The sequence below is a fragment of the Roseococcus sp. GW821-FHT12F05 genome (assembly GCF_058806835.1).
On the sequence record NZ_JBXAQB010000016.1, the window covers coordinates 55,417 to 110,786 of the forward strand.

General features: G+C 70.9%; 52 protein-coding genes and 1 pseudogene (2 of these 53 only partly in view). 23 read left to right on the plus strand and 30 right to left on the minus strand.

The genetic code is table 11. From position 1 onward, the window contains the following. Positions 1–850 carry the 5' portion of a MocR-like pyridoxine biosynthesis transcription factor PdxR gene (gene pdxR / locus AC1ROY_RS27900; RefSeq protein ID WP_493152200.1) on the minus strand. It extends 644 nt beyond the left edge of the window, so 850 of the gene's 1,494 nt are visible here — the first part of the coding sequence; it begins with the start codon at positions 848–850; its stop codon lies beyond the left edge, outside the window. Between the two features lie 118 nt (positions 851–968). Here pdxR and AC1ROY_RS27905 point away from each other — a divergent pair, with 118 nt between their 5' ends. Together AC1ROY_RS27905 and AC1ROY_RS27910 are read left to right on the plus strand one after the other, a co-directional pair. After that, positions 969–1,688, plus strand: coding sequence for a pyridoxamine 5'-phosphate oxidase family protein (locus tag AC1ROY_RS27905; RefSeq protein WP_493152201.1), 720 nt, complete (start codon positions 969–971; stop codon positions 1,686–1,688). Then, positions 1,675–3,078 carry an amidase family protein gene (locus tag AC1ROY_RS27910; RefSeq protein ID WP_493152202.1) on the plus strand — a complete coding sequence of 468 codons (1,404 nt, stop codon included), beginning with the start codon at positions 1,675–1,677 and terminating at the stop codon, positions 3,076–3,078. The genes AC1ROY_RS27905 and AC1ROY_RS27910 overlap by 14 nt, the downstream gene beginning before the upstream one ends. On the opposite strand, the gene AC1ROY_RS27915 is transcribed toward AC1ROY_RS27910, so the two are convergent. The 8 genes and pseudogenes from AC1ROY_RS27915 to AC1ROY_RS27950 form a co-directional block, all read right to left on the minus strand. Next, complete coding sequence (locus AC1ROY_RS27915) at positions 3,079–3,840, minus strand: ABC transporter permease (RefSeq protein WP_493152203.1); 762 nt, start codon at positions 3,838–3,840, stop codon at positions 3,079–3,081. A gap of 178 nt (positions 3,841–4,018) precedes the next feature. Next, positions 4,019–4,762, minus strand: a complete 744-nt coding sequence (locus AC1ROY_RS27920) for an ABC transporter ATP-binding protein (RefSeq protein WP_493152204.1) — start codon at positions 4,760–4,762, stop codon at positions 4,019–4,021. A 26-nt stretch (positions 4,763–4,788) separates the two neighbouring features. Further along, on the minus strand, positions 4,789–5,796 hold the full coding sequence (locus tag AC1ROY_RS27925; RefSeq protein WP_493152205.1) for an ABC transporter substrate-binding protein: 1,008 nt from the start codon (positions 5,794–5,796) through the stop codon (positions 4,789–4,791). Between the two features lie 63 nt (positions 5,797–5,859). Next, a complete protein-coding gene (locus tag AC1ROY_RS27930; RefSeq protein ID WP_493152206.1) occupies positions 5,860–6,282 on the minus strand; it encodes a cupin domain-containing protein in 423 nt (140 codons plus the stop codon). Beyond that, positions 6,279–7,163: pseudogene (mmsB, locus tag AC1ROY_RS27935) on the minus strand (3-hydroxyisobutyrate dehydrogenase); the annotation flags it as partial. The gene AC1ROY_RS27930 and the pseudogene mmsB, both read right to left, overlap by 4 nt. Positions 7,164–7,199: 36 nt before the next feature. Next, on the minus strand, positions 7,200–8,735 hold the full coding sequence (locus AC1ROY_RS27940) for an alkaline phosphatase D family protein (RefSeq protein ID WP_493152207.1): 1,536 nt from the start codon (positions 8,733–8,735) through the stop codon (positions 7,200–7,202). Then, positions 8,728–9,402, minus strand: a complete 675-nt coding sequence (locus tag AC1ROY_RS27945) for a DUF599 domain-containing protein (RefSeq protein WP_493152208.1) — start codon at positions 9,400–9,402, stop codon at positions 8,728–8,730. Before AC1ROY_RS27945 ends, AC1ROY_RS27940 begins: the two co-directional genes overlap by 8 nt. Before the next feature lie 30 nt (positions 9,403–9,432). After that, positions 9,433–10,644, minus strand: a complete 1,212-nt coding sequence (locus tag AC1ROY_RS27950) for an NADP-dependent isocitrate dehydrogenase (RefSeq protein WP_493152209.1) — start codon at positions 10,642–10,644, stop codon at positions 9,433–9,435. Positions 10,645–10,833: 189 nt separating this feature from the next. On the opposite strand from AC1ROY_RS27950, the gene AC1ROY_RS27955 reads away from it, so the two are divergent. Together AC1ROY_RS27955 and AC1ROY_RS27960 are read left to right on the plus strand one after the other, a co-directional pair. Beyond that, positions 10,834–12,186, plus strand: coding sequence for a hypothetical protein (locus AC1ROY_RS27955; protein WP_493152210.1), 1,353 nt, complete (start codon positions 10,834–10,836; stop codon positions 12,184–12,186). A gap of 54 nt (positions 12,187–12,240) precedes the next feature. After that, positions 12,241–12,975 carry an SDR family NAD(P)-dependent oxidoreductase gene (locus tag AC1ROY_RS27960; RefSeq protein WP_493152211.1) on the plus strand — a complete coding sequence of 245 codons (735 nt, stop codon included), beginning with the start codon at positions 12,241–12,243 and terminating at the stop codon, positions 12,973–12,975. 7 nt (positions 12,976–12,982) lie between these two features. Here AC1ROY_RS27960 and AC1ROY_RS27965 read toward each other — a convergent pair whose 3' ends face one another. From AC1ROY_RS27965 to AC1ROY_RS27985, 5 genes are all read right to left on the minus strand, one after another. Continuing rightward, entirely contained in the window at positions 12,983–13,942 is a 960-nt protein-coding gene (locus tag AC1ROY_RS27965; RefSeq protein WP_493152212.1) for an MBL fold metallo-hydrolase, read from the minus strand. Positions 13,943–13,956: 14 nt separating this feature from the next. Next, positions 13,957–14,937 carry an MBL fold metallo-hydrolase gene (locus AC1ROY_RS27970; RefSeq protein ID WP_493152213.1) on the minus strand — a complete coding sequence of 327 codons (981 nt, stop codon included), beginning with the start codon at positions 14,935–14,937 and terminating at the stop codon, positions 13,957–13,959. Positions 14,938–14,972: 35 nt separating this feature from the next. Next, positions 14,973–16,214, minus strand: a complete 1,242-nt coding sequence (locus AC1ROY_RS27975) for a class I SAM-dependent RNA methyltransferase (protein WP_493152214.1) — start codon at positions 16,212–16,214, stop codon at positions 14,973–14,975. A gap of 138 nt (positions 16,215–16,352) precedes the next feature. Continuing rightward, positions 16,353–17,546, minus strand: a complete 1,194-nt coding sequence (locus AC1ROY_RS27980) for an acyl-CoA dehydrogenase (protein WP_493152215.1) — start codon at positions 17,544–17,546, stop codon at positions 16,353–16,355. A gap of 121 nt (positions 17,547–17,667) precedes the next feature. Next, the gene (locus AC1ROY_RS27985) at positions 17,668–18,525 is read right to left on the minus strand and encodes a c-type cytochrome (protein ID WP_493152216.1); all 858 of its coding nucleotides are present in this window, start codon (positions 18,523–18,525) and stop codon (positions 17,668–17,670) included. A gap of 124 nt (positions 18,526–18,649) precedes the next feature. Here AC1ROY_RS27985 and AC1ROY_RS27990 point away from each other — a divergent pair, with 124 nt between their 5' ends. Further along, the gene (locus AC1ROY_RS27990) at positions 18,650–19,627 is read left to right on the plus strand and encodes a serine hydrolase (protein WP_493152217.1); all 978 of its coding nucleotides are present in this window, start codon (positions 18,650–18,652) and stop codon (positions 19,625–19,627) included. A gap of 94 nt (positions 19,628–19,721) precedes the next feature. Here AC1ROY_RS27990 and AC1ROY_RS27995 read toward each other — a convergent pair whose 3' ends face one another. Next, positions 19,722–21,641 carry a DEAD/DEAH box helicase gene (locus tag AC1ROY_RS27995; protein ID WP_493152218.1) on the minus strand — a complete coding sequence of 640 codons (1,920 nt, stop codon included), beginning with the start codon at positions 21,639–21,641 and terminating at the stop codon, positions 19,722–19,724. A 164-nt stretch (positions 21,642–21,805) separates the two neighbouring features. Here AC1ROY_RS27995 and AC1ROY_RS28000 point away from each other — a divergent pair, with 164 nt between their 5' ends. Next, positions 21,806–22,504 (plus strand): alpha/beta fold hydrolase, encoded by a 699-nt coding sequence (locus tag AC1ROY_RS28000; protein WP_493152219.1) that lies wholly within the window; start codon positions 21,806–21,808, stop codon positions 22,502–22,504. Positions 22,505–22,561: 57 nt separating this feature from the next. Here AC1ROY_RS28000 and AC1ROY_RS28005 read toward each other — a convergent pair whose 3' ends face one another. Beyond that, complete coding sequence (locus AC1ROY_RS28005; protein ID WP_493152220.1) at positions 22,562–22,957, minus strand: hypothetical protein; 396 nt, start codon at positions 22,955–22,957, stop codon at positions 22,562–22,564. A gap of 46 nt (positions 22,958–23,003) precedes the next feature. Here AC1ROY_RS28005 and AC1ROY_RS28010 point away from each other — a divergent pair, with 46 nt between their 5' ends. Together AC1ROY_RS28010 and AC1ROY_RS28015 are read left to right on the plus strand one after the other, a co-directional pair. Next, positions 23,004–23,381, plus strand: coding sequence for a PH domain-containing protein (locus tag AC1ROY_RS28010; RefSeq protein ID WP_493152221.1), 378 nt, complete (start codon positions 23,004–23,006; stop codon positions 23,379–23,381). Positions 23,382–23,492: 111 nt separating this feature from the next. Continuing rightward, positions 23,493–24,020, plus strand: coding sequence for a DUF4189 domain-containing protein (locus tag AC1ROY_RS28015; RefSeq protein ID WP_493152222.1), 528 nt, complete (start codon positions 23,493–23,495; stop codon positions 24,018–24,020). Between the two features lie 24 nt (positions 24,021–24,044). On the opposite strand, the gene AC1ROY_RS28020 is transcribed toward AC1ROY_RS28015, so the two are convergent. The 3 genes from AC1ROY_RS28020 to AC1ROY_RS28030 all read right to left on the minus strand — a co-directional run bounded on the left by AC1ROY_RS28020 (position 24,045) and on the right by AC1ROY_RS28030 (position 27,151). Continuing rightward, positions 24,045–24,608 (minus strand): hypothetical protein, encoded by a 564-nt coding sequence (locus AC1ROY_RS28020; protein WP_493152223.1) that lies wholly within the window; start codon positions 24,606–24,608, stop codon positions 24,045–24,047. 180 nt (positions 24,609–24,788) lie between these two features. Beyond that, the gene (locus tag AC1ROY_RS28025) at positions 24,789–26,492 is read right to left on the minus strand and encodes a GMC family oxidoreductase (protein ID WP_493152224.1); all 1,704 of its coding nucleotides are present in this window, start codon (positions 26,490–26,492) and stop codon (positions 24,789–24,791) included. Further along, a complete protein-coding gene (locus tag AC1ROY_RS28030) occupies positions 26,492–27,151 on the minus strand; it encodes a glutathione S-transferase family protein (protein ID WP_493152225.1) in 660 nt (219 codons plus the stop codon). Before AC1ROY_RS28030 ends, AC1ROY_RS28025 begins: the two co-directional genes overlap by 1 nt. A gap of 340 nt (positions 27,152–27,491) precedes the next feature. Here AC1ROY_RS28030 and AC1ROY_RS28035 point away from each other — a divergent pair, with 340 nt between their 5' ends. Together AC1ROY_RS28035 and AC1ROY_RS28040 are read left to right on the plus strand one after the other, a co-directional pair. Further along, the gene (locus AC1ROY_RS28035; protein WP_493152226.1) at positions 27,492–28,967 is read left to right on the plus strand and encodes a M81 family metallopeptidase; all 1,476 of its coding nucleotides are present in this window, start codon (positions 27,492–27,494) and stop codon (positions 28,965–28,967) included. After that, entirely contained in the window at positions 28,964–30,547 is a 1,584-nt protein-coding gene (locus AC1ROY_RS28040; protein WP_493152227.1) for an ABC transporter substrate-binding protein, read from the plus strand. Before AC1ROY_RS28035 ends, AC1ROY_RS28040 begins: the two co-directional genes overlap by 4 nt. 7 nt (positions 30,548–30,554) lie before the next feature. Here AC1ROY_RS28040 and AC1ROY_RS28045 read toward each other — a convergent pair whose 3' ends face one another. From AC1ROY_RS28045 to AC1ROY_RS28060, 4 genes are all read right to left on the minus strand, one after another. Further along, positions 30,555–31,793: a GGDEF domain-containing protein gene (locus tag AC1ROY_RS28045; RefSeq protein WP_493152228.1), complete on the minus strand. Its 1,239-nt coding sequence runs from the start codon at positions 31,791–31,793 to the stop codon at positions 30,555–30,557. Positions 31,794–31,946: 153 nt separating this feature from the next. Further along, positions 31,947–32,708, minus strand: a complete 762-nt coding sequence (locus tag AC1ROY_RS28050) for a class II aldolase/adducin family protein (protein ID WP_493152229.1) — start codon at positions 32,706–32,708, stop codon at positions 31,947–31,949. A gap of 81 nt (positions 32,709–32,789) precedes the next feature. Next, positions 32,790–33,161 carry a hypothetical protein gene (locus tag AC1ROY_RS28055; RefSeq protein ID WP_493152230.1) on the minus strand — a complete coding sequence of 124 codons (372 nt, stop codon included), beginning with the start codon at positions 33,159–33,161 and terminating at the stop codon, positions 32,790–32,792. Between the two features lie 136 nt (positions 33,162–33,297). Next, positions 33,298–34,017: a CBS domain-containing protein gene (locus tag AC1ROY_RS28060; RefSeq protein WP_493152231.1), complete on the minus strand. Its 720-nt coding sequence runs from the start codon at positions 34,015–34,017 to the stop codon at positions 33,298–33,300. Positions 34,018–34,196: 179 nt separating this feature from the next. Here AC1ROY_RS28060 and AC1ROY_RS28065 point away from each other — a divergent pair, with 179 nt between their 5' ends. Both AC1ROY_RS28065 and AC1ROY_RS28070 read left to right on the plus strand, forming a co-directional pair. After that, positions 34,197–34,394 (plus strand): hypothetical protein, encoded by a 198-nt coding sequence (locus AC1ROY_RS28065; RefSeq protein WP_493152232.1) that lies wholly within the window; start codon positions 34,197–34,199, stop codon positions 34,392–34,394. A 15-nt stretch (positions 34,395–34,409) separates the two neighbouring features. Beyond that, positions 34,410–35,405 (plus strand): zinc-dependent alcohol dehydrogenase family protein, encoded by a 996-nt coding sequence (locus AC1ROY_RS28070; protein WP_493152233.1) that lies wholly within the window; start codon positions 34,410–34,412, stop codon positions 35,403–35,405. Here AC1ROY_RS28070 and AC1ROY_RS28075 read toward each other — a convergent pair. Further along, a complete protein-coding gene (locus tag AC1ROY_RS28075) occupies positions 35,345–38,011 on the minus strand; it encodes a cation-translocating P-type ATPase (protein WP_493152234.1) in 2,667 nt (888 codons plus the stop codon). The two genes, AC1ROY_RS28070 and AC1ROY_RS28075, sit on opposite strands and share 61 nt — an antisense overlap. A gap of 10 nt (positions 38,012–38,021) precedes the next feature. Beyond that, positions 38,022–38,393, minus strand: a complete 372-nt coding sequence (locus tag AC1ROY_RS28080) for a c-type cytochrome (RefSeq protein WP_493152235.1) — start codon at positions 38,391–38,393, stop codon at positions 38,022–38,024. A 160-nt stretch (positions 38,394–38,553) separates the two neighbouring features. On the opposite strand from AC1ROY_RS28080, the gene AC1ROY_RS28085 reads away from it, so the two are divergent. The 3 genes from AC1ROY_RS28085 (at position 38,554) to AC1ROY_RS28095 (ending at position 41,665) form a co-directional block, all read left to right on the plus strand. Further along, a complete protein-coding gene (locus AC1ROY_RS28085) occupies positions 38,554–38,949 on the plus strand; it encodes a hypothetical protein (protein WP_493152236.1) in 396 nt (131 codons plus the stop codon). 35 nt (positions 38,950–38,984) lie between these two features. Then, positions 38,985–40,751, plus strand: coding sequence for a PHA/PHB synthase family protein (locus AC1ROY_RS28090; protein WP_493152237.1), 1,767 nt, complete (start codon positions 38,985–38,987; stop codon positions 40,749–40,751). Between the two features lie 77 nt (positions 40,752–40,828). Then, positions 40,829–41,665, plus strand: coding sequence for a universal stress protein (locus tag AC1ROY_RS28095; RefSeq protein WP_493152238.1), 837 nt, complete (start codon positions 40,829–40,831; stop codon positions 41,663–41,665). Between the two features lie 180 nt (positions 41,666–41,845). Here the strand turns inward: AC1ROY_RS28095 and AC1ROY_RS28100 are convergent, their stop codons facing one another. The 4 genes from AC1ROY_RS28100 to AC1ROY_RS28115 form a co-directional block, all read right to left on the minus strand. Beyond that, a complete protein-coding gene (locus tag AC1ROY_RS28100; protein ID WP_493152239.1) occupies positions 41,846–42,967 on the minus strand; it encodes an ABC transporter permease in 1,122 nt (373 codons plus the stop codon). Between the two features lie 2 nt (positions 42,968–42,969). Next, positions 42,970–45,687 carry a ribosome-associated ATPase/putative transporter RbbA gene (rbbA, locus tag AC1ROY_RS28105; protein WP_493152240.1) on the minus strand — a complete coding sequence of 906 codons (2,718 nt, stop codon included), beginning with the start codon at positions 45,685–45,687 and terminating at the stop codon, positions 42,970–42,972. 2 nt (positions 45,688–45,689) lie between these two features. Further along, positions 45,690–46,721: an HlyD family secretion protein gene (locus AC1ROY_RS28110; protein WP_493152241.1), complete on the minus strand. Its 1,032-nt coding sequence runs from the start codon at positions 46,719–46,721 to the stop codon at positions 45,690–45,692. Positions 46,722–46,845: 124 nt separating this feature from the next. Beyond that, a complete protein-coding gene (locus tag AC1ROY_RS28115) occupies positions 46,846–47,376 on the minus strand; it encodes an Hsp20/alpha crystallin family protein (RefSeq protein ID WP_493152242.1) in 531 nt (176 codons plus the stop codon). A gap of 226 nt (positions 47,377–47,602) precedes the next feature. Between AC1ROY_RS28115 and AC1ROY_RS28120 the strand changes: the two genes are divergently transcribed. From AC1ROY_RS28120 to AC1ROY_RS28135, 4 genes are all read left to right on the plus strand, one after another. Next, positions 47,603–48,061: a host attachment protein gene (locus tag AC1ROY_RS28120; protein ID WP_493152243.1), complete on the plus strand. Its 459-nt coding sequence runs from the start codon at positions 47,603–47,605 to the stop codon at positions 48,059–48,061. Between the two features lie 85 nt (positions 48,062–48,146). After that, a complete protein-coding gene (locus AC1ROY_RS28125) occupies positions 48,147–48,800 on the plus strand; it encodes a BON domain-containing protein (protein WP_493152244.1) in 654 nt (217 codons plus the stop codon). 131 nt (positions 48,801–48,931) lie between these two features. After that, complete coding sequence (locus tag AC1ROY_RS28130) at positions 48,932–51,019, plus strand: PAS domain S-box protein (RefSeq protein WP_493152245.1); 2,088 nt, start codon at positions 48,932–48,934, stop codon at positions 51,017–51,019. Then, positions 51,016–51,657: a response regulator transcription factor gene (locus AC1ROY_RS28135; RefSeq protein WP_493152246.1), complete on the plus strand. Its 642-nt coding sequence runs from the start codon at positions 51,016–51,018 to the stop codon at positions 51,655–51,657. Before AC1ROY_RS28130 ends, AC1ROY_RS28135 begins: the two co-directional genes overlap by 4 nt. Positions 51,658–51,756: 99 nt before the next feature. Here the strand turns inward: AC1ROY_RS28135 and AC1ROY_RS28140 are convergent, their stop codons facing one another. Beyond that, on the minus strand, positions 51,757–52,209 hold the full coding sequence (locus AC1ROY_RS28140) for a response regulator transcription factor FixJ (protein ID WP_493152247.1): 453 nt from the start codon (positions 52,207–52,209) through the stop codon (positions 51,757–51,759). A gap of 292 nt (positions 52,210–52,501) precedes the next feature. On the opposite strand from AC1ROY_RS28140, the gene AC1ROY_RS28145 reads away from it, so the two are divergent. The 4 genes from AC1ROY_RS28145 to AC1ROY_RS28160 all read left to right on the plus strand — a co-directional run. After that, positions 52,502–53,191, plus strand: coding sequence for a helix-turn-helix domain-containing protein (locus AC1ROY_RS28145; RefSeq protein WP_493152248.1), 690 nt, complete (start codon positions 52,502–52,504; stop codon positions 53,189–53,191). A gap of 89 nt (positions 53,192–53,280) precedes the next feature. Further along, positions 53,281–54,360 carry a zinc-dependent alcohol dehydrogenase gene (locus tag AC1ROY_RS28150; protein ID WP_493152249.1) on the plus strand — a complete coding sequence of 360 codons (1,080 nt, stop codon included), beginning with the start codon at positions 53,281–53,283 and terminating at the stop codon, positions 54,358–54,360. A gap of 45 nt (positions 54,361–54,405) precedes the next feature. Next, positions 54,406–55,119 carry a CBS domain-containing protein gene (locus AC1ROY_RS28155; RefSeq protein ID WP_493152250.1) on the plus strand — a complete coding sequence of 238 codons (714 nt, stop codon included), beginning with the start codon at positions 54,406–54,408 and terminating at the stop codon, positions 55,117–55,119. A gap of 9 nt (positions 55,120–55,128) precedes the next feature. Continuing rightward, positions 55,129–55,370, plus strand: partial view of an urease accessory protein UreH domain-containing protein gene (locus AC1ROY_RS28160; RefSeq protein WP_493152251.1) — the 5' portion only. Its footprint extends 487 nt past the window's final position; only the first 242 of its 729 coding nucleotides appear in the window; the start codon lies at positions 55,129–55,131; its stop codon lies beyond the right edge, outside the window.

Genomic DNA, 55,370 nt, shown 5'->3' on the forward strand with positions numbered 1-55,370 from the left:
CGCGCCGCGCCCAGGCCAGCAGCTCCATCCGCCGCGCCATGGAGAGCACCACGCCCATCGGATATTGCGAGGAGGGCGTCACATAGGCGAGCCGCGCGGAGGGCGAGGCGGCGACGCCCTCGCTCACGATCAGCCCCTGCGCATCCACCGGCACCGGCACGATCTTGGCTCCTGCCGCGGCCATGGCGGCGCGCAGCGCGGGATAGCAGGGGTCCTCGATCCAGACGGGATCGCCCGGCGCCACCACCACCTTGCGCACGAGGTCGATGGCCTGCTGCGCGCCGGAGGTGACGATCACCTGGTCGGGCGTGCAGCGCACCGCCCGCGCGGCGCCGAGGTAGTTCGCGATGGCCTCGCGCAGCGCCAGCGAGCCGCGCGGGTCGCCGTAGCCCAGCATGTCGGGATCGGGCGACTGCAGCCGCCGTAGGGTGAGCTGCCGCCAGATGCGGGCCGTGGCCTCGTCCCAGGAGGTGCGGCCGGTGTTGAAGGGCTGTGCGCCCGGCTGGACCATGTTGGGGAGGTTGAGCGGGGCCGATTCGGGCTTCGTCGGGCGCGGCCTTGCGGTCGCCGGTCGCTCCAGCCCCTGCGGCAGGTCGCTGGAGACGTAGCTGCCGGCGCCGACGCGCCCTTCGATGAAGCCCTCGGCCAGCAGCTGCTCATAGGCTGCGACCACCGTGTTGCGCGCGATGCCGAGCCGCTGCGCCAGGACGCGCGTGGCGGGCAGGCGGCTGCCGGGCGGCAGCGTGCCGCCGAGGATCGCCCGGCGCAGCTCCAGATAGACCTGACGCAGCAGAGGCGTGCCGTTGGTGCGCTCGATGGCGAGCAGCAGCAGGTCGGAGAGGTCGGCCATGATCCCAGCCTAGCACCGATGCAGAATTGGACCAGCGCTAAACGCTCAAATTGGCCCTCGCGACGGACCAATACGTCTGTCACGCTACGGCATCAATTCCATCACCAGGATGTCCGCCATGTCCGAGGTCGTCGACAGCTACCCCATCACCGAGCGCAACAAGGTCCGCCGTCTGCACGAGCGCGGTCGACACGACTTCAAGTCGGTCTACGAGATCCTGGATGCGGCGATGCTCTGCCACATCTCCTATGTGATCGACGGCCAGCCCTACTGCACGCCCACGGCCTTCTGGCGCGAGGGCAACCACCTCTACTGGCACGGCTCCTCCGCGAGCCGGATGCTGCGCACGCAGAAGCCGGGCGTTCCGGTCTGCGTGACGGTCACGCATCTCGACAGCCTCGTGCTGGCGCGCTGCGGCTTCAACCACTCGGTCGACTACCGCTCGGCCATGTGCTTCGGCACGGCTCATATCATCGACGACCTCGACGAGAAGGCGAAGCTGCTCGACCTCATGATCGACCGCTTCTATCCCGGCCGGAACGCCGAACTGCGCCCTAGCACCACGCAGGAGCTGAAGGCGACGATGGTCGTCGGCATGAACATCGATCAGGCCTCCGGCAAGATCCGCAGCAAGGGCATCGGCGACGAGGAGGAGGACTACGCGCTGCCGATCTACGCCACGCGCTTCCCGGTGACGCAGGTGATCGGCGCCGCCGAGGACTGCCCGCGCATGCCGGCGGGCGTGCCCTACCCGGAGGGCCTTGCGGGTTTCACGCCCGGCCGTAGGCTCGATGAGATCATGACGGAGAGCTACAAGAAAACGTATGGCGACACCTGATCTGGCTACCGCCTCGGCGGTCGAAATGGCGGCGATGGTGCGCGCGAAGCGCGCCTCGCCCGTAGAGATCACCCAGGCGGTCCTGGATCGGATCGCGGCCAAGAACCCCTCGCTGAACGCCTTCGTGGCGCTCGACGCCGAGGGTGCCATGGCGCAGGCGCGTGCGGCGGAAGAGGCCGTGATGAAGGGCGAGGAGCTCGGGCCGTTGCACGGCGTGCCCGTCACCATCAAGGACGTGCAGGCCGTGAAGGGCCTGCCGACGCGCCGTGGATCGCGGCTCTCCGATCCCACGCCTGCGACGGCCGATTCCGTGCTGGTCGCGCGGCTGCGCAAGGCGGGCGGGATCATCCTCGGCAAGACCACGAGCACCGAGCATGGCTGGACGGCCGTCAGCGACAGCCCGCTCACCGGCAGCACGCACAATCCCTGGATGCATGGGCGCACGGCCGGCGGCTCCTCCTCCGGCGCTGCCTCGCTCTGCGGCTCGGGCTGCGGGCCGCTGCACATCGGCACCGACGGCGCCGGCTCCATCCGCATTCCCGCGCATTTCTGCGGCGTGGTGGGCTTCAAGCCGACCTATGGCCGCGTGCCCTACACGCCCGTGCCGAACAATGGCGGGCTCTCGCATGCCGGTCCCATCACGCGGAGCGTCACCGACACGGCGCTGATGTTCTCCGTGATCGCCGGCCCGCATCCGCTGGACCACACCTCGCTGCCGGACGTCTTCCCGGCGGCGGTGCCCGAGGGCGGCCTCGAGGGCCTGCGCATCGCCTACAGCCCCGACCTCGGCCATGCGCGCGTCGATCCCGACGTGGCGGCGGCCGTGGAGGCGAGCCTCGAGGCGCTGGTGCGCGGCGGCGCGACCGTGGAGCATGTGACGCCGCCCTGGGGCCCCGAGGGCCCGGCGCTGGAGCGCGAGATGTGGGGCGGCGCGTTCCGCATGTTCTCGGCGAAGAAGCCGGGCGACGAGGCCGAGATGGATCCTGGCCTCGTGGCCTGCACCAACGCCTATCGCGACTTCACGCTCGACCAGGCGCAGGCCGCCATGGGCCGGCGCTTTGCCTATGCGGCGGCGGTGAACTCCTGGTTCTCCGAGGCAGGCTTCGACCTGTTGGCGACGCCCTCCGCCTCGGTCGCGGCCTTTCCGGTGGGACGGCAGCTGCCGCCGCACTGGCCGCAGCACGATTGGGATTGGCTGGTCTGGGCCGAGTTTTCCTATCCCTTCGACCTCTCGCACGGGCCGGCCATCTCGATCCCCTGCGGCTTCAGCCATGAGGGGTTGCCGGTGGGCCTGCAGTTCGCCGGGCGTCGCCTCGCTGATACGCTGGTGCTGCGCGCGGCGGCGGGCTTCCTGCGCGAAAAGCCCTTCGAGGTGACGCCCGCGCGGTGATCACTCGTGCCAGCGCCGCAGCAGCAGGTGCGAGAGCAGCGTCAGGGCGAGGAAGATCAGGATGCCGAAGCCGGAGACCAGCACGAGGGCCGCGAACATCCGCGGGATCTGGAGCTGGTAGCCGGATTCGAGGATGCGCGACGCGAGGCCGGAGGAGGATCCGCCCGTCCCCGCCACGAACTCCGCCACGATCGCGCCGATCAGCGACAGCCCGCCCGAGATGCGCAGCCCCGCGAGGAAATAGGGCAGGGCGCTCGGCAGCTGCAACCGCCGCAGCACCTGCCAGCGGTTGGCGCGATACAGCCGGAAGAGGTCGCGCAGGTTCGGGTCCACGCTGTTCAGCCCCTGCGTGGTGTTGGACAGGATCGGGAAGAAGGCGACGATCCAGGCGCAGATGAGCAGCGCCAGCGTCAGGTTGTCCGCCCAGACGATGATGAGCGGCGCGATGGCCACGATCGGCGTCACCTGCAGGATCACCGCATAGGGGAAGAGCGACATCTCGATCACGCGCGACTGCGCGAAGAGGATGGCGAGCAGCAGCCCCAGCGTCGCCGCCACGAAGAGCGCGAGGAAGGTGATCCGCATCGTCACCCACAGCGAGGGCGCGAGCGTGCCCCAGTCGCGCCAGAGCGTCTGCGTGATCAGCACCGGTCCCGGCAGGATGTAGGGCGCCACATTGTAGTGGCGCACGCCCCATTCCCAGCCGCCCAGCACCAGCACGCCCACGAGCAGCGGCGCCAGGACGCGCAGCACGAGGCTCATGCCAACGGCCGCCTTAGGCGACTCGTTGGCATGAGTCTTTTTCGTGCCCTCAGACGCCGGGCGCCGCCTCCGGCGGCTTGGCTTCGCGGCACTGGCCGCGGCCGCCATTCAGCGGCTCGGCCGGCTGGAGCCGGCCGCAGGTGGATACCAGAGGGGTCGCCGATTTTCATCCGCCGCGTCACGCTGCCATCGCCTTGCCCAGCGCGTGCGAGACGGCGCGGCAATGCGCGGCATAGATCGCCGAGGTGCGGAAATCCGGGGTGGCGCGGTCCCCGGCGGGCACGTGGAGTTCCGCCGCGATGCGGCCGGGGCGCGGCGAGAGGATGACGATGCGCTCGGCGAGGAAGACGCTCTCGAAGGTGGAATGCGTGACGAAGACCGCGGTGAAGCGCTCCTCCTGCCAGAGCTTCAGCAGGTCGGCGTTCAGGCGGAAGCGGGTGATCTCGTCGAGCGCCGCGAAGGGCTCGTCCATCAGCAGCAGCCGCGGACGCGTCACGAGAGCGCGGGCGATGGAGACGCGCATGCGCATGCCGCCGGAGAGCGCGCGGGGATAGGTATCCTCGAAGCCCGAGAGCTCCACCCGCGCGAGCCATTCCCGCGCGCGGCGCTCGGCCTCGCCGCGGGCGACCCCGGCCAGCTCCAGCGGCAGCGCCACGTTGCGGAGCGCCGTGGCCCAGGGCATCAGCGTGGGCTCCTGGAAGACGAAGCCGATCTCGCGCCGTGCGTCGCGGCCCCAGTCGAGGCGGCCCGCGCTCGGCTCGATGAGGCCCGCGATCATGCGCAGCAGCGTGGATTTTCCGCAGCCGGAGGGGCCGAGGAGGGCGAGGAAATCGCCCTCCGCCAGGTCGAGGCTGACATCCTCGACGGCGGAGACGCCCTTCGGGAAGCGCTTGGAGACGCCGTCGAGACGCAGAAGATTCACGCCCTGGCCCGGGCGATCGGACGCGGTCAGAGCCCAATCCGCTTGTTCACGAAGCGCAGGTCGTAGGCGCGGCGGAAATCCAGCCCCGGTGGGTAGATGCCCGCGTCGCGCATCGTGTTGTAGAAGCGCTCCCACCTTGCGTCGGTCATGGCGCCCACGCCGAGCGTCGTCGCGTCGCCCGACATCACGATGCCACGCTCGTTCATCACGCGGATGGCATAGGCGATCCGCTCCTCCGTCATCTCGGGATTGTCGCGGATGATGAGCCGGTTCGCCGCCGCGATGTCCTGGCCCTGCATGTACTGCGTCCAGCCCTCGATGCTCGCGCTGACGAAGCGCTGCACGACGTCCGGCCGGTTGTCCAGAAAGATGCGCTGCAGGTCGATCGTGGTCTGGTAGTTCTCGTAGCCGGCATCGGCGATGAGGAAGCTCCGCGGCGTGGCGCCCGCCTGGATGGCGGAGAAGGGCTCGGAGGTGAGAAACCCCTGCTGGATCGCCATGCGGTTCAGCAGGAAGGGCTGCAGGTTGAAGGTGTAGGGCCGGATCTGCTCGTCGGTGAAGCCGAAGCGGGACTTCAGGAAGGGCCAGTAGGTCACCCGGCCGCCCGAGCCCACCAGGATGGGCTTGCCGCGCATGTCCTCGAAGCTGTCGATGCCGTTGCCCGCATGGGTCATCAGCACCTGCGGGTCCTTCTGCATCATGGCGGCGATGGTCAGCGCGGGCAGGCCCTCGCGCACGTAGTTCAGCGCCTGGAAGCCGTTGGACATGACCATGTCCACCAGCCCCATCAGCATGAGCCGCACGGGGTCGAGCTGCGGCCCGCCCTGACGCAGCTCGCATTCGATGCCGTAGCGCCGGTAGATGCCGGCGGCGAGGGCCTGGTAGTAGCCGCCCTGCTCGGCCTGGGCGCGCCAGTTGGTGTGGAAGGTGACGCGATCGAGGTGCTGCGGGACGGCGACGCGCGCGCCGGCCACGGCGGTCAGCGCGAAGCCGCCGAGGATGGCCCGGCGTTCGATCCTGTAGCGGGTGCGCATGGGGCCCCTCTCCCTTGGCTGTTGCGCGGATTATGTGGCGCAGCTCGCGCGCCGCGCCAGTGTCTATCCGCCAGGTACCGGGACGAGGCCGTGGCGCCGCATGATCTTCGCCATGCGGGCCGGGTCAGGCGTGGCCGACATGGCCTCGGCGATCTCGCGGAAATAGCCGGGGCCGAGCACGCCGGGCGTCAGCACGCAGAGGCAGGTGGCGGGGGCCTGCGCCTCGTTGCGGAAGCCGTGGACGATGCCGCGCGGGATGAAGAGGCTCTCGCCGGGGCCGAGCGCCACGTCCTTCCCGTCGACCCGGAAGACGAGGCTGCCGCCCAGCCCGTAGACCAGCTCGTCCCAGCTCTCGTGGTAATGCGGCACGGGCATGCGGGCATTCGGTTGCACCACCATCTCGAAGGCGTCGAGGCCGCCTTCGGTGCCCTCCTTGGTCTGGAGGAAGCGCAGCTCCAGCCCGCCGAGGCGGATGGTCTCGATCACGTCCGCGCCGTCGCGCGCAGCATGTTGATGATGCCGGAGAAGTCCGTGCCGGCACCGCCGCCCTCGGCGAAGCTCTGGTAGAGCGCCAGGGCCGCGGCGCCCAGCGGCGTCGCGGCTCCGGCGCCATCCGCCGCTTGTTGCGACAGGCCGAGATCCTTCAGCATCAGCGCCGTTGCGAAGCCGGGCTTGTAGTCGCGGTTGGCGGGGCTGCCGGGGACCGGGCCGGGGACGGGGCAATAGGTGGTGACCGACCAGCATTGGCCAGAGGATTTGCTCGCCACCTCGAACAGCGCCTCGTGGCTGAGGCCGAGCTTCTCGGCCAGGGTGAAAGCCTCGCAGGTGCCGATCATCGAGATCGCCAGCAGCATGTTGTTGCAGAGCTTGGCCGCCTGGCCGGCGCCGGCCTCGCCGCAATGGACGATGGTGCGGCCCATGGCCTCCAGGATGGGCTTCGCCGCGGCGAAGCTGGCGGCATCGCCGCCGACCATGAAGGTGAGCGTGCCGGCCTCGGCCCCCATGGTGCCGCCGGAGACGGGGGCATCCAGCATGGGCCGGCCCGCGGCGACGGCGCGCGCGGAGTCCACGTCGATGGTGGAGCAGTCGATCAGCACGGCCTTCGGATCGCTCGCCGCCGCCATGCCGCCCGCGCCGAGCCAGGCGTCGCGGACATGCGCACCGGCGGGCAGCATCGAGATGACGAAGTCGGCGCCGCGCGCGGCATCGGCGGCGGATTGCGCACGGCCCACGCCGCCCTCGGCCGCGGCGTCCATCGCGGCGGCGCTGAGGTCGTAGCCACGGACGTCATGGCCTTTCTTCGCGAGGTTGCGCGCCATGGGCAGCCCCATATTGCCGAGCCCGACGAAACCGATGCGTGCCATTTGCGCCTCCTCTTTTCTGGGGGAAGGCTAGGACAGGCGCTACGCCGCAACCACCCCGGGGCGCCCGGCGAAGGTCACGAAATGCCCGGCATCCTCCCGTGGCGCGTCCGGGCGGACGACATAGGGCACGGCCCGGTAGACCGCCTCCACCCGGTCGGCCCGCGCGACATGCAGCGTGTAGCCACGGCGGTTGCTGTTGAAGCGCAGATGGGGGTACGCCGCCATGATGGCGTCCGCATAGGCCACCTTCGCACCTCCATCGCCGTTGCTGGCGATGGAGGTGCCGATGAACTCCACCAGCACCGGCCGCTCGCCCGGACGCATGGAGACCTCGTTGGCCCAGGCGGAGTGCACGTCGCCCGTCAGCGCCACCACGTCGCGCCCGCCGAGCATGCCGAGCAGCCGCGCTCGGGCCGCGGGGTAGCCGTCCCAGGTGTCCATGGCGAGCGTGCCGTTCGGGAAGGGGCGGGGCGCGAGGAAGATCTGCTGCGCCAGGATCTGCCAGCGCGTGCCGCTGCGGGCGAGCCCGTCGCGCAGCCAGGCCTCCTGCAAGAGCCCGAGCATCTGCGCATCCGGCCGCGCCACGGCCTCGCAGGGCGACACGGCACCATCGCCGCAGGGCTGGTCGTCGCGGAAGCGGCGCGTGTCGAGCACATGCAGGTCGAGCGTGCGGCCGAAGCGCAGGCGGCGGTAGGCGGTGACGTCCACCCCGCGTGGCAGCGCGGCGGCGCGGACCGGCGAATTCTCGTACCAGGCCTGGAAGGCGGCGGCGCAGCGGAGCAGGAAGATCTCCGGCGGTGTGTTGCGCTGGCTGATCAGCCCGGCCCAGTTGTTCTCGATCTCGTGGTCGTCGTAGCTCGTGACGAAGGGGTGCGCCGCATGGGCTGCGGCGAGGTCCGGATCCAGCCGGTACTGCGCGTAGCGGGCACGATAGTCCTCGAGGGTAAGCACATCGACGCTGTGATGCGTGCGCGCGAGCGGCCGGCTGCCGGGCCGGGTGCGGTACTCGTAGATGTAGTCACCGTAGTGGAAGACGAAGTCGATGTCCTCTTCCGCGGCGGCGTGGCGCCAGGCGGTGAAGAGCCCGTGCTCGTAGTTCTGGCAGCCGGCATTGAGGAAGCGGATCGGCGCCTCGCTGCCCGGCTCCGGCGCGGTGCGCGTGCGGCCGATGCGGCTCTCTCCGCCCATCGCGCGGAACCGATAGAAGTAGGTCCGCGCCGGCTGGAGGCCGCACAGCTCGACATGCACGGAATGGCCCAGCGCCGGCGTCGCGGTGAAGCTGCCGCGCTGGACCGTGCGGGCCATGCGCTCGTCCTCCGCGACCTCCCAGGCGACCTCGACCGGCGCCGGCCCCATGCCGCCGCCTGCCGCCATCGGATCGGGCGCGAGGCGCGTCCAGATCACCACCCCGTCCGGCCAGGGATCGCCGGAGGACACGCCCAGCGTGAAGGGATCGCCCGGCGCCTGCGACTGCGCGCAGGAGGGCTGCAACGCCGCCAGCGCCGAAAGACCGGCCGCGCCCCGCAGCAGCCCGCGCCGCCCGAGCTCCAGCAGGTGCCGGGTCACGCTACGCACGCGTCAGCACCTCGCGGACCACCGAGCGGAACTCGCGCCGGTGCAACTCGCGCAGCACCACGATCGAAGCGATGATCAGCGCGATCGGGTGGATGATCCAGGCCAGCGCCGCCAGGCCGAAGTAATAGGCGCGCAGCCCCGTGTTGAAGTGCCGCGCCGCGCGGTTCGCGACCTTCGCCGCGGCCTCGGCCTGCAGGATGAAGCCGTCGCCCTGGCCCAGCCCGCCGATCAGGATCGAGGTGTAGTTGAACTGCCTGAGCGCCCAGGTGAGCTCGAAGAAGGCGCGGATGAAGATGAAGACGAGCAGAAAGATCCGCATCTCCCAGGCCATCTCGCTGGTCGGCGGGTCGGTGAAGGGCAGGTTGAGCAGCACTCGCCGGCCGAGGTCCGAGGCGCTCAGCAGCGCCACCAGCCCGCCCAGGATGAAGATGGAGTTGTTGGCGAGGAAGGACGTGCTCGTCATCAGGTTGTTGACGATCGAGACGTCGCTGATGCGGTTGTCGCGCTCGAGCAGCGCGATCATCCAGCGCCGCCGGTGCTCGTCCATGGAGGCGATCACCGAGCGGGACTGGATGGACGGGATGCGGTCCACGATGGCCGCATATCCCGCCCAGCACAGGAAGAAGATCGCCAGCGCGACATAGTCGAGCGGCGACAGGAGACTCACGGCGTCAGGTCTGCCTGGCGCCGCTGCGCATCAGGCCATCGCCTTCTTCAGGTTCTCGTCCAGCGCCGAGAGGAAGGCCTGGGTGGAGAGGTAGGCCTGGTCCTTGCCAATGAGGATGGCGAGGTCCTTGGTCATCTGGCCGCCCTCGACCGTGGAGATGCAGACCTTCTCCAGCGTCTCGGCGAAGGCCGTCACATCCGGCGTATTGTCGAACTTGCCGCGATAGGCGAGGCCGCGGGTCCAGGCGAAGATCGAGGCGATCGGGTTGGTCGAGGTCTCGCGGCCCTTCTGGTGCTCGCGGTAGTGGCGCGTCACCGTGCCGTGCGCGGCCTCGGACTCGACCGTGTTGCCGTCCGGGGAGAGCAGGACCGAGGTCATCAGGCCGAGCGAGCCGAAGCCCTGCGCCACGATGTCGGACTGCACGTCGCCGTCGTAGTTCTTGCAGGCCCAGATGTAGCCGCCTTCCCACTTCAGCGCCGAGGCGACCATGTCGTCGATCAGCCGGTCCTCGTAGACGATGCCGAGCTCCTTGAACTTGTCGGCGAACTCCGCGTCGAAGATCGACTTGAAGATGTCCTTGAAGTTGCCGTCATAGGCCTTGAGGATCGTGTTCTTGTGGCTGAAGTACACAGAGTACTTGCGCGCCACGCCGTAGTTGAACGACGCGCGGGCGAAGCCCTCGATCGAGGCGTTCAGGTTGTGCATCATCATCGCGACGCCGGCGCCCTTGAAGGGGAACTCGCCGATCTCCTGCACCGCGCCGCCCTCGGGCGTGTAGGTCATCTTCACCGTGCCGGGGCCCGGCACCTTCATCTCGACCGCGCGGTAGATGTCGCCGTAGGCATGGCGGCCGACCACGATCGGCTTGGACCAGTGCGGCACCAGGCGGGGCACGTTCTGGCAGATGATCGGCTCGCGGAAGATCGTGCCGTCGAGGATGTTGCGGATCGTGCCGTTCGGGCTGCGCCACATCTTCTTGAGGCCGAACTCCTTCACGCGGGCCTCGTCCGGCGTGATCGTCGCGCACTTGATGCCGACGCCGTACTGCTTGGTGGCGTTCGCCGCGTCGACGGTGACCTGGTCGTCCGTCTGGTCGCGATACTCGATGCCGAGGTCGTAGTACTTGAGGTCGACGTCGAGGTAGGGGTGGATCAGCTTCTCCTTGATGAAGGCCCAGATGATCCGGGTCATCTCGTCGCCGTCCATCTCGACGACGGGGGTCTTCACCTTGATCTTCGCCATATCCTGATGCCCTCTTGGCCTCCTGCCCCATGGGGCATGGGAGAGGCCGTCCTTGCTGTTGCGATGCGGGCCGCACATTCGCACCGCCCCGAAAAGGCGGCAAGGGAGAGGCCCGGAAATCCGTGCTTGCACGCCATGAGCCGTGTCTATTTATTGCGCGCCTGAACAACGCCCTGGGATGACGCGTCCATGGCCATCGGAGGCCGAGAGCTGATCCGCGCGCTGGCGCACAGATCCTCCGTCGCCTTCGTGATCCTGGTCACGACACTGCTCGCCGGCGCATGGCTTCTCGTCCAGCAGGCCTCCCGCGCCTCCGAGCAGGCCGCGCTCGCGCTGGCCGGCGAATCCGCGGCGCGCGCGGCGCTGGCGCTGCGCGGCGAGATCCTGACGATCGAGGGGCGGCTGCACCGCGCCCAGCAGGGCGGCGCGCTGGTTGCCGGCGTGACGCTGGGGCCGCTGCCGCCGGAGACGGCGCGGCGCCTTGAGGGCGCCATGCCGGGACACCTGCTCTTCCTGCCGCTGGAGGAGGGATCGGCGCCGGAGATGCTCGCCGTCCTCGCGCCCTCCGCGCCGGGAACGCCCACCGTCTCGCAGCGGCTGCCCATCTCCACGCTGGAGGCACGGCTGGTGCCGGCGCCCGGCACCGGCCTGCGCCTGCTCACCGCGCAGGGCGTGGAGCTTGCCGCGCTGTCAGTGCCGACGGGCTACGGCCACGCCGTCCGCGCCAGCCTCTGGGTGCATGAGGGCAGCCTGCGCGTCGAGGGCCTGGCGCGCTCGCACGGTGTGCCGATCCTCTACTGGTTCATCCCCGTCCTCGGCCTCTGCCTGATCGGCGTGATCTTCCGGCAGCAGATCGCGACGCGCGAGCGGGCGCAGCGCAAGCTCGGCGCGCTGCGCGGCAGCCTCGCGCGGCATGCGGCACAGCTCAGCGTGAACGAGGCGCGGATGCGGCTGACCCAGGCCGAGCGCGCCGCCGCCGAGCGCCGCGATGCCGCGCTGATCGAGGCCTGGCCGGGCCCGGCCGCGCTGATCGACGCCTCCGAGCGCCTCTGCGCCTGGAATGCCGCCTTCGCCGGACTCGTGCCGGCCGGCGTGCTGCGCCGGGACCTGCAGCTCGGCATGCTGCTGCGCCACCTCGACACGCGCAGCGGCCCGCGCCGGCGCGAGCGGGGCCAGCGGCCGCAGGTGCGGCTGACGCCGATGGCCGACGGCAGCCGGCTGATCGAGGGCGTGATCGACCAGGCCACGCCGAACAAGGCCGGCAACGAGGCCCGCCGCCTCTGCCGCGCCGAGCTGGAAAGCCGCGCGCCCCTGCTGCGCGAGGCCGTCGAGGCGGCGGATGCCGAGGCGGCCAAGGCCCAGGCCCATGCGATGCGCGGCCTCGCCTCCAATTTCAGCCTGACCGAGCTGACCTCGCCGCTGGAATGGATCGAGCGCGGCGCCGAGACGCAGGACGTGGCGGCCATGGCGGCAGGACTCAACGCGCTCGACGCGCATCTGGAAGCGGCGCTGCGCCAGCTCGACGACCAGCGCGCGGCTTGACCCTTGGCCCCTTTGGGCGATGCTCGCCGGAATATCGGGCGGGGGGGGGGACATATGGGACAGTTGACGGGTCGGGTGGCCGTGGTGACCGGCGGGGCGCGCGGCATCGGCCTTGCCATCGCGGAACGGCTGACGCTCGACGGCGCGAAGCTGGCGCTGTGGGACAGCGACATCGCCGCCGCCAAGGCCGCCGCGGCCCGGATCGGCGGCCATGCCGAGGCGGCCGACGTGACCGACGCCGCCAGCCTCGAGGCCGCGCTGGCCGGCACGGAGGCGGCGCTGGGGCCCGTCGACATCATGGTCGCCAATGCTGGCATCACCGGCCCGAACCATCGGCTGGAGGATTATCCGGTCGAGGACTGGCGCCGGGTGATCGAGGTGGACCTGGTCGGCGTCTACCTGACCTGCCGCTGCGTCGTGGCGGGCATGCGGGCGCGCAACCGCGGCCGCATCGTCAACATCGCCAGCATCGCGGGCAAGGACGGCAACCCCATGGCCTCGGCCTATTCGGCCGCGAAGGCGGGGGTGATCGGGCTGACGAAATCGCTCGGCAAGGAGCTGGCGGAGACGGAGGTGCGGGTGAACTGCATCACGCCGGCCGCCGTCGAGACGGAGCTGTTCCACCAGATGACGGCGGAACAGGTGGCCTGGATGAAGTCCAAGATCCCCCTGGGCCGCTTCGGCCTCGCCTCCGAGGTGGCTGACATGGCCGCCTTCCTGGCCTCGGACGCGGTGAGCTTTTCCACCGGCGCGGTGTTCGACTGCTCCGGTGGGCGCGCGGTCTACTGAGGCCCGCTCAGACGGTGCTGGTCCAGTCCGCCGGGACGAAGCGGAAGCCGCCGGTCTCCTCGAGGATGTAGCCGGTCCCGGGGAAGGGGAAGTGATAGGCGGCCATGCGCGCCCGCTCGGCGGCGATGCGGCCGAAGAGGCGGCGCCGGCTCTCCACCGCCATCGCGCCGTCGAAGTCGAAGATGGAGTGCCAGCCGGCCTGCCGCAGGAAGAGCTCCGGCCGCCCGGCCGCATCGGCGGTGACGAAGAACTGCTCGCGACCGCTCGCGATGTGGAAGGAGCAGTGGCCGGGCGTATGGCCCGGCGTGGCGACGGCGCGGATGCCGGGCGCGACCTCCGCCTCCGCCTCGAACATCCGCATCCGCGCGCGCAGGGGCGCGAAGCGCCGGGCGGTGTTCGCGAAATTGCCGCGCTGGAACTGCGGGCTGCGCGTCTCGTTGGCGGTGTCGCTCCACCAGGCCCATTCGGCGGCCGGCACGGCGACCTCGGCATTGGGGAAGAAGGGCTGGTTGTCGCGCGTGGTGAGGCCGGTGATGTGGTCGCCGTGGAAATGGCTGACGGCGACCAGCGTGACGTCCTCGGGCCGCAGGCCCGCGGCGGCCATGTTGCGCGGCAGGAGGCCGGTGCCCGGTGCCATCTGTCCCGCGCCGGTGCCGGCGTCGAAGGCGACGAGGCCGCGGCCGGTGTCCACGAAGGTGACGATGTAGGGGTTCATCAGCCCGCGCGTCGGCAGGGCCGCGCCTTCCAGCGCGGCCCGGACCTCGGCGGCATCAGCGTTGGTGACCAGGCCTTCCAGCGGATTGGCCCGGAGCACGAAGCCGTCATGCACCGTGGTGACGGTGAAGTCGCCCACCTTGAAGCGGTAGAAGCCCGGCGCCTGGGCTTCGGGGGTGGTGGGTGCCGTCTGGGCGGCGGCCGTGCCGGCGATGCCCGCCGCGACACCTGCCAGAAGGAAGCGGCGGTCCATGGCCGTTCTCCCGCTCACACCGCGCTCGACCAGTCGGCCGCGACGAAGCGGTAGCCGTTGCCGTCCTTCACGAAATAGCCGTTGGCCGGGAAGGGGAAGTGGTAGCCCGTCACGCGCATGCGGTCCGTCGCGACCCGGTCGAGCACGCGGCGGCGGGTGGCGGCGGCCATGTCGCCGTCGAAGTCGAAGACGATCTGCCAGTCCGGTCTCACCGCCATGAGCTCCGGGCGGTTGGTGACGTCGGCGAGGAAGACCATCTGCTCGCCGCCATCGGCCAGGTGGTAGATCGTGTGGCCCGGCGTGTGGCCATAGGCGGCCATGGCGCGGATGCCGGGCACCACCTCGGCGCCGTCGGCGATCTGGCGGATGCGGCCCTGGTAGGGCGCGAAGCGGCGCGCCGTGTTGGCGAAGTTGCCACGCTGGCCCTCGGGGCTGCGGGTCGCGTTGCCCTGCTCGGTCCACCAGGCCCATTCCGCCGCGGGCACCACGATCTCGGCATTGGGGAAGGCGCGCCCGTTCTGCGCGTCGAGCAGGCCGTTGATGTGGTCGCCGTGGAAATGGCTGAAGATGACTGCGGTCACCCGCGTCGGGTCGATGCCCGCGGCGGCCATGTTGGCGGCCATCTGGCCCGAGGTCGGGTTCATCGCCACGCCGGTGCCGGTGTCGAACGCCACGAGCCCGCCGGGCGTCTGCACGAAGGTGATGGTGAAGGGCACGGTCAGCATGTCGGCCGGCATGAAGCTTTGGGCCAGGACGGCCTGGACCTCGGCCAGCGGCGCGTTGCGCACGAAGCCCTCGACGGGCCGGCGGAAGAAGCCGTCATGCACGGTGGTGACGGTCAGGCCGCCCACCTTGAAGCGGTAGAAGCCGGGCGCCTGGGCGTTGGTCGCGGTCGGCGCGGCGGGGGTGGCGGCCTGCTGGGCGGCGGCGGGCAGAGCCATGGCTGCGGCCACGGCGGCCGAGCCGGCGAAAAGCGTGCGGCGATCTGTGGTCATGGCTGTTTGTCTCCCGGAGAGCACCGGTCGGGCGCTCAGCGGGCGAAGACAACCACAGATTCGAGATGCGGGGACCATAGAAATTGATCCACCGGCGTCGCTTTCAGGAGCCTGAAGCCCGCGGCGCGCAGGGTGGCGGCGTCCCGGCCCAGGGCCGCGGGGCCACAGGAGACGTAGATGACGCGCTCCAGCTTGCTGCGGGCGATCTGGGCCACTTGCTCGGGCGCGCCGGCGAAGGGCGGGTCCAGCACGACGGCGGCGTAGTTCTTGAGCTCGAGCGGCAGCAAGGGCTGGCGCGCCAGATCCCGGCGCTCGGCGCGGACGCGGATCTGGCCGGCGCCGGCGCCGGCCCGCAGCGCCTCGGCAGCGGCCGCGTCGCCCTCGAAGGCCTCGACCAGCACGTGCTGCGCCAGCGGGAAGGAGAGGGTGCCGATGCCGGCATAGAGGTCGGCCACCCGCGCCCGGGGCGAGCGCTTCTTAGGCAGGCCCGCCAGCACGGCCTCGATGATCGCGGCCTCGCCGGGCGCGCTGGCCTGGAGGAAGGCGCCGGGCGGTGGCGTCACCGTCACGCCGGAGAGGCTGTGGCGCACCGGGCGGATCTGCGCTGCGACCTCGGCGCCGCCCTTGGCCTCCCAGCCGATGCGCGGGATGCCCTCGGCCTCGGCGAAGGCGGCGAGCAGGCGCCGGTCGGGCATGGAGAGCGGCATGTCGGTGCGCAGCAGGATGTCCGGCCCGCTGTCGAGCATGTTGATCACGGCCGAGCCCAGCCGCCGCAGCGCGTTCAGCCCGCGCAGCGCGTCGGCCAGCCGCGGTAGGAGGGCCACGAGGTTGGGCAGGACCACATGGCATTCGCGCATGGGCACGAGGTTGGTGGTGCCGCGCTCATGGAAGCCGATCTCGATGCGGCCGTCGGCCAATCGCTCCAGGCCGAAATCGGCGCGCTGCCGGACGGAGCGCGGCGTCGGGACCATGGGCTCGACCTCGGGGTCGGCGTAGCCAGCGCGCGACAGGGCCTCGGCGAGCCTTCCGCGCTTCCACGCTGCGTAGGGATCCTCGTCCCAGTGCTGCAACGCGCAGCCGCCGCAGATGGTGAAATGGCGGCAGGGCCATTCCACGCGCTCGGGGCTCGGCTCCAGCACCTCGACGAGCGCGGCGCGCTCCTTGCCGGTGGGACGCGCCTCGACGCGCTCGTCCGGGAGCGTGAAGGGAATGTGCAGGGGGCCAGGAGCGATGCCGTCGCCGCCGGCGCCCATGCGCTCGATCCGGTAGTCCGGCATGGTATTCCTTGTGAAATGCGAGGGGCTCTGCCCCTCGGCCCCGCCAGGGCTTTATGCCCAGGACCCTCTGACTGATGAGGGTCCAGGGAACATGTTCCCTGGTGGGGGGAGTTTGAGGGGGGTAAAGCCCCCCTCAAGTCAACCGAAGGCGTTGAGCCCCGTGATGGCCCGCCCGAGGATCAGCGCGTGCACGTCATGCGTCCCCTCATAGGTGTTCACCGTCTCGAGGTTCATGACGTGCCGGATCACGTGGTACTCGTCCACGATGCCGTTGCCGCCGTGCATGTCGCGGCTCATGCGCGCGATGTCCAGCGACTTGCCGCAGTTGTTGCGCTTCACGAGCGAGATCATCTCCGGCGCCGCCTTGCCCTCGTCGAAGAGCCGGCCCACGCGCAGCACCGCCTGCAGGCCGAGGGTGATCTCGGTCTCCATGTCCGCGAGCTTCTTCTGGATGAGCTGCGTCTGGGCCAGCGGCTTGCCGAACATCTTGCGGTTCAGCGTGTACTCGCGCGCGGCGGCCATGCAGAACTCGGCGGCGCCCAGCGCGCCCCAGGCGATGCCGTAGCGCGCGCGGTTGAGGCAGGAGAAGGGGCCGGCCAGCGAGCGCACGCCGGGCAGGCGGTTCTCGTCGGGGACGAAGACCTCGTCCATCATGATCATGCCGGTGATGGAGGCGCGGAGGCTGAACTTGCCCTCGATCTTGGGCGTGGTCAGGCCCTTCATCCCGCGCTCCAGCAGGAAGCCGCCGAGCGTGCCCTCGTCGTCCTTGGCCCAGACCAGGCAGACGTCGGAGATGGGCGAGTTGGTGATCCAGGTCTTGGAGCCAGAGACCAGCCAGCCGCCATCGACGCGCTTCGCCTTGGTGCGCATGGAGTTGGGGTCGGAGCCGGCGTCGGGCTCCGTCAGGCCGAAGCAGCCGACCCACTCGCCCGTGCGCAGCTTCGGCAGGAACTTCTGCTTCTGCGCCTCGGAGCCGTAGGCGTGGATCGGGAACATCACGAGCGAGGACTGCACGGAGAAGGCGGAGCGGTAGCCGCTGTCCACACGCTCGACCTCACGCGCCATCAGGCCATAGGCCACATAGGACACGCCGGCGCAGCCATAGCCCTCCAGCGTGGCGCCCAGAAAGCCCTGCTCGCCGAAGGCGTTCATGATGGAGCGGTCGAAGGTCTCGTTCCGGTTCGCCATCAGCACGCCCGGCATCAGCTTGTCCTGGCAGAAGTCACGCGCGGCGTCGCGGATCATCCGCTCGTCCTCGGTCAGCTGCTCGTCCAGCAGGAGGGCGTCGTCCCACATGAAGGGCGGGGTCTTGGTCCTGGTGACGACGTTCATCTTCTCTTTCCTTCGGGCACGCCGGATCGACGGGAGATGCGCGTCCTATCACGCCCCCGCCACGGAAGCGCAAGCCCGCCGTCACCTGGGCATGCACGGCCTGTGCGCCGCGCATGGGAGACTACTCCAGGGGAGGCAGCGACCGCAGGTACGCGAAGATGTCCGCGACGTCTCGGTCGGTCATCTGCGCCCAGACCCGGCCGCGGCCCATGGGCGGCATGAGCGGACGCCCGTCGCCGCCGATCTCCTCGCGCAGCGCGCGGGCGAACCGGGCCTCGGTCCAGCTCCCGATGCCGAGCTCGGAATGCGGCGTGAGGTTGCGCGCGACCACCACGCCCCAGGGCCCCTCGAAGGTGAGGCCTTGCGCGCCGGGCCGGGCGGGGTCGATCCGGCCGTCGGCGAGGCGGCCGGAATGGCAGTCCAGGCAATGCGCCACCGGCCCCGCCAGATAGGCGCCGCGCGAGACCGGGTCGTCCGCCGGCCCCGGCACCGGGCCGGTCACCTGCGGATAGGGCTGCAGCGGGAAGGGGTAGCGGGACGGCCCGGTGGCATGGCGCACCGGCGGCACGGTGCGGAGATAGGCGACGATGGCGCTCATGTCCTGGTCCGAGATGCCGCGGTAGAAGCCGATCGGCATGGGCGGGCCGATGAGGGAGCCGTCCGGTCTCCGGCCCTCGCGGATCGCCGTGACGATCTGCGCGTCCGTCCAGGCGCCGATGCCGGTCTCGCGGTCCTGCGTGATGTTGGGGATGACGGCGCGCATGCCGCGTTCCTCGATCACCATGCCGCCGGCGAGGCCGCGCCCCTCGATCGGCCGTCCGTCCGCGGCGCGTGTGGCGTGGCAGTTGCCGCAATGGCCGACCACCTCGACGATGTAGCGCCCGCGCGCGACCAGCTCGGCCGGCGCCTGGGCCCAGGCGGGCGAGAATACCGAGACAGAACACAGGGCGATCCATCCCGCCACGAGCCAATGCTGCATTCCCGACCTCTTCGATCCTGTTGCGTTACCGAAAGATACGCGGGAATGGGATGCTTCAGGCTAAGTATCGTGCGACATCCGTAACCCCGTGGCGTTTGCCTCCAGACATCAGGATGCCTCGAAGATGCCGATCCAGATCCGCCGGCGGCGCGCTTTCCTTGCGGCGCCGCTCCTTCTCCCGGCCGGCGTGCTCGCCCAGGGCGTGCCCGTGAACGCCGTCGAGGAGGCCATGACCGGTTTCGCCGCGCTGCCCGGCACGGTGAGCGCCTTCGTGGCGGTGGACGACCCGGCCGGCGCCTGGCAGCTGGGCCACCAGCCCGACCGCCCGCTCTTCGTGGGCAGCGCGGTGAAGACTTTCATCCTCGCCGCCTATCTGCTGGCCGTGCAGGACCAGGGGCTGACCCTGGCCGAGCAGCTGCCGGTCAACGACGAGGTCCGCTCGCTGGTCAGCCCCGTGCTGGGCGAGCTCACCGGCACCATGCCCGCGCGTTCCGTGCTGGAGGCGATGATCGCGCACAGCGACAACACCGCGACCGACATCGCGCTGAAGAAGGTCGGCGTGGAGGCGGCGCGGGCGGTGATCGCGCGCGTGCCGCTGCAGGGCGTGCGCATCCCGACCTCGACGCGGCGGCTCTTCTCCCACCTGGCGGGCGCGGCGCCGGGGCAGGACCTCGGCTGGGCCGGCGCGCAGGCGGTGATGGCGGACCGGCTGCCGGGAACGCCGCGGCCGGTCATCAACGACACCGAGACCATGGTCGCGCCGGCCAGCGCGCTGGTGGCCTGGTACCGCTACGTGCTGTCGGGACGGCTCTTCACCTCGGAGACGGCGCTGTCGGAGTTCCGCCGGATCTCGGCGATGGCGGACGCGCTGAGCTTCGTGATTCCGCCGGGCATCGCCGCCTACGGCAAGGGCGGCAGCATCGTCTGGCATGGCGAGAACGCGCTGGCGCTCGCGGGCCAGATGGTGGTGCGCGGCATCCCCGCGAGCTTCTGCTTCTCGTACAACTGGCCGGGTGGGCCGGAGTCGGTGCCGCCGGCGACGGAGGCGCTGATCCCGGCCGTTCGCGCTGTGCTGCGTGCGGTGGCAGCGCGGATTTCATAGCGGCCTTGAGGGGCTTTGCCCCTCAAGCACCCCGCGGGGAAACTCAGTTTCTTGGATCTTCGGTCGGTTCAGGGCCAGGGCGCCCCTCGTTGACTTACGCCGCGGCGTCCGTGTCCTCGGCCACCTCGACAGCCTCCCGCATCTCGCGCTTCGCGCGGATCGGCACCAGCATGAAGGCCGGCACGCTGTCGCCGAAGCCGACGACGGAGGGGCCCATGTCGTCCCGGTCGCGGCCACGCGCGCGGAACTCTTCACGGCGATACTCCTCGCGGCGCGGGCGCTCGTCGCGATCGCGGGCCCGGAATTCCTCGCGGACCGGTGCCTCACGGGCCGGTGCCTCGCGAGGGGCCTCGTCGCGGCCACGCCCGCGCGGACGGTCGTCGCGGCGGGGGCGATCCTCGCGCGCCGGACGCTCCTCGCGGGGCGCCTCTTCGGCACGCGGCGCCGCCTCGGCCCGGGGGCGATCGTCGCGGTCGCGACCCCGGCCGCCGCGCTCGCGGCCGCCACGCTCGCGACCGGCATCGCGGCCGCTGGAAGCGCCGCCCATCGGCCGGCCGCCACGGCCGCGCCGGCGGGTCGCCGCCTCGGCGATCTCCTCGTCGGTGACGGGGTCCAGCCCCTCGACCTCGAGGCGCGGGATCGGCGCGCCGGTCAGCTTCTCGATGGCCTGAACCAGCTTGCCGTCATCGGCCGTCGCGATGGAGTAGGCATGCCCTTCGCGCCCCGCGCGGCCGGTGCGGCCGATGCGGTGGACATAGTCCTCGGAGTGGAAGGGGATGTCGAAGTTGAAGACGTGGCTGAGCCCGCCGATGTCGAGGCCGCGCGCGGCGACGTCGGAGCAGACCAGCAGCCGGATCTCGTTGTTCTTGAAGGCGTTCAGCGTGGCGAAGCGGGCCGACTGGTCCATGTCGCCATGCAGCGCGCCGACCGAGAAGCCGTGCCGCTTCAGCGACTTGTAGAGGATGTCGACGTCCACCTTGCGGTTGCAGAAGATCAGCGCGTTCTGCACCTGCTCGCGGCGGATCAGGCGGCGCAGCGCCTCGCGCTTGTCGCGCTCCTGCACATAGACCACGCCGGTGGTGATGGTCGTGGCCACCGTCGCCGGGCGGCTGACGGTGATCTCCTTGGGATTCTGCAGGAAGGCATCGGCCAGGCGGCGAATCTCGGGGGCCATGGTGGCCGAGAAGAACAGCGTCTGCCGCAGCTGCGGAATGATGGAGACGATGCGCTCGACGTCGGGGATGAAGCCCATGTCCAGCATGCGGTCGGCCTCGTCGATGACGAGGAGCTTGCAGTCCGCCATCAGGATGCGGCCGCGGTCGAAGAGGTCGAGCAGGCGGCCCGGCGTGGCGATCAGCACGTCCACGCCCTTCTCGAGCACGTCGCGCTGGTCGTTCATGCTCTCGCCGCCGATGAGCAGCGCGTGGTTCAAGTTGAGGTACTTGCCGTACTTCACGAACTGCTCGGCCACCTGCAGCGCGAGCTCGCGTGTCGGCTCCAGGATGAGGCTGCGCGGCATGCGCGCCTTGGCGCGGGAGCCGGCAAGGATGTCCATCATCGGCAGGGTGAAGCTGGCGGTCTTGCCCGTGCCGGTCTGGGCGCAGCCCAGCACGTCGCGGCCCATCAGCACGATGGGGATGGCCTGTTCCTGGATCGGCGTCGGGTGGACGTAGCCGGCCTCGGTGACGGCGCGGAGCAGCTCGTCGGAGAGGCCCAGGTCGGCGAAGGTGGCGCGGGGCGGGCCGGGCTCCTCGGCGTCGTACTCCTCGTCGGAATACTCGCCGTCGGCGCGCGGGGCTTCGGCCTCGGCCTCGGATTCGTCCTCGGCGGGAGCTGCGGCTTCGGCCACGACTTCCGGTGACGGCACCTCGGAGACAGCTGCCTCGACGACGGGTTCGGCGGGAGCCTGTTCCGCGGCGGTGGCAATGGGGGTGTCAGGAGTAACGGTGGTCTCAGTGTCGGCGACGGCCGGATCGGTTCCGGCGAGCGCGCTCGGCGCGGTGGTCTCGTTCAAAGTTCGGCTTCCTGGCCTGAGGGCCGGCGCATGTGGCGCGCACGGCCGGTCGGGCGGACCTGCCGCCCTCTTCTGCAACGAGCCGCATATGCGCCCGATGCGGGCGGAACGCAACACGAAACCCGCGCATTGCGCGCCGGTCTGGCGCGAATTATCCACAGGACATGCTTCGCCCCCTGCTGCTGCTTCCCGGCCTCCTCTGCGATGGCCGCCTCTGGCGCGACTGCCTGCCGGCGCTGGCGGGAATCGCCGATCCGCGCGTCGCCGACCTCACCCGCGACGACAGCGTCGCCGAGATGGCGTCGCGCGCGCTGGATCTGGTGGAGGGCGAGGAGCGCTTCGCCGTCGCCGGCCTTTCCATGGGCGGCTATGTCGCGCTGGAGGTCTGGCGCCAGGCGCGCGGGCGGATCACGCATCTGGCGCTGCTCGACACCTCGGCGCGGCCGGACACGGAGGAGCAGAAGCGCCGCCGGCGCGCGCTGATGGCGCTGTCGAAGTCCGGGCAGTTCAAGGGCGTCACGCCGCGGCTGCTGCCGAGCCTCATCCACCCCTCGCGGCTGCAGACGCCGCTCGCCGAGGAGGTGATGGAGATGGCGGCCCGCGTCGGGCATGAGGGCTTCCTCCGGCAGCAGCTCGCGATCATGGGCCGACCGGATTCCCGGCCCGACCTGCCCGAGATCGATGTTCCCACCCTTGTCGCCTGCGGAGATGAAGATTTGCTGACTCCGCCGGAGCTGCATGACGAGATGGCGTCGCTCATTCCCGGGGCGCGCCGGCTGGGCTTCGCGAAAGCGGGTCATCTGCCGACGATGGAAGTCCCGGAGATGGCCGGCGCGGCGCTGCGGGAGTGGCTGTCCGCCTGAAGCACGCTGGCGCGTGATTCAGATCTGCGGCGACTTCGCGCCTTCGATCATCACGCCTTAGCTTGCGATGCAGCGCGTGACGCCCGGTTGCGCCCGGGCCGTGCTCGCGGTGGTGCCGGGCGGGCAGGGGGCCTGCGCGCGGGTGGGCGCCGCGATGCCGCGATCCCAGCCGCGCACCTCTGGATCGTCGCCGAGCATCCCCACGCCGCTCGCCGGCGCGCAGCGGCCGCGGCCCTGCGGCACGCCGCCATGCGGGCAGAGGTAGCGGCGTGCGGCCTCCAGCGCGGCGCTGCTGGCGCGTGGCGCCCGCAGGCCGGCCATGCGCATGCGGGTCTGCGCCTCCGCCAGCGGCGGCAGGGACACGAGCAGGGCCAGCAGGATCAATGAGAGGCGCATCGGGGACTCGACATCCGGCCGGACGACGCGGTTGCGCGCGCCGCCGGCCGCCGCCATCCTCTCCTCCATGGATACACCCCGGCCGTCCCAGCAGGAAACCCTGTTGCTCGAGGTCCGCGAGACCCGGCGCAGCTTCGGCCTGGGCCGAGGGCTGCTGAGCCTGCTGCTGCTCGGCCTGCCCTTCCTCGGCCGCCAGCGCATCCGCATCACCAACGAGCGCATCGTCATCGAGCAGGGCTTCTGGACCAAGATCCGCGACGACGTCGAGGTCTTCCGGATCCGCGACGTGGTGGTGAAGCAGAACCTCTATCACCGCCTCGTCGGCATCGGCGACGTGGTGGTGAAGAGCATGGAGGGACGCGCGTCCGAGGAGCAGCACCTGCTCAAGGGCGTGGCCGACCCGGTGGGCGTGTCGGAGACGATCCGCAATGCCTGGAACGCGGTGGCGCGGCCGAGAGGGCCGGCGACAACCCTGGACTGAGAATCGTCGCGAAAAAGCGACGATTTCAGACTTGTGAGTGCAACTTCCGGATGTTAGCTTCCGCAGCACGCTTTGGGGGCGGGCGGACAAACTCCGTCTTGTGATGACTGCATGAAGCTGGTCGCTGTCCTGTTCGGGGTTCTGTTCGTCGGCGCGCTCGCGATTCCGCTGGGCAGCCCGCCGCCGGCCGACACCTGCGGCACCTCTTGCGTGAGCCCGATCCAGCCCGTCGCCTTCTCCCAGCCGCCTGCCACGCCACTTGCCGCGCCGGGGCCGCAGCCGGTGCGCTACGGCGCCTTCTCGCTCGCCCGTCCGCCGAGCTTCCGCTACGGCGTCGCCGTCGGCCAGCGCGACCGGCGCGCGGCGCAGGAGGCGGCGGAGGCCAGCTGCCGCTCCACGCCCCGCGGCTGCTCGCAGATCATCGAGTTCACCGACAGCTGCATCGCCATCACCGAGGGCATCAAGCGCATCGCGCTGGTCATCACCAGCGACCCCCGGACCTACGAGGTGCGCGGCATCGACTACGGGACCGCCTCGAACCCGGCCGACGCGCAGCAGGCCGCGATGCGCGAATGTGCGGCGCGCGAGCGCGGGGCGCTCACCTGCCGGGTGGTCCAGTCGGTCTGCGGGCCGCGCTGACGCGTCGGGCCCGGCGAGCCGCCATCAGGGCACAGGGGTGTTCCAGCGATCCCAGCCCACGGAGATGCCCTGGCTGTTCTGCCGCAGCCTCACGGTCCGGACGATCGGGTTCGGATTGATCGTGTAGCTGACCCGCGTCACGATGAATGTCGTCACGCAGCCGTTGATGCCGATCCCGCCCGTGGCGTCGTTGATGGTGGGCACCTCATGCACCAGGGTCCAGCCGCAGGCCGCCGCGTAGCCTCGGATGCCGGCCACGAATGCGTCGGCATTCGCTCCGCTGGGGCGGGCCGTGTGAACGCATTTGAACACCCCGCCACCGGTATTGTAGACGCTGTAGAGGCAGCCCGAATAACCGCCGCCCGCAACGATGCGGTGGGCGCGGGTCAGCGTGGCGAGCGTTGAAAAGCTGTCCTCGAAAAAGAGGTAGAATCCATTCGCCGCATTCAGCGGGGCGGCGGTCATCGTGAAGCTGTGGTCCGGTGGTCCGTCGGCCGTCATCGTGATGGGACTGGCCAGCTGCCTGACGCGGTAGAACGGCGAAAGCATCGCGTATTCACCAGCCGAGCTCGATCCTATGGCGGCCATGCCCCGGATCCGACTGGATCGGTTGCGGTAGAGGTCGCTGACAATCGTTCGGACCGACGTCATGAGCGACCACCTCTGTGCCAAGGCATGAAGCCTCGGATGGCCGGCCGCTCTTGTCAAAAATTTCCGTTGTACATGGCCGCCGGCATAGGCTTGCCGGCGGCCAGGAGCGTCGCGCCCTCAGCCGGCCAGGATCACGTCCGCGATCTTCTCGGCGCTCATGAGCGTCGGGAAGTTGGTGTTCGCGCAGGGCACCACCGGGAAGATCGACGCGTCCACCACGCGCAGCCCCTCAACGCCCCGCACGCGGCCCTGGTTGTCCACCACGGCGCGGGGATCGTCGTCGGCGCCCATTCGGCAGGAGCAGGAGGCGTGCCAGATGCCGATCGTGGCCTTGCGGATGAAGGCCTCCAGCGCCGCGTCGTCGGTCATCACCTGGTCGAAGGTGAAGCCCTCGATCACGAAGCGGTTGATGAAGCGGCTGCGGATGAATTCCGGCCCGTCCATGACCAGGCTGATCATCGAGGTCAGGAAGCGGTTCTTGTTGTTCACGACGCCGAGCTTGCGCACGCGGTCGCTGTAGCTGGCCGGGAAGTGGTTGGAGGTGAGCTTCCCGAGCTCGCCGCTCATCTGGATGGCCGCCATCATGCGGAAGCCGGTCATGAGGCGGTCGAGGTCGCGGCGGTCGGAGAGGAGGTTGAACTCCACCACCGGCTCGGCCCGCCAGTCCTTGGAGGCGAGGTAGACCTGACCCGTCTCCGAATAGGTCTTGTTCACCCAGAGCAGGAAGGAGGCGACCTGCTGGCCCACGGCATGCCAGGCCGACTTGCTGACGGCGGCGGCGAACATGTCGCCGGGCGGGATGCCCTCGAGGCCCGAGGAGTAGCGCAGCCCGAGCTGGATGTGCCGCCGGGTCTGCACATTGTCCATCCGCGCGTCGCGCCGGAGGTAGGAGGAGAGCGAGACGGCGGGATGGTCCATCAGCCCCTGGCCGACGCCGGGCAGGTTGTGCCGGACCTCGATGCCCATGTCGCGCAGATGCGCGACGGGACCGATGCCCGCGCGCAGCAGATGGGCCGGCGAGTGGATGGCGCCGGAGGAGAGGATGATCTCGTTGGCCCGGAACTCCTGCTCCTGCCCCCGCACCAGCGCCTTCACGCCGACGCAGCGCAGCCCCTCGAAGATCAGCGAGGTGACCTGCGTCTCGGTGGAGATGGTGAGATTCGCGCGCCTGCGCGTCTCCCGGTCGAGATAGCCCATGGCCGCCGAGGCGCGCTGCTCGTTCTCGTTCGAGATGGTGACGGAGAACCAGCCGTCCTCGAAGACGCCGTTCTGGTCCGGCAGGTATTTGAAGCCTGCGGCCTCGAAGGCCTTGCCGGCGGCACGGGCATGCGGGTTCCACTGCGCCTCCTTGAGGCGGCGGACCGGGATGCGGCCCTCCTTGCCGTGCAGCGGGCCGTCGAAGTCGAGGTCGCGCTCGACCTTCCTGAAATAGGGCAGGACGGATTCCCAGTCCCAGCCCTCGGCGCCGCGGGCCGCCCATTCGTCGAAGTCCGTGGGTGCGCCGCGATTGGCCATCTGGCCGTTGATCGAGGAGCCGCCGCCCAGCACGCGCGCCTGCTCGTACTTGCGCAGCGGCGGGCGCTCCTCGGGCCGGTTGTGCGGGACGACCTGGGTGTGGACCTTGAGCTCGGTCCAGTGGAAGCGCGGGTCGAAATAGGCCGTGCCGGGATAGCTGTCCTTGATCGCCTCCGGCTCCTCGCCCGGGGGCGTGTCGGGGCCGGCCTCGCAGACCAGGACCTGGTTCGTCCCGCGCGCCGAGAGCCGGTGCGCGAGGCAGGAGCCGGCGGACCCGCCGCCGACGATGATGTAATCGTAGATCATCACGCTGGTTCCTTGTCCCGTGTCGCCATCATCTCCTTGAAGGCGGGGCGGGACTGGCAGGCGGCAAGCCAGGCCTTCACGCGCGGCGCCGCCTCGAAGAGCACGGGCGCGGGCATGGCGTAGCGGAAGACCTCGGCGAGGTTGATGTCGGCCACGGTGAAGCGGCCGCCCACCACGAAGCCGCTCTCCGCCAGCGCCTGGTCGAGCACGGCGAAGGGCGCGCGCAGCGCCTCGATCGAGCGCTTCAGCAGCGCCGCGTCGCGCTGCTCCGGCGGCTTGCCGACGGTGTTGTAGAGGACCTGGATGGAATGGGTCTCGACCTCGATGGCCGCCCACATCGTCCAGGAGGTCATGGCGCCATCCTCGGCGATGTCCTTCGGGCCGAGCGCGCCGCCGTACTTCTTCGCGAGGTAGAGGTTGATGGCCAGGGATTCGTTCAGGACCACGCCGTCGTCGTCCACGGTCGGGATATGGCCGTTCGGGTTGATCTTCAGGAAGCCGGGGGTGCGCGTGTGGAAGGGCGCGTCGTCGGCGCCGGGGTCCTTCAGGCGGTCGGCCTGGATCACCGGCTCGAGGCGGAAGGGCAGGTTGGCCTCCATGGCCAGCCAGATGTTGCGCGAGGCGCGCGAGCGGTAGCAGCCATAGATCGTCAGCATCATTTGTCCTTCAGAACAGTTTCGTCAGCCGGGCATGGTCGGCGAAGACCGAGGGTGGGCCCTTTCGATGATCGCAGCGGCGGGCGCGAGAGTGGCGGACTTCGGGTCGCGTGGGAGCTTCCGGGGGCACCCGGCCAGCGCCTGACTTCGGCTGGTGCGGTCGGCGAGCTCGTCACCACCTCAGAATTGCACTCGATGAGGCAGTTCGCGACGCCCCGCGTCGAAGCCATTCATGGCCATTTCTCCCGAGGATTCTTGTAGCGCTCATGTTCGGTCCCGGCGCTTCGACGTGTCAACCGCGGCCGGCCTTCCCCCGCAGGCGAGGCCGCGCCAATGTATGGTCATGACGACAAATCCGCTGCGCCTGTCGGTCGCGATGTTCAAGCACGAGACCAACACCTTTTCCCCCGTGCCGACCCGCTGGGAGGACTTCACCATCCATTATGGCGAGGAGGCGCGGGCGATGTACCGCCATTCCGGCTACTCGCTCTCCGGCCTGCTGGAGGAGGCGGAGAAGTGGGATGCCGAGATCACCATCCCCATCGCCGCCCGCGCCCTGCCCAGCGCCCCCGTCGCACGCGAGGCCTTCGAGCGGCTGAGCGAAATCCTCTGCGCCGCCGCCCGCGACTGCGACGCCATGCTGCTCGACCTGCACGGCGCCATGGTCGCCGAGGGATTCCAGGACGGCGAGGGCGAGATGCTCCGTCGCATCCGCAGCGCGCGCCCGGGCCTTCCCATCGGCGCCGCGCTCGACAGCCACGGCAACATCACCCAGCTCTTCGTCGATAACTGCACGGTGATGCCGGGCTACCGCACCTATCCGCACACCGACATGCCCGAGACCGGCCGCATGGCCGCGCGCATGCTGCGCGACGTGCTGGAAGGCCGCCTCGATCCGGTGACGGTGCTGCACCGCGTGCCCATGCTGCCCGACATGGTCCGCGGCATTTCCGCGCAGCCGCCCATGTCCGTGCTGATCGACGCGGCGAAGGCGGAGGAGGCGAGGGGCCTGCCCTGCTGCACCGTCTTCACCGGCTTCCCGCTGGCGGACACGGAGGACACCGCGCTCACGGTGCTGGCCACCGCCCACAAGGACCGCGCCCAGGCCGAGGCGGCGGCGAAGCGCGTGGGCGACCTCGCCTGGTCCATGCGGGAAGAATTCGTGCAGGTGCTGGAGCCGCTGGAGAGCGCCATCGCCCGGGCCTCCGAGATCCAGGACGGCCCGGTCATCCTCGCGGACATGTCGGACAACTGCCATTCCGGCGGCAGCATGGACAGCATGGCGGTGATCTCGGAGGCCCTGCACCAGGGGCTCGACGGCATCCTCGCCGGCCCCATCCGCGACCCGGAGGCGGTGGCGCAGATGGTCGCAGCCGGGATCGGCGCGACGGTCACGCTCGACATCGGCGGCAAGCTGCATTCGCCCGCGCTGAAGGAGCAGCTGCAGCCGATGCGGCTGACCGGCGTGGTGAAGACGCTCTCGCTGGGCAAGTTCAAGGTGGAGGGGCCGATCTTCACCGGCATGCCCGTGGACCTCGGCCGCTGCGCCGTGCTCGAGACGCCGAGGATGACGCTGCTGGTCAGCGAGGGCCGGGTCGAGGCGCTGGACCCGCTCCAATACCGAATCTTCGGGCTGGAACCGACGCGCTTCCGCTACATCATCCTCAAGGCCAAGACGAACCACCGCCCGGCCTTCCTGCCGCTGGCCGCCGCGAACGTCGAATGCCACGGTCCCGGCGTGGCCACGCTCGACCTGCACAGCCTCGAATGGCGCCATGTGCGCCGCCCGATCTTCCCCCTCGACAGGAGCAACGCATGATCCGCCATCCCGCCGCCGCCCTGGCGGCCGGCCTCGCCGCCCTCGCGCTGCTTGTCGCTCCCGTCGCCGATGCCCAGACCATCCGCTGGGGCAACAACGGCGAGATCTCGACCATGGATCCGCACGGCGCCTTCTCCACGGCCAATGCGGCGGTGCTGGGCAATATCTACGAGACGCTGATCCGCCTCGACCGCGACCTGAAGTTCGAGCCCGGCCTCGCCACGGGATGGGAGGTGCTGGCGCCGGACCACTACCGCTTCACCATCCGCCAGGGCGTGCGCTTCCACGACGGCACGCCCATGACGGCGGCCGACGTCGTCGCCTCGCTGCGCCGGGCCTCCGTGCCCAACTCGCCCTATGCCTCGGTCACGCACATGATCCGCGAGGTCGCGCAGAGCGGCGACTGGACCGTCGACGTGCTGCTGCGCGGCCCCTATCCCGTGCTGATCAACGACCTCGCCGGCATCTCCATCCTCTCCGAGGCATGGATGACCAGCAACGACGCGCTGCTGCCCGCCGACCCCGCGCGCGGCCGCACCGCCTATACCAGCATGAACACCAACGGCACCGGCCCCTTCCGCTTGGTCTCGCGCACCGTGGATTCCGAGACGGTGATGGAGCGCTTCCCGGAATGGTGGGATCGCGCCACGCACAACATCCAGCGCGTGGAGTTCCGCCCCGTCGCGAACGACGCCACGCGCGTGGCGGGACTGCTCGCGGGACAGCTCGACGTCATCACGCCGACGCCCCTGCAGGACCTCGACCGCTTCCGCGCCACGCCCACCATCCGCGTCATCGAGGCCCAGGACCTGCGCGTGCAGTTCCTCGGCTTCAACGTGGCGCCCGACCACGCCGTCGAGGGCCAGCCGCGCAACCCGCTTGCCGATGTCCGCGTGCGCGAGGCGCTGACGCGCGCGGTCGACGTGCAGGCCATCACCGCCAGCGTGATGCGCGGCCTGACGCGGCCCATCCACACGCTCATCGCCCAGGAGATCGGCGGCTACGACGCCTCGCTGGCCAATCCCCGCGTCGCTTACGACCCCGCTCGCGCCCGGCAATTGCTGGCCGAGGCCGGCTATCCCGACGGCTTCCCCATCGGCATGGACTGCCCGAACGACCGCTTCGTGAACGGCGAGCGGGTCTGCCGCGCCGTGGCGTCGATGTGGGCGCGGATCGGCGTGCGCGCGAACCTCAACATCATGCGCTACCCCGCCTATATGGCGCGCTTCCTCAACCAGCAGAGCGACATCTTCTTCCTGGGCTGGGCCAACACGCCGCAGCTCGACGGCTTCTCCATCCTCACCAACACGCTGCACACCAAGACCCAGCGCCGCGGCAGCTGGAACGCCGGCTCCGTCTCCGATCCCGGCTTCGACGCGCTGATCGAGCGGATCTCGACCGAGATGGACCTCACGCGCCGCACCGCCCTGATGACCGAGGCCTTCCAGATGGAGCGCAACAACTTCTGGACCATCCCGCTCTATCGCGAGCCCATGGTCGTCGCGATGCGCCGCCAGCTCGACATGCCGGCCTCGGCCGACGGGCGCATGCGCTTCTGGATGGCGCGCTGGACGGAGTGACGGCCGCTCAGCCGCTGATCGCGCGGTTCCGGCCCAGCCCCTTGGCGTCGTAGAGGCGCTGATCGGCCTGGCGCATCAGCTCGCCGAAACTCGTGGCGTCGCGGGGGAAGACGGCGACGCCGACGGAGACGGACAGCCGCACCGGCATCGCATCGCCCTCCGCGGCCACGGCCAGCCGGAGGCGCTCGGCATAGGCGGCCGCATCGGCGGGGCGCAGGCCCTCGGCGAGGACGACGAACTCGTCGCCGCCGTAGCGGAAGACCTCGTCGCCCGGCCGGATGGAGGCCTTGATCGCGGCGACCGCGCGCCGGAGGGCCTCGTCGCCGGACTGATGGCCCAGCGTGTCGTTCACCTGCTTGAAGTTATCGAGGTCCATGATCGCCAGGCCGAGCGGCCGTTCCCGCGCCGCCGCCCGGGACAGCCGCGCGGGCCCCAGGCTGTCGAGCTGCTGCCGGTTCCAGGCGCCGGTCAGGGCGTCGATCCGGCTCGCGGTCAGCAGCGCCTCGTAGCGGTGGCGGTAGGTCAGCTTGCCGAAGACATTGGCGGTCCCGGCCTCGGCGTGATCGGCCGGTGCCCGCTCCACCCACCGCAGATAGGCCGCCGCCATCAGCGCGAAGGTCAGCGAGGCGCCCATCTTCGCCACCCATCCGCCGAAGAGGGCCGGGAAGGGGGTGCCGGCCACGAGGTGGAGGCCCGTGAAGAAGGCCAGCTGGTCGAAGCTCAGCACCGCCCCGAGGCTGAGCAGCATCGGCAGGAAGGTCCGCCCGGGCCACCGCCGAGCCAGCGCCTCGTAGAGCAGGACGATGGCGATGCTGTCGATGAAGAGCAGCGTCGTGCCCCAGACCATGAGCACGCCCATGTGGTCGATCAGCATCAGGTCCGGCCCGAGGTCGGACAGGCCCGCGGCCGGCTCGTAGAAGCGCAGCAGCAGGACGAGGCCCACCATCAGCATGTTGCCGGTCAGCAGGCCGTAGATGGGCTGGCGGACCGTCTCGGTGTCCTCGATGATGTAGAGCAGGAGGATCATCGCCAGCTTGCCGCTGAACAGCACGGTCGAGCCGGGCGAGATGAGGCCGAAGGGCAGCTCGATGAAGAAGACCGCCGCGAGATAGGTCTCCAGGAAGTGCATGACGCCGAGCGCGCAGACGAAGACGCCAATGCCGATCCGCCGCCGGAGGCCGAACAGCAGGGTCATGACGCAGAAGTAGAGCGCTGCCTGAGCCAGCAGCAGCAGGACACCGTTCAAGCCACAGCCTTCCCTGTTCCGGAGGCCGCGACGCGACGTCCCCCTCCCGGCGACGGCGCGTCAGGCCGGGGCCGGAGACCTAGGGCATTTTCCGGCCGGGAGGAACCGGCCGACGGGCTTCAAGAATGAAACGAAACGAAGGGCGGGGAGCGCTCAGCGCCGGTAGTCGGCGCCCTCGCGGTCGATGCGCCGCAGCAGCGCTTCCCACTGCCGCACGCCGTATTCCGGCTGCTGCCGCATCATCGCCCCCCGCTTCGCCGCCCGCTCCACGATGTGCGGCTCGATGAAGACCGGCGGCTCGTCCATGCTGCGCGCGATCATCTCCACCTCGCAGGCGCGCTCCAGCATGTAGAGGCGGTAGAGCGCGGCCGGGATGGTCTTGCCGGCCGAGAGCAGCCCATGGTTCAGCAGCACGAGGCAGCCGCCCTTCTTGGCGCTCTCGCCGAGGGCCTCGCATTCCTCCACCGAGGTCGGCACGCCGTATTCGTGGTAGACCACGTCGTCCAGCACGTGCAGCGCGTCCTGGCTGATCGGCCGCAGGCCCTGACGCAGCACCGAGACGCCGGCGCCGGCGCGGGTGTGCGAGTGCATGATGCAGTTGACCTCGGGGCAGGCCTTGTAGACGCCGCTGTGGATGGTGAAGCCGGCCGCGTTGAACTTGGTGCCGCCGCCGAGGACGCGGCCCTCCAGGTCCATCTTCACCAGGCTCGACGCGGTGATCTCGTCGAACATGTCGCCGTAGTTGTTGATGAGGAAGGTGCCGGGCTCGTCGGGGATGCGCACGGTCATGTGCGTCTCGAGCAGGTCGGTCCAGCCGAGATGCTCGACGATGCGGTAGAGCGCGGCGAGGTCGCAGCGCGCCTTCCACTCGGCGTCGCTCATGCTGGCGGGAGCGGGCTTCACGGCAGCGGACATTGTCTTTCCCCTGGGATGGTCGGTCGTTGGGGACAGACTAGCGACTTCGTGGCGGCGCCGTATAGGGCCGGACCGGCGCCCCTAGGCGAGCGGCGTGGCGGGACGCAGGAACACCAGGGCGAGCGGCGGGCCCGGCACCAGCCAGGGCGCGCGGTCGACGGTGCCGATCAGCATGCCCGAGCCCTGCGCCAGCTGCACGGAGAGGCCGCTGGCCGTGTTGAAGCTGATCTGCCCGCCATGCACGGCGATGGACACGGGCTCACCGGCCCAGGTCCCCTGCGCCAGGCTGTTCTGGGCCTGGACGGATGTCACGACCAGCCGCTGCCCCTCGATGCCGCCGTCCCATTGGCCGAGCAGCCAGTCGGCGTTGACGGGCGGCTCCTTGCCGCTCGCGCAGGCCGAAAGGGCGCCGGCGGCGCCGGCCAGGATGCTTCTGCGAAACCAATGGTCCATCGGAGTCCCCTGCACACACCCCATCTGGTTACCCTGCCGCGGGCAGGGCTTCAAACATCATGGGCATTCCAGGGGATGGGATGGCAAGCTCCGGCGCGCAAGCCGGCGCGCGCCGGCCAGCCAGGTCGAGGCCGGATCAGGCGAGATCGCCCACCAGTGCCATCGGCGGCTCCTCCATCTGGTCCTCCACGCGCTCGACGCCTTCGATGCGGGACGCCATCACCCGCAGGGCCCGCCGCACCTCCTCCGAGCGGACGAAGCCGTAGAAGGTCACCACGCCCTTCGCGACCTCGGGGAAGATGTACATGCTGTTGGCCCAGGGCTGCTCGCGCAGCTCCGCCCGCAGCGCCGCGCGGATCCGGGCGTCGAGCGAGGGGGCGGCGGTCGTACCGAGCGGCGCCGGCGGCTCCAGGATGGCGCGCAGCAGATCGGCCCGCGAGATCATGCCGACCAGCCGGCCGTCGGTCACGACCGGGAGCCGCTTGATGCGATGCTCCTCCATCAGGTGGGCGCAATGGGCGGCCGTGTCCTCCGGACCGACGGTGACGAGCGCGCTCGTCATGACGTCCCGGGCCTCGATGCCGTGGGTCCGCGCATAGTTCTCGGCCTGCCGGTTCACGTCGCCGAACACGCGGCCCAGCCAGCCGACCGGGGCGTCCTCGGTGCCCGCCAGCCGGCGCAGGAGGTCGGCCTCGGTCACGATGCCGAGCAGGCGGCCCGTGGCATCGGTCACTGGCGTCGAGGAGATGCCGCGGTCGGCGAGGAGCCGCGCGAGGGTGATGACGGGAAGGTCGGGGCGGACGGTGACGACCTGCGCGGTCATAAGGTCCTGCGCCTGCAGCGTTTCCTTCAGCATCGGTGCATCTCCTGTTACCCGTGTTGATGCGACGAAACTATGTGGGGGACATGGGGCGCGCCCTGCGCCAGATCAATCGCTGGCACGTTCCGTTCCAGCCGACCGGCGGCGGAACTGATCTGGGTCAGGTCGCGGGCCGCGGCGCCGTGCTTGGGTGGCCGGGACGGAGGATTCTGCGGATGACGACCAGCGCACCAGCGGACGAGGGTACCGACGCCGCGGCCGCCTGCCAGTCCCGGCACCTGCGCTGGGACCTCGTGCGGCGGCTGCTCGGCGCGCTGCAGGACGGCGCGTCCATGCCGCATGCCGAGGTGCTGGCGGCGGCGTGGAGCAAGGCCGCCAGCAGCCGCTTCCCGTCTCCCATGCGCGAGCCCTGATACCCTGGCCCCGCCATGCGCGGCTTCGTCCTCGACCGGCCCAGGGGTTCGACAGCCGCGCCGCTGATCTGCACGTCCCTGCCGGATCCGCGCCCCGGGCCGGGCCAACTGCTCCTCCGTGTCGCCGCCTGCGCGGTGTGCCGCACCGACCTGCACCTGGTGGACGGCGAACTGCCGGACCCGAAGCCGCGCGTCGTCCCCGGCCATGAGATCGTCGGCCGCGTCGCCGAGGCCGGCCTCGGGACTTCGCGCTTCCGGATCGGGGATCGGGTCGGGGTACCGTGGCTGGGCTTTGCCTGCGGCACCTGCCGCTTCTGCCGGTCGGGGCGGGAGAACCTCTGCCGCGAGGCGCAGTTCACCGGCTATCAGCGCGACGGCGGCTATGCGGAGCTGACGCTGGCGGAGGAGGCCTTCTGCTTCGCCCTGCCGGACTCCTACGGCGATGCCGAGGCGGCGCCGCTGCTCTGCGCCGGGCTGATCGGCTACCGCGCCCTGCGCATGGCGGGCGACGCCAGGCGCCTCGGCATCTACGGCTTCGGCGCGGCGGCGCACATCGTCGCCCAGGTGGCGCGATACGAGGGCCGCGAGGTCTTCGCCTTCGTGAAGCCCGGCGACAGGCGGGCGGAGGAGTTCGCCCGGCGCATGGGTGCCGCCTGGGCCGGCCCTTCCGATGCGCCGGGGCCGGTGCCGCTGGACGCCGCGATCCTCTTCGTCCCGGTCGGCGCCCTGGTGCCGGCGGCGCTGCGCGCGGTGGACCGCGGCGGCACCGTGGTCTGCGCCGGCATCCACATGAGCGAGATCCCGGCCTTTCCCTACGACATCCTCTGGATGGAGCGCTCCCTCCGCTCCGTCGCCAACCTGACCCGGCGCGACGGCGAGGAATTTCTGGCGCTGGCGCCGAAGGTGCCGGTGCGGACCGCGGTGGAGACCCTGCCGCTCGATCAGGCCAATCAGGCGCTGCACCGGCTGCGCGCCGGCGACGTGGAGGGCGCGCTGGTGCTCGTTCCCTGACGCATGCGCCACTTGTAGAGCTCCATCACCGCCATCAGCGACAGGGCGATGCCCGCCAGCGACAGCCAGGCCGTGGGCGCGATGGGCGCCACCTGCAGCACGTCACGCAGCCCCGGCGTGAAGCCGGCGGCGATGTGCACGAGCTGCGCGCCCGCCACCGTCGCCGCCAGCGTCCAGTTGTGCGACAGCGGGATGCGCAGCGCGGAGACCATCTCCGAGCGGCAGTTGAAGACATGCACGTTCTCGAAGGCGACCATCAGGAAGAGCGCCATGTTCCGCGCCTCGAACTCGCTCCAGCCCTGCGACAGCAGCCAGGCGAAGGCGCCGTAGGTCAGCACGCCCATGACGCCGCCCGAGAGGAGGGTCTGGCGCAGCATCGGCCCATCGAAGATCGGCTCGCCCCCCGGGCGCGGCGGGCGGCGCAGCAGGCCGGGCTCGGCGCGCTCGAAGCCCATGGCGACGTCCTGGCCGCCGTTGGTCACGAGGTTCAGCCAGAGGAGCTGGATTGCCGTCAGCGGCACCGGCAGCCCGCTCGCGAGCGCCAGCAGGAAGAGCACGACCTCCGCCGCGCCGGTGCTGACCAGCAGCAGGATCACCTTGCGGATATTGGCATAGGCGCCCCGGCCCTCCTCGATCCCCGAAACGATCGAGGAAAAATTGTCGTCGGTCAGGACGAGATCGGCGGCGTCGCGCGCCACGTCCGTGCCGTCGCGCCCCATGGCGACACCGAGATCGGCGCGGCGCAACGCGGGCGCGTCGTTCACCCCGTCGCCGGTCATGGCGACGACCTCGCCGCCGGCCTGCAACGCCTCGACGATCAGCACCTTCTGGGAGGGCTCCACGCGCGCGAAGACGGAGGCATGGCGCAGCGCGAGGGCGGCCGCCTCGGGCCTCTCCGCCAGCGCCGCGAGCTCGGCTCCGGTGACGACGGAATCGGGGCTGTCCGCGAGGCCGAGCTCGGTGGCGATGGCCAGCGCGGTCGCGGCATGGTCGCCGGTGATCATGACCACGCGGATACCTGCCGCGCGGCAGGCGGCGATGGAGGCCTTGGCCTCCGGCCGCAGCGGATCGATGAAGCCCACGAGGCCGAGCAGCTCCAGATCGTGCAGCTCGGCTTCGGGATCGCCGGAAGATGCCGGGCGCGTCGCGACGGCCAGCACGCGGCAGCCGGCGGCGGCCATGCGGTCCACCGCGATCATCGCTTCCTCGGCATCGACGTCGCGGCACAGCGGCAGCAGGACTTCCGGCGCGCCCTTCACGTGCAGCTGCAGCGTTGCGCCATGGCGGTTCAGCGAAGCGCCGAACTTCCGGTCCGGCGAATAGGGCAGCTCCGCCGCGCGGGCCTCGGCGGCACGGAGCGCGCGCGGATCGATCCCGAGCTTCCGCGCCAGCCGGAGGAAGGCGATGTCCACGGCGTCGCCCGTCCCCAGCCAGCTTCCGCCCTCCTCGCGCAGGCTACCGTCGTTGCACAGGGCGGCGCTGTGGGCGAGGCGCGCCAGCGCGGGTGGCGGCGCGCCCTCCGACAGATCGATCTCGCCCTCCTCCGGCAGCCAGGCCCGCCGGGCGGTGAGCTGGTTGACGGTCAGCGTGCCGGTCTTGTCGGTGGCGATCACCGTGCAGGCACCTAGCCCCTCGACCGCCGGCAGGTGGCTGACGATGACGTTGCGCCGCGCCATGCGCCGCGTGGCGACGGAGAGCGCGACCGTCACCGCCACCGGCAGCCCCTCGGGGATCACCGAGATGGCCAGCGCGATCGCCAGGAAGAAGGTCTCGCGCAGCGGCGTGCCGGCCAGGAGCTGCAGCGCCACGACCAGGGCCACCAGCGCGACCGAGGCGAGGCCCAGGACCCGCGTGAAGCGCTCCAGCCGGCGGGTGAGCGGGGGATCGGCCGCCGGCCGGGCCAGCGCGCCGAAGATGTGGCCGAGCTCCGTCGCGGTCCCCGTGGCGACCACGATGCCCTCCGCCCGGCCGCGCTGGATGGCGGTGCCGGAGTGGAGCATCGTCGCCCGGTCGCCGAGCGGCGTCGCGGCCGGTAGCGCCTCGCCGGCCCGCTTGTCCACGGCGAGGGATTCGCCCGTGAGCGTGGATTCGTCGGCCTGGAGGTCGGCGGCCTGCGTGATGCGGATGTCGGCGGGCACGTGCTCGCCCGCTTCCAGCAGCACGAGGTCGCCGGGCACCAGCCCGGCGCTGGGAATCCGCATCGAGATGCCGTCACGGCGCACGCGGCTGGAGCCCACGAGCTGGGAGCGCAAGGCGGCCTTCTGCCGTTTCGCCCGCCACTCCTGCATCGCGCCGATCGCGCTGTTGATGACCAGCACCAGCAGAATGAAGCCGGCCTCGTCCCAGGCCTGCAGCCAGAGCGAGGCTAGCGCGCCGGCGAGCAGCAGGTAGATCAGCGGGCTGCGGAACTGGCCGAGGAAGATGAGGAGGAAGGAGGCGCCGGGCGGTTCCGGCAGCGCGTTGGGGCCGTGCTCCGCCAGCCTGCGGGCCGCCTCCGCCGAGGCGAGGCCCTGGGCGGAGCAGCGCAGGCGCGCGGACGTCTCCGCGACACCGATCTCGTGCCAGGCTGCCGGGGCGGCCGTGTGGTCCAACCCGGACATCGTCATGGTGTCTCCGCTATTCGCTGCGGAGCGAGAGGATATAGGCGATGACGTCGTCGAGCTCGCGCCGGCCGAGCTGATAATCGGGCATGTCGCCATGGGGCGTGAGAAGAAACACCCGCAGCGACATCGCCGTCGTGCTCGGCATGCGCGCGATGCTGGCGAAGCCCGGAACCGCGTCGGTCGCGGCGGGCCGGGCGGTCCGGCCCACATCGTGGCAGTTGGCGCACCAGGTCCGCGCCAGCGCCTCGCCCGCGACGGCATCGCCGGGGATCGCAGGCCCGGGAATCATAGGCCCGGGGATCACAGGGCTCGTCTGGGCCATCGCCGCGGCGAAAGGCGCAAGCCCCAACATCAGCACCGAACAGGGCGTGAGCTGCCGCAGCATGAGCTTCTCCTGAGCATCCGACACCAGGAAAGGACATTGCAAATCGCGCGGCCATGATCTGCATCAGGGCCTTCGCCGCATCGTCCTGGCATCCACCGCCCTACCGAAACGCCGGGCCTCCGCACCACGTGTCCGGCCCGCCAGCAGAAGGCTCCGCAAGATGACGAAGACCGTGCAGGCTGCGCCGCAGACGACCCCGACCGACGCCGCGATCTCGCAGCTCTGGCTCAACGGCGCCTCGCGCGCCGAGGATTTCTTCGCCGGCCCCTGGCGCTCCTTCTCTCAGGCCACGCTGGAATCCCAGAAGATCCTGGGCGACGCGGTGGCCGGCGAGCTCAATGTCCTGCAATCCGCGCAGGAGCGCCTGAACCACAGTTACATGAACCTCCTGGGCTGCCGGAAGGTGCAGGAGCTGCCCGCGGCCTGGGCCTCGCTCTCGGCGAGCTGCTTCGACATCGCCGCCGCGCAGGCCAAGGCGGCCTCGGACGTCGCGGACAAGCTGCGGAACTGCTACGCTGGCCTGGCCCATGAGCCCAAGGATGCGCCGAAGGCGTGACCGCGAGGCCGAGGGGACGAACCGGACGCTCGCACATGCCAGGATTGGGTAACGAAACCGCCGCTGTCGGGGGCGGGCTGCTGCTGTCCGCCACGCGGCCGCGGGACGCTGACAGCGCGACCATGGCCATGGTTGCCGGCGCGACGGCGGGCATCTCGCCGGTCTCGCTGGCGCTGGCCTTCTCGGACTGGTGGCTGCACCTGCTCCTGGCGCCCGGGAAGCGCGCGCAGATCGGCGCGAACGCCGCCATGGCCGCCAGCCAGATGCTGCGACAGACGCTGCTCGAAGCCCAGGATCCGAAGACGCCGCCCTGCGTCCGTCCCGCCGAGGGCGACCGCCGGTTCCGCGACCCGGCCTGGAACACGCCGCCCTACAGCCTGTGGTACCAGGGCTTTCTCCTGATGCAGAGCTGCTGGGACGCGGCGGCACGGGGCGTTCCCGGTGTCGCGCCGCATCACGAGGACGTCGTCGCCTTCACCATCCGCCAGCTCCTCGACATGGGCTCGCCCTCGAACCTGGCGGCCTGCAATCCCGAGGTGATCCAGCGGACCATCGAGACCGGCGGGGCGAACCTGCTGGACGGCGCCGGCAACCTCGCGCAGGACCTCGTGCAACAGGCGATGGAGCTTCCGCCGCCGGACGCCGCGCATTTTCGTCCCGGCCATGAGGTGGCCGTGACTCCGGGCCGGGTCATCCACCGCAACCATCTCGTCGAGGTCATCCAGTACGCGCCCACGACCGGCGCCGTGCATCCCGAGCCGATCCTGATCGTGCCGGCCTGGATCATGAAGTACTACATCCTGGACCTCTCGCCGGCGAACTCGCTGATCCGCTGGCTCGTCGCCCAGGGCCACACGGTCTTCTGCCTCTCCTGGCGCAATCCCGACGGCAGCGACCGCGACATCGGCTTCGACGACTACAGGAAGCTCGGCGTGATGGAGGCGCTGGACGCGGTCGGCGCGGTGCTGCCGGGCCGCAAGGTGCACGCGGTCGGCTATTGCCTGGGCGGCACGCTGCTCGCCATCGCCGCGGCCGCCATGGCCCGCGCGGGCGACGACCGCCTCGCCTCGCTGACGCTCTTCGCCGCGCAGACCGACTTCTCCGAGCCGGGCGAGCTGCAGCTCTTCGTCGACGACGGAGAGGTCGCGGCGCTGGAGGGCATCATGTGGAAGCACGGTGTGCTGCAGGCCGGGCAGATGGCCGGCGCCTTCCAGCTCCTGCGCTCGAACGACCTCATCTGGTCGCGCATGGTGCACGACTACCTGATGGGCGAGCGCCAGCCGCTCAACGACCTCATGGCCTGGAACGCCGACGCGACGCGGCTGCCCTACCGGATGCACTCGGAATACCTGCGGCACCTCTTCCTGGAGAACAGCCTCGCCAGCGCCGCCTACATGGTCGACGGCCGTCCCGTCGCGATCCAGAACATCCGTGTGCCGATCTTCGCCGTGGGCACCGAGTGGGACCACGTCGCGCCCTGGCGCTCGGTCTTCAAGATCCATCACCTGAGCGACACCGACGTCACCTTCGCGCTCACCAGCGGCGGCCACAATGCCGGCATCGTCAGCGAACCGGGGCATCGCGGGCGCCGCTTCCGCATCGGGCACAAGCGCGCCGAGGATCCCTGTCTCAGCCCGGACGAATGGCTGGCGGCGACGCCCCAGCAGGACGGTTCCTGGTGGACGGCCTGGCAGGAATGGCTGGCCGCGCATTCCTCCGCGCCCGAGCCGCCTCCCGCGATCGGCGCGGAGGGATACGCCCCGCTCGAGGCGGCGCCGGGCACCTACGTTCACCAGATGTAATCCGGGCGCCTGATCGAGGTCAGGGAGGAAGGTTTCGCGACCGGTAGGATCAGGCCACCAAGCATTGGGGACTGACCATGAGATTCAAGGATATCCTCGTCCACATGACCTCGCCGGACGGCAGCGCGCCGGCGCTCGCGGCGGCGGTGGCGCTGGCGCACCGGCACGACGCCCACGTCACCGGCCTCTACGTCTACGAGCTGGCTTCGGAGCTCATGGGCATCACGGGCTACATGGATGCCGGGACTATCGAGCGGATCCTGCAGGAGGCCGAGCAGGCCGCGCTGGCGGAGGCCGCGCGCCTGAAGCCGGTCTTCGAGGAGATGCTGAGCCGGGAGGCCATCCCCGGCGAATGGCGCCAGGTGGAAGGCAATGTGGGCGCGGTGCTGGAGCAGCACGCCCGCTATGCCGACCTCACGATCTTCGCCCGATCCGGCGAGGACGGCTTCGAGACGGATATGGCGGAGGCCGTGCTCTTCGGCTCCGGACGGCCGATCCTGGTCATGCCGCCGGTCCTGCCGCAGCCCTTCTCGGCCGACCACGTCCTTATCGGTTGGAACGGCGAGCGGGAGGCGGCGCGCGCCGTCGCCGATGCGCTGCCCTTCCTGTGCCACGCCAAGGCCGTGCAGGTGCTCACCGTCGCGACCGAGGCCGGGGAGACCGAGGCCCGCCAGCTCGATGCCGAGGACCTGTCGCGCCATCTCGCGCGGCACGGCGTGAGCGTCTCGGCGAAAACCATAACGGCCCGCGGCGCGGCGCCCGAGGACCTGCTGCTGAACGCGGCGGCCGATGCGAGCGCGGACCTGCTGGTGGTCGGCGGCTATGGGCATGGCCGGTTCCGGGAATTCGTGCTGGGGGGCGTGACGCGCAGCCTGATGCGGCATGCGACGCTGCCGGTGATGCTGTCGCATTGATTTTTGTGCCTCAAACGGCGGGTGGGTTGGGGCTGCTTGCCACAACCGCCGCCTTGCCTTCGCCGCGCCACTCGTGCGCCCGGCACAAAGGTCAGTTGGGCGGCGCCGGCCGGATGCGGTGGGTGAGGCGCTTATTCTGACGGGCGCCGCGGGCTGGATGCCCCGACGGCGCCTTCGACGTCAGTTGACCGCCTGCGCCACCACCGCCCGGAATCGCAGCAGCGCCGCCGCCAGCACCACGGCGCCGATCGCGCCCGTCGCCAGGAACTCCCGCCAGACGATGTCGAAGCCCGCACCCCGGTAGAGGATCGCCTGCGCGAAGGCGACGAAATGCGTCGAGGGAAAGGCCATCATCGCGTATTGCAGCGGGCGCGGCATGCTCTCGAAGGGCGTGCTGCCGCCGGAGAGCATGATCATCGGCAGCACGATCAGGATGAAGAGCAGCCCGAGCTGCGGCATCGACCGCGCCACCGTGCCCAGCAGCAGCCCGACCGAGGTCGCGTAGAACAGGTAGAGCGCGACGCCGGCGAGGAAGAGCGGGATCGATCCCACGAGCGGCATGCCCAGCAGCAGCCGCAGCACGAGCCAGACCGAAAGGCCCGCCGCCGCCGTGATCACCAGCCCGTTGGACCAGATCTTCGCCAGCGCGATCTCCAGCGGCGAGACCGGCATCACCAGCAGGTGGTCCAGCGTGCCATGCTCGCGCTCGCGGATCACGGCCGCGCCGGCCAGCAGCACGGCGAGCATGGTGATGTTGTTGATCAGCCCCATCGCGCCGGTGAACCAGGAGCTTTCCAGGTTCGGATTGAAGGCGGCGCGGAGCTGCAGTGCGACCGGGACGGGCGGCTGTACCTCCAGGAAGGTCGCGACTTCGTCGGCGATGATGCGCTGGATGTAGCCGGCGCCGATGCCCGCCTGCATCATCGCCGTCGCGTCTACGTTCACCTGGATGGCGGGCTGCCGCCCGGCCAGCAGGTCACGCTGAAAGTTGGGCGGGATGTCGAGCACGAAGGAGTTGCGGCCGGCATCCATGCGCGGATCGACCTCGGCGAGGGAGATCATCTCGGGCGTGCGGAAGAACGGCTCGCGGAAGGCCTGGGCGATGCGCAGCGAGAGCGGCGAGCGGTCCTCGTCGACGATGGCGATCGAGGCGTTGCGCAGCTCGTGCGAGAGGCCGGTGGCCTGCGAGTAGATCATGAAGCTGAAGGCATAGACGAGGAGACCAAGCAGCACGGGGTCCGCGGCCAGGCTGCGCAGCTCGTTGAGGCCCAGCCACAGGATGTTCTTCGCCGAGCGCAGCACCGTCAGCGCTCCTGCTTCGGCAGGAGGAGGACGGAGAGCAGGGTCAGCACCGGGATGAAGGCCGCGAGCGCCAGCAGCGGGCGGGCGAGGTCGGCGAGGCCCAGGGCCTTGGTGAAGGTGCCGACGCTGATGGTGAGGAAGTAGGTCGTGGGGAAGATCGCCGAGATCACCACGCCCACGCCCGTCAGGGCGGAGGCCGGCACGATCATCCCGGAGAACTGCTGGGCCGGCATCATGGTCAGGATGGCGGCGCCGGTCAGCGCGGCGACCTGCGTCGCGGTGAAGGCCGAGATCAGCAGCCCGAATCCCGTCGTCGCCGTGACGTAGAGCAGCACGCCCAGCGCCAGCGCGACCGCGCTGCCCTTCAGCGGCACGCCGAAGAGCCAGATGGCGGCCATGACCAGCAGCAGCGCGTTGAACAGGGCGAGGCCGATATAGGGCAGCTGCTTGCCGACCAGGAACTCGGCGCGTCCCGTCGGCGTGACGTAGAGGTTGGTGATGGAGCCGAGCTCCTTCTCCCGCACCACGCCGAGCGCGGTCAGGATCGCCGGGATGAAGACGAGCAGCAGCGCGATGACGCCGGGCACCATGGCATAGACGCTGCGGAAGTCCTGATTGTAGCGGAAGCGCGTCTCCAGTGTCATGACCGCGGGCGTGGCGCCCTGCGGCGTCTGCGCCGCCAGGGCTTCGAGCGCGCCCTGGTGGATGCCCTCGACATAGCCGCGCGTGGTCTCGGCACGGAAGGGCATGGCGCCGTCGACCCAGGCGGAGATCTCGGTCGGGCGGCCGGCATGCAGGTCGCGGCCGAAGCCGGGCGGGATCTCGATCGCGAGCTGGATGTCGTTCGCCCGCATGCGGCGCAGCAGCTCGGCCTCGTCGGCGATGGCGGGACGCTCGACGAAATAGCGGGTGGAGGAGAATTCCTGGATGTAGGCGCGGCTTTCCGGCGTCTGGTCGCGGTCCAGCGCGGCGAAGGCGAGGCCCTCCACGTCCATCGTGATGCCGTAGCCGAAGACCAGCATGAGCAGCCCCGTGCCGAGCAGCGAGAAGGCCAGCCGCACCGGGTCGCGCCAGAGCTCCAGCCACTCGCGATGGGCGTAGGCCAGCATCCGGCCGAGCCCGGGGAAGCGCGTCGGCGGGGAGGGCGCGGGCGGGGACGCGGCCAGCGTGCCGCCCGCGGGTTCGGGGCCGGCGGCGGCCTCCAGATAGGCGACGAAGGCTGCGTCCAGGCTCGCCGCGCCGCGCGCGCGGACCAGCTCCGCGGGCGTGCCGGTGGCGAGGATGCGGCCGGCATGCATGAGCGCGATGCGGTCGCAGCGCGCGGCCTCGTTCATGAAGTGGGTCGAGATGAAGATCGTCACGCCCTGGCGGCGGGAGAGGTCGATCAGCAGCTCCCAGAATTCGTCGCGCGCGACGGGATCCACGCCGGAGGTCGGCTCGTCGAGGATCAGCATCGGCGGCTCGTGCAGCACGGCGACGGCCAGCGAGAGCCGCTGGCGCAGGCCGAGCGGCAGGCCGCCCGATTTTGCGTCGGCATGGGCGGCGAGGCCGAAATCCGACAGGAGCTGCGCGACCCGAGCCTTCGCCTTTTCCGCCGGAAGCTGGAAGAGCCGCGCATGCAGGTCGAGGTTCTGGCGGACGGTGATCTCGCCGTAGAGCGAGAAGCTCTGCGACATGTAGCCGACGCGGCGCCGGGATTCGCGATCGCCGTCCAGCATGGGCTTCCCGAAGACCTCGGCCGTGCCGGAGCTGGCCGGCAGCAGGCCGGTCAGCATCTTCATCGTCGTGGTCTTGCCGCAGCCGTTGGAGCCGAGGAAGCCGAAGATCTCGCCCTTGCCGACCTCGAGCGAGACCCTGTCCACCGCCGTGAACCCGCCGAAGCGGCGCGTGAGGCCGCGCGCGACGATGGCGGGCTGCGCCGCGGCGTCGGGGATGCGCGGCGGGACCTCCAGCCGGCGATGGGCGTGCCGCGCATCCGGGAGCAGCCGCACGAAGGCCTCCTCCAGCGTCTCCGCGCCGGTCTGGCGCCGGAGCTCCGCCGCGCTGCCGGTGGCGACCACGCGGCCGCCATCCATGGCGACCAGCCAGTCGAATTCCTCCGCCTCCTCCATGTAGGCGGTCGCGACCACGACGCTCATCCCCGGCTGCCGCGCGCGCATCTGCGCCACCAGCGTCCAGAACTGCCGGCGGGAGAGCGGATCCACGCCGGTCGTCGGCTCGTCCAGGATCAGCAGCTCCGGGTCATGCACCAGGGCGCAGCACAGGCCGAGCTTCTGCTTCATCCCGCCCGAGAGCTGCCGCGCCAGCCGGCCGGCGAAGGGGGCGAGGCCGGTGCCATGCAGCAGCGCGCCGATCCGCGCCTCGCGCTCTGCGCGCCCCTGGCCGAAGAGCCGGGCGAAGAAATCGACGTTCTCCTGCACGCTGAGGTCCGGGTAGAGGTTCCGGCCGAGCCCCTGCGGCATGTAGGCGATGCGCGGGCCGGCGAGGGTCCGGTGCCGGCGGTCCGTCATGTCGCCGCCCAGCACGGTGAGCCCGCCCTGCTGCAGCCGCCGCGCGCCCGACACCAGGGCGAGCAGGGTGGACTTTCCGACGCCGTCCGGCCCGATGAGGCCGACCAGCTGGCCCGCCGGAATCGACAGCGTGACCCCGTCGAGCGCGCTCACGCGCCCATAGCGCTGCGTCACGCCCGCGAGCGTGGCGACGGCGGGAGCGGGCTCCATGCTCAGGGCGCGGGCCGGGGCTGCGGTGCGGTGGGCTGCAGCGAGGCCGGCCACTCCACCGCCGGATCGAGCCGCACATAGCCCACGCCGGGCAGGCCGGTGCGCACCTCCGCCGCATGCGCCCGCAGCAACTCCGGATCAATGCGCAGCTTGAGCCGGAAGACCAGCCGCTCCCGCTCCGTGCGCGTCTCCACGGCCTTGGGCGTGAACTGCGCCTGGGGCGAGAGGAAGGTCACGCGGGCCGGGATGACTAAGCCCGGATAGGCGTCCAGCACGATCCGCGCCTCGCTGCCGAGGGCGGCCCGGCCGGCCTGGCCGGTCGGCAGGAACACGGCCATGTAGACATAGGTCACGTCGAGGACGGTGAGCACCCGGCCGCCGGCGCCCAGCACCTCGCCGGGGCGCGCCAGGCGGTACTGCACGCGGCCCTGCACGGGCGAGGTCAGCACGGTGTCGGAGAGCTGCACCTCCAGCCCGTGCACCGCCTCGTTGGCCGCCTGCAGCGCGGCCTCCGCCTCGGCGATCTGGGCCGTGGCCGTCGCGAGGGCCGAGGCGGCGACCTCGCGCGTGCTGTTGCGCTGGTCGAGGACCTGGCGCGTCGCGAAGCCGCGCTCCACCAGGGCCTGCGTCCGCGCGAGCTCCGCCTCCGCCAGGCGCAGCGTGCTCTGCTGCTGGGCGAAGGAGGCGCGCCGCCCATCGAGGGCGCGCTGCGCCTGGTTGGACTGCGCCCGGACCCGGCTCAGCGCCGCCTCGATCTCCCGCGAGTCCAGGCGCGCCAGCACCTGGCCGGCCTGGACCATGTCGCCCTCGTCCACCAGCACCTCGGAAAGGCGGCCGGCGATCTTGGTGGCGATCTCGGTGGGCTCCGCCTCGATGCGACCGTTGCCGGAGACGATGCCGGCCGGCAGCGCCTCGGCGCGGCGCTGCTGCCAGCCGTACCAGCCGAGGCCGGCGCCCAGCACGGCCAGCAGCAGCATGAGCGCCGCGGCGACATGATGCTTCCGGACGGCGGGCGCCGCCTTCGGCGGGATCACCGCGGGAAGCTGCGCCCGGACGGGAAGGGGAGGGCGGGGCGTCCCAGCCCCTGACCCTGTCCCGACAGCTGGAGTCGGATCGTCCGTCATGCGCGCGTCCGGCTCCACCATCACTGCTCCGTCCTCAACCGGCCGATTTTACCTCGATCTTCCGGGACTGCTCCAGCGCCTCGGCGGTCTTCGGCAGCGTGACGGTCAGCACGCCCTTGTCGAAGCTCGCCACGATGTGGGCACGGTCCACGCCGGCCGGGATCTGGAAGCCGCGGCGGAAGCTGCCGTAGCGCCGCTCGGAGAGGGTATAGCTCTCCGTCTTTTCATCGCGATGCTCGCGCTTCTCGCCCTTGATGGTGAGCAGGTCGCCAGAGGTGTCGATCTCGACGTCCTTCTCGCTCAGGCCGGGCAGCTCGGCGGTGATGCGGTACTCCTTCTCCGCCTCGATCACGTCGATCGCCGCCAGGGCGGCGCCGAGGGGCGCGCCGGCGGGGAAGAGGCGCGGCGCCTCCAGGCCCGTCGCGCCGAAGTTGCGGAAGAAGCCGTTGAAGAGGCGGTCCATGTCCTCGCGCAGCGTGGCGAGGGGCGGCCATACCCGCTCGGGCGTGCCCGCCACGGGGGTCGGAGAGGCGGCCTGCCGCGGCGCGGTCGTCACATCAGCCATGATCAATCCTCCTGCTCTGTTGTCGGGATGTCCACGGCGCGGTCGTCGTCGGGGCGGCGCGGACGCCCCTTCCTCGGACGAAAAGCCGCGCGGCGCGTTGATTTGCGTCAGGGATGCCGACCCGCGCCGGCTGACCCACATCATGGCGCCCGTCACGGAAACGCCATTCCCTGCCTGAAGGACGTGGCCATCTCGCCCACGGCCGCCAAGCGGAAGGAACGGAAGAATGTGGAACCATCCCATCTGGATTCTCGTCGCCGACGGGCAGCACGCCCGCGTGCTGGAGCGCGCCTCGCTCGAGGCCGAATGGATCGAGCGCGAGGAGCACCGCATGTCCAACCTCACGCCGCCCTCCCGCGACCTGGGCACCGACAGGCCCGGCCGCGTTCATGAGAGCGTGGGCATGGCCCGGCACGGCATCGCCGTGCGCGCCGATCCTCACGAGGAAGCCGAGGCGGAGTTCGCCCGCGTCCTTCTCGACCGGCTGGAGCACTGGGCGCGCGACAACAGCTATCGGCGCCTCTACATCATGGCGCCGCCGCGCTTCCTCGGCCATCTCCGCGAGGGCCTGGGGCGCGCCACGCGGCAGGCGCTGCACGGCACGCTGAACAAGGATCTGGCCAAGGCGCCGATCGTGGAGATCGTGGCGCATCTCCACGAGCACACGCCCTTCGCGCAGTCCTGATGCAGGTCAGGGCAGGCCGGGCCGCGGCGCAACAGGCTGTACAGGTCGGCCCGATCGGGGGCCGGGTGCCAGGGGAAACCAATCCATGAAGGACGAGGACAAGCGGTTGCAGCGTCTGGTGCTGGACGAGCTGCAGTTCGATCCGAGCCTGGATGCGACCCATATCGGCGTCACCGCTGATGACGGCGTCGTCACGCTCTCGGGACATGTCGCGAGCTATGCCGAGAAGCTGGCCGCGGAGCGCGCCGTGCGATGCCTGCGCGGCGTGAAGGCGATCGCCCAGGACATCGAGGTCCACCTGCCGGCCGCGGCCAAGACGGGCGACGACGAGATCGCCGGACGGGCCGTGCATCTGCTCGCCTGGGATGCGGCGGTGCCGAAGGACGCCATCCGGATCAAGGTCGAGAAGGGGTGGATCACCCTGTCCGGCGAGGTCGAGTGGCAATTCCAGCGCGCGGCGGCGGAGCATGCCGTGCAGAAGCTCACCGGCGTCGTCGGCGTGCTCAACGATATCGTGCTGCGCGCCGCGGTGCAGCCGGCCGATATCCGGCGCCGCATCGAGGACGCGCTGCAGCGGGATGCGCGCGTCGAGGCCGGCGGCATCACGATCACCACGAACGGCGGTCGCGTCGAGCTCCGGGGCCGGGTGAACAGCTGGCACGAGCGCGACGCCGCCGAGCGCGCGGCCTGGTCGGCTCCCGGCGTGACGGAGGTCAGGGACCGGCTCCTGGTGGCATGAACCGAGGGCCGCGGGCCGATCCGGACCCGCGGCGCCCGTTGCCGCCGGACGGCCGGGCCGGGGCCTCGGAGCGCTTGCTCCGGAGCGTCTGTGATCGCATTCTTCGCCTGCGCTGAACCTGGCTTCGCCTGATGAATGATTCTCCCGAGGTGCTGGACCTTCGCGCCTCTTCGGCCGCCGCCCCGGCAGCTGGCCTTGTCCTGTCCCTGCTGCTGGCCTCGGGGGTGCTGGTGGCGATCGCCTTGCTGTTGGCCGGCACCTGGCTCACCTGGAGCGGCGTGTGGTGGCAGGCCGGCCTCGGGATCGCGGCCGCGCTGATGGTGCTGGGCCTCGCTGCCCTCGCCGTCCTGCGCTCGCGCGACGCCGCCGCGGCACGGGCAGGCGAGGACCGCGGCCGCGCCTTCTCCGCCGTCGCCCGGGAGGGCATGGCGATCCACGACCACGACCGCATCCTGGACGCCAACGGGGCCTTCTGGCGGATGTTCGGCCATGCCTCGCGCGAGGCGGTGATCGGCCGCCACCCGCTGGACTTCATCGAACCTTCGGCGCGGCCCGAGGCCCGCTCGCGCATGGAGGAGGAGCGGACCGAGCCGTACGAGACCACCGGCCTCCGGGCCGACGGCACGGTCTTCCCGGCCGAGTTCCAGGGCCATCCGATCCTCCACCGGGGACGATGGATGCGGATCGGCGTCGTCCGGGACCTCACGCAACAGCACGCTGCGCTGCGGCGGAATGAGCCGCGCCTGCGCCAGACGCTTGCGACGATCGACCTCGGCGCCTTCATGGCACGCCGGCCGGACGGCACCATCACCTCCTGGTCGGCCGGCTGCGAGCGCCTCTACGGCTGGAGCGCCGAGGAGGCGCTGGGGCGCGTCTCGCACGAGCTCCTCGGCACCGTCTTCCCCGAGCCGCTGGCGGAGATCGAGGCGGCGCTGGCGAAGGACGGCGAATGGACCGGTCTGCTGCGGCAACGCACCTGCGCCGGCGAGGAGGTGGCCGTCGCCGTGCACAAGGCCCTGCAGCGCGACGAGGCGGGCGGGCCGGCGACCATCCTGGAATCCATGGTGGACGTCACCGGCCAGCAGCGCGCCGAGGCGCAGCTCCGCTCGATCCTGGAGACGGTGCCGGACGCCATGATCGTCATCGACGAGCGTGGCGTCATGACCTCTTTCAGCAGCGCGGCGGAACGCCTCTTCGGCTGGAAGGCCGCCGAGGTGATCGGGCGCAACGTGTCCATCCTCATGCCCAATCCGGACCGCGCCCGGCACGACACCTACCTCTCGCGCTACCTCGCCACGGGCGAGCGGCACGTCATCGGCCTGGGGCGCGAGGTGACCGGCCAGCGCCGCGACGGCACGACCTTCCCGATGGAGCTGTCCGTGGGCGAGGTGAACGCCGGCGGGCACCGGCTCTTCACCGGCTTCGTGCGCGACCTCTCCGAGCGGCAGGAGCAGCAGCAGCGACTGCAGTCGGTCCAGTCGGAGCTCCTGCACGTCTCGCGCCTCAGCGCCGCCGGCGAGATGGCCTCGGCCCTGGCGCACGAGCTGAACCAGCCGCTGACCGCGATTGCGAGCTCGGTGCGGGCGGCGCTCCGCATGCTGCAGGACATGCCCGATTCCGACGCCCTGCCGCCCCGCGTGGTGGAGGCCATGGAACGCGCGGCGGGGCAATCGCTGCGCGCGGGCCAGATCGTCCGGCGGCTGCGCGAATTCGTGCTCAAGGGCGAGGTGGAGCGCCAGCTCGTCGACCTGTCGCAGCTCATCGAGGAGGCCGCTTCCCTCGCTTTGGTGGGCGCGCGGCAACTCGGCGTGCACGTGACCTTCCGGCTCGATCCGGGCCCGATCGCGGTGGTGGTCGCTCCCATCCAGATCCAGCAGGTGCTGCTCAACCTGATCCGTAATGCGATCGATGCCATGACGGAGACGGCCGAGGGCGCGCGGCGGGAGATGGTGATCTCGAGCTCGCGGCCCGACGCCTCGAGCGTCGAGGTGGCAGTCACGGATACCGGGCCTGGCCTGGCGCCGGAGGTCGCGGCCAAGCTCTTCGAGCCCTTCGTCACGACCAAGGCCGGCGGGATGGGCGTCGGCCTCTCGATCAGCCGCTCGATCATCGAGACGCATGGCGGGCGGCTCTGGGCGCAGCCCAACCCGGTGGGCGGCACCATCTTCCGCTTCACGCTGCCGGCTGGGCCGGCGATCTCCGGAGACCAGCCCTCATGACCACCAGCGCGGCGGTGCACGTCATCGACGACGACGAGGATGTGTGCTGGGCGATCGAGACGCTGCTGCTCTCGGCGAAGCTGCCGGTGCGGACCTGGCCCTCGGGCCTGGCCTTCCTCGAGGGGCTGCCGTCGCTCGATCCAGGCGACGTGGGCTGCGTGCTCACCGACGTGCGCATGCCGGGGATGGACGGCGTCGAGCTGCTGCGCCGTCTCCGGGGATTGGGCTTCTCGCGCCCGGTGCTGGTGATGACCTCGCATGGCGACATCGCCCTGGCCGTCGGCGCGATGAAGGCCGGCGCCTTCGAGTTCCTCGAGAAGCCCTTCGACGACGAGGCGATGCTGTCGGCGGTGCGTGCCGCCCTTGCCATGAGCGAAGGCCGGCCGGCGGCGCGCGAGGAAGCTCGCCCCGAGATCGCCGACGCGGCGGCGCGGATCGCGACCCTCTCGCCGCGCGAGCGCGAGGTGCTGGACCTCGCGATGGAAGGCAAGTCGAGCAAGGTGATCGCGCACGAGCTCGGCCTCAGCCCGCGCACGGTGGAGGTGCACCGCCTGCGCCTCATGGCGCGGCTCGGCGTCGGCAGCCTGGCCGAGGCCGTGCGGCTCTCGGTGCTGGCGGAGCTCAGCGGTGGGGGCTAGGGCAGGTCCCGGTCAGACCGCTTCGTCTGATCGGGTGAAGATGCCCGGAAGATAAAAGCCTAGAGGTTTTGGAGTGAGCCTGAGCGAACGGAAGAAACTCTAGGGCAGCGCCAGCGCCTGCCGGGCCATCCGCAGCACTTCGTCCACCTTGAACGGGTCGACGAAGGCGACGCCGGCCTGGGGGGCCGGGGCAGGGGGCCGCCGGTGCGACGGCGCCGTCAGCACGATCAGCGACACCGGCTGGCCGTCCCGCGCGATGCGCCGGGCCAGCGCCTCCGTATCGACCCCGCGGGCCTGCTCCTCCTCGATCACGACACAGTGGCGCGGGGCTCCCGGCATGCGGCTCATCACGCTCAGGAAGGCGGGCAGCACGCAGAAGGCCTTGGCCGGCATGCCTTCCGCCTCCAGCAGCAGGACCAGCGCGCGGCGCACCGCGGCGTCGGAGCTGATGATGGAGACCAGCACCTGCCCATCCTCCACGGAACGCGCGGCGCGGCAGCCGCAGACATGGTCGTCGGCGGCACCGAGCGGGCAGGGCGGGAGTGCCGTCATCGCCCGCCCTGCGGCGGGGGGAGGCAGCGCCAATGGGCGGCGAGAAGCAAGGCGGAGGCCTCCGTGCGGTTGCGATCGCCTGGCGCCCGGAGGCCGGTCTTCGCGGGAAGCCCGAAACCTAGGATCGCGCGCGTCCGCCGCCCTGACCTGGATCAGTGCGTTTCCGTCACGGGCGTCCCGGCCGTTGCGTAGATCTACGCTGCGTAATTCCACGCGAGTGAATTTCCCAGATTTTCCGATCCCCGCGGGGCCTCTACGCCTGGGTCATCACGTTCCAGCAGGGAGCATCCCGATGCAGACCATCGCCGCCCGCAGCACCGCCCTGGCCTTCCCCTTCCCTGTCGTCGCGAAGGCGGCCGCAGCCGCCGCGACGCCCGCGCATCTCCCCGGCCGCCCGATGCGGCTGCTGCGCGGCGAGCCGGTCTATGCCGAGGGGGCCGCGGCGCGCGATCTCTACAAGGTGGTCTCCGGCTGCATCCGCACCTACCGCTTCCTGCCGGACGGCCGGCGCATGGTCGCCTCCTTCGCCCTGCCGGGCGAGGTCTTCGGCCTCGACGGCTCCGGCGCGCATCGCTTCTCCGCGGAGGCCATCACCGAGGCCGTCGTGATCGCCTTCGCGCGCAAGGAGATCGACGACTGCGTGGACCGCGAGCCGGGCGCGGCCCATTCCTGGCAGGCCTATGCGCTGGAGAAGCTGTCGGCCGCCGAGGACCGGTGCCTCCTCCTCGGCCGGATGTCCGCGGCGGAGCGCGTCGCGAACTTCCTGCTGGACGTCGAGAGCCGCAGCCTGCAGGGCGCCGGCCTCATCGACCTGCCGATGTCGCGCTACGACATCGCCGACCATCTCGGCCTGACGGCGGAGACGGTCAGCCGCATCCTGACCAGCTTCCGCAAGCGCCGGATCATCGCCGACCAGGGCCTGCATCGCGTGAAGCTGCTCGATCGCGACGCCCTCGAATCCCAGGCCGACGGCGGGGAGTGAGGCGCTCGGGGCGCCGGTCCTGATCCGGATCAGCGCGCGTACCCTCTGCGTCTGCCAGCCTCGCTTCCAGTCCAACGGGAGAACGGCACATGGCGAAGATGATGCGTGCGGCGGTGGTGAGGGAATTCGGCCGGCCGCTGGTGATCGAGGAGCGCCCCGTGCCGACGCCCGGCCCCGGCCAGATCCTCGTGCGCCTCGCCGCGACGGGCGTGTGCCACACCGATCTCCACGCGGCGCGCGGCGACTGGCCCGTGAAGCCGAAGCTGCCCTTCATCCCCGGCCATGAGGGCGTGGGCACGGTGGCGGCGGTCGGCGCCGGCGTCCGCCGCCTGCGCGAGGGCGACCGCGTCGGCATCCCCTGGCTGCACAGCGCCTGCGGTTACTGCCCACAATGCCGCACGGGCTGGGAGACGCTCTGCGGCGACCAGAAGAACTCCGGCTACTCGGTGGACGGCAGCTTCGCGGACTACGCGCTCGCGGACCCGAACTATGTCGGCCGTCTCCCGGACGGGCTGGAGATGGGCCCCGCCGCGCCGCTGCTCTGCGCCGGCGTCACCGTCTACAAGGGCCTGAAGGAGACCGAGGCCCGGCCGGGCGAGTGGGTCGTCGTCTCGGGCGTCGGCGGGCTCGGCCACATGGCGGTGCAATACGCGAAGGCGATGGGCCTGCATGTCGCGGCCGTCGACGTTCATCCCGAGAAGCTCGCGATGGCGCGGCTGCTGGGCGCCGACGCCGCGCTCCAGTCGGGCGATGCCGAGGGCGCGGCGCAGTTCCTGCGTGCGACCGGCGGTGCCCATGGCGCGCTGGTCACCGCCGTCGCGCCCAGCGCGATCGAGGAGGCCTTCGGCCTGCTGCGCGCACGGGGCACGATGGCGATCGTGGGCCTGCCGCCGGGCCGCTTCTGCCTGCCGATCTTCGACACCGTGCTGAAGCGGATCACCGTGCGCGGCTCCATCGTCGGCACGCGCCAGGACCTCGAGGAGGCGCTGCAGTTCGGCGCCGAGGGCAAGGTCCGGGCGCGCTTCTCCTGGGGCGAGCTGGGCGACATCAACGGCGTCTTCGTCCGGATGGAGCAGGGCCGGATCGACGGTCGGGTCGTGCTGGCGCTCGACGGCCCGGTGCCGCGGATCGAGGGATTGCGCGCCGCTGATCTGGCGCAGGGCGCCTGACGCCGCGCCTGGTCCAAACAGGCACACCCACCAGGGAGAAGCCCGATGATCGAGACACCGCTTTTCGCCCGCGATCTCATGACGAGGGAGGTCGTGACCGTGCGTCCCGACCTGCCGGTCACGGCCCTGACGCGGCTGCTCGCCGAGCGCGGGATCTCCTCGGTTCCCGTAATCAAGGCCTCGGGCGAGCTGGCCGGCATCGTGACGGAGGCCGACCTCCTGCGTCGCCTCGCCGCGGAGGAGGACAAGCCGACCGGCTGGTTCGGCCGCCTATTCGGCGACGTGAACGCGCAGGCGGAGCGCTATGCGCGCACGCACGGCATCCTGGCGCAGGACGTCATGACGACCGAGCTGGTCACGGTGGATCCCGACGCCACCGCCGCGCATTGTGCGCAGCTGATGGAGCAGCACCGGGTCAAGCGGCTGCCCGTGCTGCGCGACGGCCGCCTCGTGGGCGTCGTCTCGCGCGCCGACCTGCTGCGCGCGGTGCTGGCGCCGCCGGACCGGGTCGGCGACGGCGCGTCCCGCGACGCGCTTATCCGTGACGCGCTGCGGCTGGAGATGCGCGAGCAGCCCTGGACGAACAGCGTCTACATCTTCGCGGACGTGCAGGACGGGGTGGTGACGCTGCACGGCTTCATCCGCTCCGACGAGGTGCGCCGCGCGATGCGCGTGCTGGCCGAGCGCATCGAGGGCGTCCGCCGCGTCGAGGACCGGCTGGAGCCGCCGCCCGTCATCCTGGTGGGCGAGGTTCTCTGACCGCCCCCCATGTTCGCCGATTGCCTGCATGACCTGACCGCGCTGGGCGCCCATGGCGTCCTCGCGCTGGTGGGGGCGATGCTCGTGGCGGGGCTCGCCGGCGGCGCCACGCATTGCGCGGGCATGTGCGGGCCCTTCGTGATCGCGCAGATGGCGGGCGACCCGCCGGGCGGGCGGCTGGCCCGCCTCGTCGGGCTGCAGCTCCTGCCCTACCACCTCGGGCGCGGCGTGGGCTACGCGGCGCTGGGCGC

Excerpts from the sequence above, each read along its gene's own strand:
- AC1ROY_RS27905 (WP_493152201.1), top strand. The coding sequence starts at position 969 with ATGTCCGAGGTCGTCGACAGCTACCCCATCACCGAGCGCAACAAGGTC.
- AC1ROY_RS27960 (WP_493152211.1), top strand. The coding sequence starts at position 12,241 with ATGGGACAGTTGACGGGTCGGGTGGCCGTGGTGACCGGCGGGGCGCGC.
- AC1ROY_RS28080 (WP_493152235.1), bottom strand. The coding sequence starts at position 38,393 with ATGCTGCGGCAGCTCACGCCCTGTTCGGTGCTGATGTTGGGGCTTGCG.
- AC1ROY_RS28020 (WP_493152223.1), bottom strand. The coding sequence starts at position 24,608 with ATGGCCGCCATAGGATCGAGCTCGGCTGGTGAATACGCGATGCTTTCG.
- AC1ROY_RS27925 (WP_493152205.1), bottom strand. The coding sequence starts at position 5,796 with ATGCGCACCCGCTACAGGATCGAACGCCGGGCCATCCTCGGCGGCTTC.
- AC1ROY_RS28125 (WP_493152244.1), top strand. The coding sequence starts at position 48,147 with ATGAAGGACGAGGACAAGCGGTTGCAGCGTCTGGTGCTGGACGAGCTG.
- AC1ROY_RS28060 (WP_493152231.1), bottom strand. The coding sequence starts at position 34,017 with ATGCTGAAGGAAACGCTGCAGGCGCAGGACCTTATGACCGCGCAGGTC.
- AC1ROY_RS27980 (WP_493152215.1), bottom strand. The coding sequence starts at position 17,546 with ATGAACGTCGTCACCAGGACCAAGACCCCGCCCTTCATGTGGGACGAC.
- AC1ROY_RS28025 (WP_493152224.1), bottom strand. The coding sequence starts at position 26,492 with ATGATCTACGATTACATCATCGTCGGCGGCGGGTCCGCCGGCTCCTGC.
- AC1ROY_RS28085 (WP_493152236.1), top strand. The coding sequence starts at position 38,554 with ATGACGAAGACCGTGCAGGCTGCGCCGCAGACGACCCCGACCGACGCC.
- AC1ROY_RS27975 (WP_493152214.1), bottom strand. The coding sequence starts at position 16,214 with ATGCCGGACTACCGGATCGAGCGCATGGGCGCCGGCGGCGACGGCATC.
- AC1ROY_RS28120 (WP_493152243.1), top strand. The coding sequence starts at position 47,603 with ATGTGGAACCATCCCATCTGGATTCTCGTCGCCGACGGGCAGCACGCC.
- AC1ROY_RS28155 (WP_493152250.1), top strand. The coding sequence starts at position 54,406 with ATGATCGAGACACCGCTTTTCGCCCGCGATCTCATGACGAGGGAGGTC.
- AC1ROY_RS27985 (WP_493152216.1), bottom strand. The coding sequence starts at position 18,525 with ATGCAGCATTGGCTCGTGGCGGGATGGATCGCCCTGTGTTCTGTCTCG.
- AC1ROY_RS28040 (WP_493152227.1), top strand. The coding sequence starts at position 28,964 with ATGATCCGCCATCCCGCCGCCGCCCTGGCGGCCGGCCTCGCCGCCCTC.
- AC1ROY_RS28030 (WP_493152225.1), bottom strand. The coding sequence starts at position 27,151 with ATGATGCTGACGATCTATGGCTGCTACCGCTCGCGCGCCTCGCGCAAC.
- AC1ROY_RS27910 (WP_493152202.1), top strand. The coding sequence starts at position 1,675 with ATGGCGACACCTGATCTGGCTACCGCCTCGGCGGTCGAAATGGCGGCG.
- AC1ROY_RS27950 (WP_493152209.1), bottom strand. The coding sequence starts at position 10,644 with ATGGCGAAGATCAAGGTGAAGACCCCCGTCGTCGAGATGGACGGCGAC.
- AC1ROY_RS28035 (WP_493152226.1), top strand. The coding sequence starts at position 27,492 with ATGACGACAAATCCGCTGCGCCTGTCGGTCGCGATGTTCAAGCACGAG.
- rbbA (WP_493152240.1), bottom strand. The coding sequence starts at position 45,687 with ATGGAGCCCGCTCCCGCCGTCGCCACGCTCGCGGGCGTGACGCAGCGC.
- AC1ROY_RS28000 (WP_493152219.1), top strand. The coding sequence starts at position 21,806 with ATGCTTCGCCCCCTGCTGCTGCTTCCCGGCCTCCTCTGCGATGGCCGC.
- AC1ROY_RS27970 (WP_493152213.1), bottom strand. The coding sequence starts at position 14,937 with ATGACCACAGATCGCCGCACGCTTTTCGCCGGCTCGGCCGCCGTGGCC.
- AC1ROY_RS28015 (WP_493152222.1), top strand. The coding sequence starts at position 23,493 with ATGAAGCTGGTCGCTGTCCTGTTCGGGGTTCTGTTCGTCGGCGCGCTC.
- AC1ROY_RS28130 (WP_493152245.1), top strand. The coding sequence starts at position 48,932 with ATGAATGATTCTCCCGAGGTGCTGGACCTTCGCGCCTCTTCGGCCGCC.
- AC1ROY_RS27990 (WP_493152217.1), top strand. The coding sequence starts at position 18,650 with ATGCCGATCCAGATCCGCCGGCGGCGCGCTTTCCTTGCGGCGCCGCTC.
- AC1ROY_RS28065 (WP_493152232.1), top strand. The coding sequence starts at position 34,197 with ATGACGACCAGCGCACCAGCGGACGAGGGTACCGACGCCGCGGCCGCC.
- AC1ROY_RS28090 (WP_493152237.1), top strand. The coding sequence starts at position 38,985 with ATGCCAGGATTGGGTAACGAAACCGCCGCTGTCGGGGGCGGGCTGCTG.
- AC1ROY_RS28070 (WP_493152233.1), top strand. The coding sequence starts at position 34,410 with ATGCGCGGCTTCGTCCTCGACCGGCCCAGGGGTTCGACAGCCGCGCCG.
- AC1ROY_RS28115 (WP_493152242.1), bottom strand. The coding sequence starts at position 47,376 with ATGGCTGATGTGACGACCGCGCCGCGGCAGGCCGCCTCTCCGACCCCC.
- AC1ROY_RS28150 (WP_493152249.1), top strand. The coding sequence starts at position 53,281 with ATGGCGAAGATGATGCGTGCGGCGGTGGTGAGGGAATTCGGCCGGCCG.
- AC1ROY_RS28135 (WP_493152246.1), top strand. The coding sequence starts at position 51,016 with ATGACCACCAGCGCGGCGGTGCACGTCATCGACGACGACGAGGATGTG.
- AC1ROY_RS27965 (WP_493152212.1), bottom strand. The coding sequence starts at position 13,942 with ATGGACCGCCGCTTCCTTCTGGCAGGTGTCGCGGCGGGCATCGCCGGC.
- AC1ROY_RS28145 (WP_493152248.1), top strand. The coding sequence starts at position 52,502 with ATGCAGACCATCGCCGCCCGCAGCACCGCCCTGGCCTTCCCCTTCCCT.
- AC1ROY_RS28005 (WP_493152220.1), bottom strand. The coding sequence starts at position 22,957 with ATGGCGGCGGCCGGCGGCGCGCGCAACCGCGTCGTCCGGCCGGATGTC.
- AC1ROY_RS27915 (WP_493152203.1), bottom strand. The coding sequence starts at position 3,840 with ATGAGCCTCGTGCTGCGCGTCCTGGCGCCGCTGCTCGTGGGCGTGCTG.
- AC1ROY_RS28075 (WP_493152234.1), bottom strand. The coding sequence starts at position 38,011 with ATGACGATGTCCGGGTTGGACCACACGGCCGCCCCGGCAGCCTGGCAC.
- AC1ROY_RS28095 (WP_493152238.1), top strand. The coding sequence starts at position 40,829 with ATGAGATTCAAGGATATCCTCGTCCACATGACCTCGCCGGACGGCAGC.
- AC1ROY_RS28055 (WP_493152230.1), bottom strand. The coding sequence starts at position 33,161 with ATGGACCATTGGTTTCGCAGAAGCATCCTGGCCGGCGCCGCCGGCGCC.
- AC1ROY_RS27955 (WP_493152210.1), top strand. The coding sequence starts at position 10,834 with ATGGCCATCGGAGGCCGAGAGCTGATCCGCGCGCTGGCGCACAGATCC.
- AC1ROY_RS28050 (WP_493152229.1), bottom strand. The coding sequence starts at position 32,708 with ATGTCCGCTGCCGTGAAGCCCGCTCCCGCCAGCATGAGCGACGCCGAG.
- AC1ROY_RS28140 (WP_493152247.1), bottom strand. The coding sequence starts at position 52,209 with ATGACGGCACTCCCGCCCTGCCCGCTCGGTGCCGCCGACGACCATGTC.